This is a genomic window from Actinoallomurus rhizosphaericola (genome assembly GCF_024055675.1).
Lineage (GTDB): Bacteria > Actinomycetota > Actinomycetes > Streptosporangiales > Streptosporangiaceae > Actinoallomurus > Actinoallomurus soli.
Map to the genome: position 1 here is coordinate 335,083 of NZ_JAMXMW010000005.1, position 55,936 is coordinate 391,018.

At 69.8% G+C, this 55,936-nt stretch carries 56 protein-coding genes (2 of these 56 running past the window's edge); 39 read left to right on the forward strand and 17 right to left on the reverse strand.

Features of this window, described 5'->3' with window-relative positions; all coding sequences use genetic code 11:
• Positions 1 to 433 carry the 5' portion of a dienelactone hydrolase family protein gene (locus NE234_RS15230; protein ID WP_252780855.1) on the reverse strand. The gene continues 311 nt to the left of window position 1, outside the view, so 433 of the gene's 744 nt are visible here — the first part of the coding sequence; its start codon is at positions 431 to 433; its stop codon lies off the left edge, out of view.
• A 168-nt stretch (positions 434 to 601) separates the two neighbouring features.
• Here NE234_RS15230 and NE234_RS15235 point away from each other — a divergent pair, with 168 nt between their 5' ends.
• The 4 genes from NE234_RS15235 (at position 602) to NE234_RS15250 (ending at position 3,912) form a co-directional block, all read left to right on the forward strand.
• Positions 602 to 1,288, forward strand: coding sequence for a hypothetical protein (locus tag NE234_RS15235; RefSeq protein WP_252780857.1), 687 nt, complete (start codon positions 602 to 604; stop codon positions 1,286 to 1,288).
• A gap of 130 nt (positions 1,289 to 1,418) precedes the next feature.
• On the forward strand, positions 1,419 to 2,099 hold the full coding sequence (locus NE234_RS15240; protein WP_252780865.1) for a VC0807 family protein: 681 nt from the start codon (positions 1,419 to 1,421) through the stop codon (positions 2,097 to 2,099).
• A 20-nt stretch (positions 2,100 to 2,119) separates the two neighbouring features.
• A complete protein-coding gene (locus tag NE234_RS15245) occupies positions 2,120 to 3,133 on the forward strand; it encodes a hypothetical protein (protein WP_252780867.1) in 1,014 nt (337 codons plus the stop codon).
• A gap of 50 nt (positions 3,134 to 3,183) precedes the next feature.
• Positions 3,184 to 3,912 (forward strand): PhzF family phenazine biosynthesis protein, encoded by a 729-nt coding sequence (locus NE234_RS15250; protein WP_252780893.1) that lies wholly within the window; start codon positions 3,184 to 3,186, stop codon positions 3,910 to 3,912.
• Positions 3,913 to 3,981: 69 nt separating this feature from the next.
• On the opposite strand, the gene NE234_RS15255 is transcribed toward NE234_RS15250, so the two are convergent.
• Together NE234_RS15255 and NE234_RS15260 are read right to left on the reverse strand one after the other, a co-directional pair.
• Complete coding sequence (locus NE234_RS15255; RefSeq protein ID WP_252780895.1) at positions 3,982 to 4,854, reverse strand: alpha/beta fold hydrolase; 873 nt, start codon at positions 4,852 to 4,854, stop codon at positions 3,982 to 3,984.
• A 129-nt stretch (positions 4,855 to 4,983) separates the two neighbouring features.
• Positions 4,984 to 5,193, reverse strand: coding sequence for an ATP-binding protein (locus tag NE234_RS15260; RefSeq protein WP_252780898.1), 210 nt, complete (start codon positions 5,191 to 5,193; stop codon positions 4,984 to 4,986).
• A gap of 71 nt (positions 5,194 to 5,264) precedes the next feature.
• Between NE234_RS15260 and NE234_RS45925 the strand changes: the two genes are divergently transcribed.
• From NE234_RS45925 to NE234_RS15270, 3 genes are all read left to right on the forward strand, one after another.
• Positions 5,265 to 5,387 carry a DUF397 domain-containing protein gene (locus tag NE234_RS45925; protein WP_406567000.1) on the forward strand — a complete coding sequence of 41 codons (123 nt, stop codon included), beginning with the start codon at positions 5,265 to 5,267 and terminating at the stop codon, positions 5,385 to 5,387.
• A 22-nt stretch (positions 5,388 to 5,409) separates the two neighbouring features.
• Entirely contained in the window at positions 5,410 to 5,892 is a 483-nt protein-coding gene (locus NE234_RS15265) for an ATP-binding protein (RefSeq protein ID WP_252780901.1), read from the forward strand.
• Between the two features lie 109 nt (positions 5,893 to 6,001).
• Positions 6,002 to 6,382 carry a trypsin-like serine protease gene (locus NE234_RS15270; protein WP_252780914.1) on the forward strand — a complete coding sequence of 127 codons (381 nt, stop codon included), beginning with the start codon at positions 6,002 to 6,004 and terminating at the stop codon, positions 6,380 to 6,382.
• A gap of 128 nt (positions 6,383 to 6,510) precedes the next feature.
• Here the strand turns inward: NE234_RS15270 and NE234_RS15275 are convergent, their stop codons facing one another.
• The 3 genes from NE234_RS15275 to NE234_RS15285 form a co-directional block, all read right to left on the reverse strand.
• The gene (locus NE234_RS15275; protein WP_252780915.1) at positions 6,511 to 6,945 is read right to left on the reverse strand and encodes a hypothetical protein; all 435 of its coding nucleotides are present in this window, start codon (positions 6,943 to 6,945) and stop codon (positions 6,511 to 6,513) included.
• 102 nt (positions 6,946 to 7,047) lie between these two features.
• Positions 7,048 to 7,671, reverse strand: coding sequence for an MFS transporter (locus NE234_RS15280; protein ID WP_308206888.1), 624 nt, complete (start codon positions 7,669 to 7,671; stop codon positions 7,048 to 7,050).
• The gene (locus NE234_RS15285; RefSeq protein WP_308206889.1) at positions 7,590 to 8,336 is read right to left on the reverse strand and encodes an MFS transporter; all 747 of its coding nucleotides are present in this window, start codon (positions 8,334 to 8,336) and stop codon (positions 7,590 to 7,592) included. The genes NE234_RS15280 and NE234_RS15285 overlap by 82 nt, the downstream gene beginning before the upstream one ends.
• A gap of 161 nt (positions 8,337 to 8,497) precedes the next feature.
• On the opposite strand from NE234_RS15285, the gene nagA reads away from it, so the two are divergent.
• Entirely contained in the window at positions 8,498 to 9,652 is a 1,155-nt protein-coding gene (gene nagA, locus NE234_RS15290) for an N-acetylglucosamine-6-phosphate deacetylase (RefSeq protein ID WP_308206890.1), read from the forward strand.
• Here nagA and NE234_RS15295 read toward each other — a convergent pair.
• Complete coding sequence (locus NE234_RS15295; RefSeq protein ID WP_252780917.1) at positions 9,649 to 10,533, reverse strand: helix-turn-helix transcriptional regulator; 885 nt, start codon at positions 10,531 to 10,533, stop codon at positions 9,649 to 9,651. The genes nagA and NE234_RS15295 overlap by 4 nt on opposite strands.
• Positions 10,534 to 10,681: 148 nt before the next feature.
• Between NE234_RS15295 and NE234_RS15300 the strand changes: the two genes are divergently transcribed.
• On the forward strand, positions 10,682 to 12,118 hold the full coding sequence (locus tag NE234_RS15300) for an MFS transporter (protein WP_252780918.1): 1,437 nt from the start codon (positions 10,682 to 10,684) through the stop codon (positions 12,116 to 12,118).
• Between the two features lie 71 nt (positions 12,119 to 12,189).
• On the opposite strand, the gene NE234_RS15305 is transcribed toward NE234_RS15300, so the two are convergent.
• From NE234_RS15305 to NE234_RS15315, 3 genes are read right to left on the reverse strand one after another with little or no spacing between them, the layout of a single operon-like run.
• Entirely contained in the window at positions 12,190 to 12,843 is a 654-nt protein-coding gene (locus tag NE234_RS15305) for an SDR family NAD(P)-dependent oxidoreductase (RefSeq protein ID WP_252780919.1), read from the reverse strand.
• Positions 12,840 to 13,619, reverse strand: coding sequence for an SDR family NAD(P)-dependent oxidoreductase (locus NE234_RS15310; protein ID WP_252780920.1), 780 nt, complete (start codon positions 13,617 to 13,619; stop codon positions 12,840 to 12,842). Before NE234_RS15310 ends, NE234_RS15305 begins: the two co-directional genes overlap by 4 nt.
• Positions 13,620 to 13,648: 29 nt before the next feature.
• Positions 13,649 to 14,419 (reverse strand): SDR family oxidoreductase, encoded by a 771-nt coding sequence (locus tag NE234_RS15315; protein WP_252780921.1) that lies wholly within the window; start codon positions 14,417 to 14,419, stop codon positions 13,649 to 13,651.
• A 102-nt stretch (positions 14,420 to 14,521) separates the two neighbouring features.
• Between NE234_RS15315 and NE234_RS15320 the strand changes: the two genes are divergently transcribed.
• Positions 14,522 to 15,352: a helix-turn-helix transcriptional regulator gene (locus NE234_RS15320; protein ID WP_252780922.1), complete on the forward strand. Its 831-nt coding sequence runs from the start codon at positions 14,522 to 14,524 to the stop codon at positions 15,350 to 15,352.
• A gap of 78 nt (positions 15,353 to 15,430) precedes the next feature.
• Here NE234_RS15320 and NE234_RS15325 read toward each other — a convergent pair whose 3' ends face one another.
• Both NE234_RS15325 and glmS read right to left on the reverse strand, forming a co-directional pair.
• Positions 15,431 to 15,961, reverse strand: coding sequence for a DUF1697 domain-containing protein (locus tag NE234_RS15325; RefSeq protein ID WP_252780923.1), 531 nt, complete (start codon positions 15,959 to 15,961; stop codon positions 15,431 to 15,433).
• Positions 15,962 to 15,964: 3 nt separating this feature from the next.
• The gene (gene glmS / locus NE234_RS15330) at positions 15,965 to 17,809 is read right to left on the reverse strand and encodes a glutamine--fructose-6-phosphate transaminase (isomerizing) (RefSeq protein ID WP_252780924.1); all 1,845 of its coding nucleotides are present in this window, start codon (positions 17,807 to 17,809) and stop codon (positions 15,965 to 15,967) included.
• 112 nt (positions 17,810 to 17,921) lie between these two features.
• Here glmS and coaA point away from each other — a divergent pair, with 112 nt between their 5' ends.
• A complete protein-coding gene (gene coaA / locus NE234_RS15335; RefSeq protein WP_406567001.1) occupies positions 17,922 to 18,860 on the forward strand; it encodes a type I pantothenate kinase in 939 nt (312 codons plus the stop codon).
• A 110-nt stretch (positions 18,861 to 18,970) separates the two neighbouring features.
• On the opposite strand, the gene NE234_RS15340 is transcribed toward coaA, so the two are convergent.
• Entirely contained in the window at positions 18,971 to 20,359 is a 1,389-nt protein-coding gene (locus NE234_RS15340; RefSeq protein WP_252780925.1) for an MFS transporter, read from the reverse strand.
• 101 nt (positions 20,360 to 20,460) lie between these two features.
• On the opposite strand from NE234_RS15340, the gene NE234_RS15345 reads away from it, so the two are divergent.
• From NE234_RS15345 to NE234_RS15400, 12 genes are all read left to right on the forward strand, one after another.
• Entirely contained in the window at positions 20,461 to 21,348 is an 888-nt protein-coding gene (locus NE234_RS15345) for a helix-turn-helix transcriptional regulator (RefSeq protein WP_252780926.1), read from the forward strand.
• A 13-nt stretch (positions 21,349 to 21,361) separates the two neighbouring features.
• Positions 21,362 to 21,718 carry a holo-ACP synthase gene (locus NE234_RS15350; RefSeq protein WP_252780927.1) on the forward strand — a complete coding sequence of 119 codons (357 nt, stop codon included), beginning with the start codon at positions 21,362 to 21,364 and terminating at the stop codon, positions 21,716 to 21,718.
• 120 nt (positions 21,719 to 21,838) lie between these two features.
• A complete protein-coding gene (locus NE234_RS15355) occupies positions 21,839 to 23,344 on the forward strand; it encodes an NAD(P)H-hydrate dehydratase (RefSeq protein ID WP_252780981.1) in 1,506 nt (501 codons plus the stop codon).
• 59 nt (positions 23,345 to 23,403) lie between these two features.
• Positions 23,404 to 24,555: an alanine racemase gene (alr, locus tag NE234_RS15360; RefSeq protein ID WP_252780928.1), complete on the forward strand. Its 1,152-nt coding sequence runs from the start codon at positions 23,404 to 23,406 to the stop codon at positions 24,553 to 24,555.
• Positions 24,552 to 25,631 (forward strand): alpha/beta fold hydrolase, encoded by a 1,080-nt coding sequence (locus NE234_RS15365; protein ID WP_252780929.1) that lies wholly within the window; start codon positions 24,552 to 24,554, stop codon positions 25,629 to 25,631. The genes alr and NE234_RS15365 overlap by 4 nt, the downstream gene beginning before the upstream one ends.
• A gap of 29 nt (positions 25,632 to 25,660) precedes the next feature.
• A complete protein-coding gene (gene tsaE / locus NE234_RS15370; protein ID WP_252780982.1) occupies positions 25,661 to 26,083 on the forward strand; it encodes a tRNA (adenosine(37)-N6)-threonylcarbamoyltransferase complex ATPase subunit type 1 TsaE in 423 nt (140 codons plus the stop codon).
• Between the two features lie 126 nt (positions 26,084 to 26,209).
• On the forward strand, positions 26,210 to 26,920 hold the full coding sequence (locus NE234_RS15375; protein WP_252780930.1) for a hypothetical protein: 711 nt from the start codon (positions 26,210 to 26,212) through the stop codon (positions 26,918 to 26,920).
• Between the two features lie 51 nt (positions 26,921 to 26,971).
• Positions 26,972 to 27,634 (forward strand): tRNA (adenosine(37)-N6)-threonylcarbamoyltransferase complex dimerization subunit type 1 TsaB, encoded by a 663-nt coding sequence (gene tsaB / locus NE234_RS15380; protein WP_252780931.1) that lies wholly within the window; start codon positions 26,972 to 26,974, stop codon positions 27,632 to 27,634.
• Positions 27,635 to 27,645: 11 nt separating this feature from the next.
• Positions 27,646 to 28,116 (forward strand): ribosomal protein S18-alanine N-acetyltransferase, encoded by a 471-nt coding sequence (rimI, locus tag NE234_RS15385; RefSeq protein ID WP_252780932.1) that lies wholly within the window; start codon positions 27,646 to 27,648, stop codon positions 28,114 to 28,116.
• The gene (tsaD, locus tag NE234_RS15390) at positions 28,113 to 29,144 is read left to right on the forward strand and encodes a tRNA (adenosine(37)-N6)-threonylcarbamoyltransferase complex transferase subunit TsaD (RefSeq protein ID WP_252780933.1); all 1,032 of its coding nucleotides are present in this window, start codon (positions 28,113 to 28,115) and stop codon (positions 29,142 to 29,144) included. The genes rimI and tsaD overlap by 4 nt, the downstream gene beginning before the upstream one ends.
• Positions 29,145 to 29,201: 57 nt before the next feature.
• A complete protein-coding gene (locus NE234_RS15395; protein WP_252780934.1) occupies positions 29,202 to 29,471 on the forward strand; it encodes a type II toxin-antitoxin system Phd/YefM family antitoxin in 270 nt (89 codons plus the stop codon).
• A complete protein-coding gene (locus NE234_RS15400) occupies positions 29,461 to 29,937 on the forward strand; it encodes a type II toxin-antitoxin system VapC family toxin (protein WP_252780935.1) in 477 nt (158 codons plus the stop codon). The genes NE234_RS15395 and NE234_RS15400 overlap by 11 nt, the downstream gene beginning before the upstream one ends.
• Before the next feature lie 45 nt (positions 29,938 to 29,982).
• Here NE234_RS15400 and NE234_RS15405 read toward each other — a convergent pair whose 3' ends face one another.
• Positions 29,983 to 32,601, reverse strand: a complete 2,619-nt coding sequence (locus NE234_RS15405) for a HelD family protein (protein ID WP_252780936.1) — start codon at positions 32,599 to 32,601, stop codon at positions 29,983 to 29,985.
• A 222-nt stretch (positions 32,602 to 32,823) separates the two neighbouring features.
• Here NE234_RS15405 and NE234_RS15410 point away from each other — a divergent pair, with 222 nt between their 5' ends.
• The 7 genes from NE234_RS15410 to NE234_RS15440 all read left to right on the forward strand — a co-directional run bounded on the left by NE234_RS15410 (position 32,824) and on the right by NE234_RS15440 (position 39,474).
• On the forward strand, positions 32,824 to 33,354 hold the full coding sequence (locus NE234_RS15410; protein WP_252780937.1) for an NERD domain-containing protein: 531 nt from the start codon (positions 32,824 to 32,826) through the stop codon (positions 33,352 to 33,354).
• A complete protein-coding gene (locus NE234_RS15415) occupies positions 33,351 to 33,875 on the forward strand; it encodes a protein kinase family protein (protein WP_252780938.1) in 525 nt (174 codons plus the stop codon). The genes NE234_RS15410 and NE234_RS15415 overlap by 4 nt, the downstream gene beginning before the upstream one ends.
• A 199-nt stretch (positions 33,876 to 34,074) precedes the next feature.
• Complete coding sequence (locus tag NE234_RS15420; RefSeq protein WP_252780939.1) at positions 34,075 to 34,371, forward strand: WXG100 family type VII secretion target; 297 nt, start codon at positions 34,075 to 34,077, stop codon at positions 34,369 to 34,371.
• A gap of 94 nt (positions 34,372 to 34,465) precedes the next feature.
• Complete coding sequence (locus tag NE234_RS15425) at positions 34,466 to 35,956, forward strand: WXG100-like domain-containing protein (protein WP_252780940.1); 1,491 nt, start codon at positions 34,466 to 34,468, stop codon at positions 35,954 to 35,956.
• Positions 35,944 to 36,648: a pentapeptide repeat-containing protein gene (locus tag NE234_RS15430; protein WP_252780941.1), complete on the forward strand. Its 705-nt coding sequence runs from the start codon at positions 35,944 to 35,946 to the stop codon at positions 36,646 to 36,648. Before NE234_RS15425 ends, NE234_RS15430 begins: the two co-directional genes overlap by 13 nt.
• 940 nt (positions 36,649 to 37,588) lie before the next feature.
• On the forward strand, positions 37,589 to 38,119 hold the full coding sequence (locus NE234_RS15435; protein WP_252780942.1) for a peptidase inhibitor family I36 protein: 531 nt from the start codon (positions 37,589 to 37,591) through the stop codon (positions 38,117 to 38,119).
• 5 nt (positions 38,120 to 38,124) lie between these two features.
• Complete coding sequence (locus tag NE234_RS15440; protein WP_252780983.1) at positions 38,125 to 39,474, forward strand: NucA/NucB deoxyribonuclease domain-containing protein; 1,350 nt, start codon at positions 38,125 to 38,127, stop codon at positions 39,472 to 39,474.
• Between the two features lie 178 nt (positions 39,475 to 39,652).
• On the opposite strand, the gene NE234_RS15445 is transcribed toward NE234_RS15440, so the two are convergent.
• A complete protein-coding gene (locus tag NE234_RS15445; RefSeq protein ID WP_252780943.1) occupies positions 39,653 to 40,480 on the reverse strand; it encodes a hypothetical protein in 828 nt (275 codons plus the stop codon).
• 416 nt (positions 40,481 to 40,896) lie between these two features.
• Here NE234_RS15445 and NE234_RS15450 point away from each other — a divergent pair, with 416 nt between their 5' ends.
• Both NE234_RS15450 and NE234_RS15455 read left to right on the forward strand, forming a co-directional pair.
• The gene (locus NE234_RS15450; protein WP_252780944.1) at positions 40,897 to 41,307 is read left to right on the forward strand and encodes a Panacea domain-containing protein; all 411 of its coding nucleotides are present in this window, start codon (positions 40,897 to 40,899) and stop codon (positions 41,305 to 41,307) included.
• Positions 41,288 to 41,746 carry a hypothetical protein gene (locus tag NE234_RS15455; RefSeq protein WP_252780945.1) on the forward strand — a complete coding sequence of 153 codons (459 nt, stop codon included), beginning with the start codon at positions 41,288 to 41,290 and terminating at the stop codon, positions 41,744 to 41,746. Before NE234_RS15450 ends, NE234_RS15455 begins: the two co-directional genes overlap by 20 nt.
• 167 nt (positions 41,747 to 41,913) lie before the next feature.
• On the opposite strand, the gene NE234_RS15460 is transcribed toward NE234_RS15455, so the two are convergent.
• Together NE234_RS15460 and NE234_RS15465 are read right to left on the reverse strand one after the other, a co-directional pair.
• Positions 41,914 to 43,749 (reverse strand): GmrSD restriction endonuclease domain-containing protein, encoded by a 1,836-nt coding sequence (locus NE234_RS15460; RefSeq protein WP_252780946.1) that lies wholly within the window; start codon positions 43,747 to 43,749, stop codon positions 41,914 to 41,916.
• Positions 43,750 to 43,872: 123 nt separating this feature from the next.
• Complete coding sequence (locus tag NE234_RS15465; protein ID WP_252780947.1) at positions 43,873 to 44,253, reverse strand: hypothetical protein; 381 nt, start codon at positions 44,251 to 44,253, stop codon at positions 43,873 to 43,875.
• Positions 44,254 to 44,619: 366 nt separating this feature from the next.
• Here NE234_RS15465 and NE234_RS15470 point away from each other — a divergent pair, with 366 nt between their 5' ends.
• The 7 genes from NE234_RS15470 to NE234_RS15500 all read left to right on the forward strand — a co-directional run.
• Positions 44,620 to 45,906, forward strand: a complete 1,287-nt coding sequence (locus NE234_RS15470) for a hypothetical protein (RefSeq protein ID WP_252780948.1) — start codon at positions 44,620 to 44,622, stop codon at positions 45,904 to 45,906.
• 45 nt (positions 45,907 to 45,951) lie between these two features.
• Positions 45,952 to 46,332, forward strand: coding sequence for a hypothetical protein (locus NE234_RS15475; protein WP_252780949.1), 381 nt, complete (start codon positions 45,952 to 45,954; stop codon positions 46,330 to 46,332).
• Positions 46,293 to 48,851 carry a BREX-2 system phosphatase PglZ gene (gene pglZ, locus NE234_RS15480; RefSeq protein WP_252780950.1) on the forward strand — a complete coding sequence of 853 codons (2,559 nt, stop codon included), beginning with the start codon at positions 46,293 to 46,295 and terminating at the stop codon, positions 48,849 to 48,851. The genes NE234_RS15475 and pglZ overlap by 40 nt, the downstream gene beginning before the upstream one ends.
• Positions 48,848 to 50,194 (forward strand): BREX system ATP-binding protein BrxD, encoded by a 1,347-nt coding sequence (gene brxD / locus NE234_RS15485; RefSeq protein ID WP_252780951.1) that lies wholly within the window; start codon positions 48,848 to 48,850, stop codon positions 50,192 to 50,194. Before pglZ ends, brxD begins: the two co-directional genes overlap by 4 nt.
• Complete coding sequence (locus NE234_RS15490; protein ID WP_252780952.1) at positions 50,191 to 52,323, forward strand: DEAD/DEAH box helicase; 2,133 nt, start codon at positions 50,191 to 50,193, stop codon at positions 52,321 to 52,323. Before brxD ends, NE234_RS15490 begins: the two co-directional genes overlap by 4 nt.
• 202 nt (positions 52,324 to 52,525) lie before the next feature.
• Positions 52,526 to 55,582: an AAA domain-containing protein gene (locus NE234_RS15495; protein ID WP_252780953.1), complete on the forward strand. Its 3,057-nt coding sequence runs from the start codon at positions 52,526 to 52,528 to the stop codon at positions 55,580 to 55,582.
• A gap of 320 nt (positions 55,583 to 55,902) precedes the next feature.
• A protein-coding gene (locus tag NE234_RS15500; RefSeq protein WP_252780955.1) for a DUF2075 domain-containing protein crosses the window boundary here: on the forward strand, positions 55,903 to 55,936 show its 5' portion. The gene runs 1,829 nt beyond the window's last position; the window shows 34 of its 1,863 coding nt (coding positions 1-34); its start codon is at positions 55,903 to 55,905; its stop codon lies off the right edge, out of view.

A 55,936-nucleotide genomic window follows, 5' to 3' on the forward strand; every position in this document is an offset into this window, starting at 1 on the left:
AGCAGTCCACCGCCGCGTCCAGGTCGAGCGAGCAGGCGGCCAGGAAGGACTGGCGGCCGCCGGAGCAGTAGCCGATCGTGCCGACCTTGCCGTTCGAGGAGGTCAGGCCCTTGAGGTAACGGGCGGCGGCGTCGACGTCGCCGACGAGCCGCTCGTCCGGCACGCCGCCCGCGGCGCGGGACGCGGCCGCCGCGTCGTCCGGAGAGGCGCCGGGCGCGTCGCGGTAGTGCAGGTTCGGCATGATCGCCGCGTAGCCGTGCGCGGCGATCTTACGGACGATCTCCTTGCTCGGCTCGTCGTAGCCGGGCATGTGGTGGATGACCACCACACCGCCGTACGGACCCGGTCCGAGGGGCCGGGCGAGGTACGCCTCGATCGGGTCGCCGCTGTGGCCGGTCAGCGGGATCGTTTCGGCCATCATCGCGTCGTACATGGTTAGCAAGGCTAGCGATTCTGTTCGACGCCCGCGCCGGGCCCCCGAGAGTCCTTGCGCCGTTCGCTCTGCAGGTCAAATCGCCCGATTCACCTCTCATCTCGATATGGCAGCATTCATCCGTCATAAGTGGGCAAACGATGAGTAAAAACCTTGGACGGTGCGACGATGCTGCGACGATGGCGAACGCAGGCAGGAGCGGTTTCGATCATCCTCCCGGTGGTGCTCGCCGCGGGGTGCAAGGCCAACGGCGTGACGAACACGAGCGACCACGGCGGTGGTTCCTCCTCGTCCACGGCCTCCGGGAGCAGGCTGCCGGTCGACAACCCGGACGCCCCGATGCCCTCGCCCGGCACCTGCAAGGTCGGCAGCCGTGACGGCCAGCCGCTCCCGGACCCGGACTGCACGCCCGGTGCCATCAACCCGGACGTGAAGCAGTCGAACATCGACCAGACCATCTGCAAGGTCGGCTGGACCAAGACGGTCCGGCCGCCGACCTCGAAGACCAACGCGATGAAGGCCAAGTCGGCCCGCTCCTACAGCCTCAGCCGGAGCGCCACGGGGGAGTACGACCACCTGATCCCGCTCGAGCTCGGCGGCGCGCCGGACGACCCGCGCAACCTGTGGGTGGAACCCGGGCACATCCCGAACCCGAAGGACGCGGTCGAGCACAAGCTCAACGACGCGGTCTGCTCCGGTCTCGTCCCGCTCGCCAAGGCCCAGAAGGCCATGGCCGCCCGGTGGGTCACCGCGTACGACGACGTCGGCCTGCGCGTCAGCGGCGGCAAGGTCTGCCTGCGCGACGACCCGAGCAAGTGCGCGAAGGGCAGGCACGGCGGCAGCGCCGGCGACTGATCGACGGGGCCGGTCATCGGGGCCGGCCCCGTGACATCCGTACCGGTCGACCGTGGACAGACGGATCTGCCGGACGGCCCTTCGTTCCCGCGAGGCTTGACCCGACGACGAAGCCGAGCGAGGAACGAAGATGACGCAGACCATGACGGCCGACCGGGCCGCCCCGCGATCCACGGGCGCCGCGCCGGCGGACCGGCCCGCGCGCCGGGAACTGGTCCGCACCCTGACGCCGCTGGTGGTGGACGTCGCCATCCCCACCGGCGGGTACTACCTCCTGCACAAGGGCCTGGGCGTGGACGTGGTCACCTCGCTGGCACTCAGCGGCGTGGTCCCGGCGGTGCACGCGGTCGTCGACGCGGTCCGCCACCGCGTGTTCAACGGACTGGCGGGCCTGATGCCGGCGGTCAACGTCGCCGGGATCGCGCTCAGCTTCGTGACCGGCGACGCCCGGCTGATGCCGGCCAAGGACTCCGGCCTGAGCAGCGTGATCGGCCTCGGCATCCTGATCTCCGCGCTCCGCGGCCGCCCGCTGATGTCCGCCGGCCTCAAGCCGTTCATGACGAAGGGCGACGCCGCGCGGATCGCCGCGTGGGACCGGCTGTCCGCCGGATCCGCGGCGTTCCGGCGTGTCGAACGGCGCTACACCCTCATCTGGGGCCTGGCCCTGCTCGGCGAGTTCACCCTGCCCATCGACACGATGGCCTGGCTGTCCACCGTCCTCCTGCTCGGCGCGATCGCCGTCGGGATGGTCGTCGGCGGGGCCGCGACCCGGCCGATGGAGAAGCTGATCGACGCCGAGACCGCGTCCTGACCCCTCGAAGGAGACGAACGATGCGTGCCAAGGGCATCAACTACGACACCGGTCTCCTGCCGGGCGGGCGCACCACCCGGGAGGTCTTCGACCCCGGCGTCGTACGGCGGGAGATGCGGATCATTGCCGACGACCTGCACTGCACCGCCGTACGGATCTCCGGGGGCGATCCCGAACGGCTGACCGTCGCGGCCGAGCACGCCGCCGCGGCCGGCCTGGAGATCTGGTTCGCCCCCTTCCCGTGCGAACTGACCCCCGAGCGGATGCTGCCGCTCTTCACCGACTGCGCCGAACGCGCGGAGGACCTCCGGCGCGGCGGCGCCGAGACCGTCCTCGTCACCGGCTGCGAGGTCAGCCTCTTCGCCGCCGGGTTCATCCCGGGTGAGGACGTCTACGCCCGGATCGCCGCACTCGCCTCCGGCGACCCCGCCGTGTACGCGACGATGCGCGAGGTCCCCGCACGGGTGAACGCCTTCTTCGCCGAGACGGTGGCGGCGGCCCGCAAGCGGTTCGGCGGGCGGATCACGTACGCCGCCGGGCCCTGGGAGAGCATCGACTGGACGCCGTTCGACCTCGTCTCCGCCGACGCCTACCGCGCCGCGGAGAACGCCGACCGGTACGTCGAGGAGCTCCGCGCGCTTTTCGCCCACGGCAAGCCGGTGGCGGTCACCGAGTTCGGTTGCTGCACCTACCGCGGCGCCGCCGGCCGCGGCGGGATCGGCTGGGCGATCGTCGACCGCGACTCCGATCCGCCCCGCCTGAACGGCGACTACGTACGGGACGAGGTCGAGCAGGCGACCTACCTGCGGGAACTACTGGAGATCTTCGAGCGGGAGGGCGTCGACAGCGCCTTCTGGTTCACCTTCGCCGGCTACGAGCTCCCGTACCGTCCGGACGACCCGGCCCACGACCTCGACCTGGCCTCGTACGGTGTCGTGAAGGTCCTCGAGAACGGCCACGGCACCGCCTACCCCGACATGTCCTGGGAGCCGAAGGAGTCCTTCCACACCCTCGCCGCCGCCTACGCGGGCTGAGGAGGCGGTTATCGTGTCAACCCGGTAGATCGCGACCGAAAGTGGGCAGGATGACCGTCTGCATGCTGACCAGGGCGTTCGTGAACGCCGATGGGGAGTTCGGAAATCCGGCCCTGGTCGTCATCGAGCCGGACGGCGCGTCCGTGACCGCGGACCAGCGTCAGGCCCTGGCGACACGGCTGGGCGTCCCCGCGACCGTCTTCGTCCGCGACGCCGCCCGCGGCGTCGTGGCCATCCACGCCTCGTACGGTCAGGCGATCCGCTTCGGCGGCCATCCCCTGCTCGCCACCGTGGAGGTCCTCCACCGACTCGGCTCCCCGGTCACCGGACTCGTTCCCAAGGCCGGGCCGGTCGCCTGCCGCCGCGACAAGGACGGAACCGTCTGGATCACCGCCCCGGCGGCGTGGTCGAAGCCCTGGCGCCATCTGGAGATGGACCGTCCTGAGACGATCGACACGCTCACCGGACTCCCCGAAGGCGAGGACTTCACCCAGGTCTGGGCCTGGATGGACCGTACGGCCGGCCGCGTGCGCGCCCGGCTGTGGGCGCCCCGGATCGGGAAGGGCGAGGACGAGGCGTGCGGCAGCGCCTCGATGCTGCTGACGCTGAAGCTGGGCGGCCCCCTGGAGGTCGTCCACGGGCGGCACGGCGCCATCATCCGGACCAATCCGGTCGACGACGTCCTCGTCGAACTCGGCGGCCGCTGCGTCGTCGATCCCGCTGATCCCGAGCTGACCGCCCAGGTGACCGACTTCTACGAACAGGTGGCCGAGGCGTAGGGAGGTTCCGTTCGCTTGACAGCGCCGAGACTTATGTTGGCCGAGGCAACAAAAACCCTCGGCACAAAGTCAAGAGCCTGGCTCCGCGCCTTCGGTCACGAAGTCGCGGAGCAGTTCGAATGCCTCCTCAGGCGTCTCGCGGAAGACGCCGTGGCCCGTGTTCGGGAGGACGTGCAGGCGGGCGGGGGCTTCGGTGATCGCTTCGGTCAGGCGGCGGGCGGCGGATTCGGTGGCCACCGGATCGTCCGCGCCGGCGAGGACCAGCGTCGGGCAGGCCAGCCGGTCGAGCCGGTCCCAGGGATCGAACCGGGCGGCGAGTCCGTGCCTGAAGCGTTCGAGGACGTCGTGGTTCCACTGGATCCGGCGCAGCCGGTCGGCGGCGTCCGGGTCGCCGCCGGGCTTCCGGGAGTACAGCGGAAGGCAGACCCTCTCCCACGCCTCCCTGATCTCGTCGCCGCTCTCACCGGCCCAGTAGCGGCGGGCCACCTCGCGCGCCTCGGCCCCGCCGAGCCGTTCGAACACGGCCAGCCGCTCCTTGGCGGATCCGGGCATCACGCTGTCCAGCACCAGTTTCGAGACGCGCTCCGGATGCCGCAGGGCCGCGGTCAGCGCGACCCGGCCGCCGCTGGACGTGCCCACCAGGATCGGGTCGACGATGCCGAGGGCGTCGCAGAAGTCCACGACGTCGTCCGCCCACCGCTCCCACGTCCAGGAGCCGGGACCGGCCCGGTCGGACCGTCCGCTCCCACGCTGATCCAGGTAGACGACCTGGGCGAACTCCGTGGCCGCGCCGAACCCCGGCTTGAACACCGAGTGGTCGGCGCCCGGCCCCCCGTGCAGGACGACGATCGTCGGCCGCTCCACCATGGTCGCCCCGTCCGGGACGAGCTGACATCCGTCGACGTCGAAATAGAGCACGACGTCATTCACGCGGACCCGCACCGCCCCATTGTGGAGGAGCGCGCGCCGCAAGGATTGGCCAGAATCGGTCCTTACCGTCACTGTTGACGGCGGAGAACCGGCGAACCGGACATTCCCCCGTCCATTCCGGCGACAACGAGTCAACACCGGCTACGAAGTCGTCACGGCTAGGTCGAACCAGACCGTCACCCGGCCGTTGCGCTGCACCTCGAAGCCCCAGTCCTGGGCGAGCGCCTGCAGGATCGGCAGGCCGCGACCGCCTTCACCGCACGGGTCGTCGACATAGTGCGGGAGGGTGCCGCCGCCTCGCTCGGTGACCTTGATCCGCAGGTCCGCGACCTTGAAGTACTGTTCGATCAAGCCGGAGCTCAAGCCCTGCCGGTCGGGGAGTCGGCGAAGCTCGTTCAGGCGGTCTTGGAGGACCTGTGAGCATGATTCGCGCCTCGCTGAATTGGCGGAAGAGCAGTCAGAGCGGCCAGGAAGGCACCGACTGCGTCGAAGTCGTGCGACTGCGCGGAGCGGCTGCTGCCGACCCTGAGGCAGACCGAGCCTGATCGGTGCGGTAGACCGGCTGCTATGACGGGCCGGGTTCCTGTGCTGGCGATTCTGATCGGGTTGCAGGCGTCGGGGAAGACGACGTTCTTCCGGCAGGCGTTGGCGGATGAGTACGTGCACGTCAGCAAGGACGACTTCCCGAGGGCCAGGCGGCGGCAGGCGCGGCAGATGCGGCTCGTCGAGGAGGCGCTGACGGCGGGGCTGAGCGTCGCCGTCGACAACACCAATCCCTCGCCAGAGGAGTGGCGGCCGCTGGCCGAGGCGGCCCGGCGGCACGGCGCGGAGGTGGTCGGCTACTGGTTCCCGCCGGACGTCGCCGGCTCATTGCGCCGCAACGCGTCCCGTACCTGGACGAGCAGGGTGCCCGACGTCGGTGTCTTCGCCACTCTGAAACGCCTGCGCCGCCCGCGGCGGTCCGAGGGCTTCGACGCGTTGTACGAGGTCCGGATCGACGGCGCGGGCGGCTTCGACGTGCGGCCGATGGCGAGTGGTTCCCCTCACTGAGGTGGACCGGCGTCGGCCGTCATCGGTGGGCCGAAGAGCACTTACGGCCCCTGGGCGGTGCGCATGCTCATCGACGGCAAACCGGCCTGTACCGGCACGGCAGTCACCAATGAAGGTCCGCCCGGCACGCCTGGCCACGGCCCATGCCCGGCCCGGTGAGATCGTGCGGCAGTACGGATGGGGCGCCACCTGCACCACGGACGAGAACGCCTGCCAGTCGCCCGTGCTCAAGCAGTCGACGCTGCGGGTCGTCCGCTCGGACGCCCGCCGTTGTGAGGGCTTCGCCCTACCGGGCGGCACGGACTTCTGCATGGAGAAGGTGTCCGGAATCCCCGCCGGCGGCGACTCCGGAGCCCCGGTGATGAGCATCGGCGCCCACGGCAAGGAGACCCTGCTCGGCGTCTTCTACGGCTCCGACCGGGAGAAGATGGCCGGGGCCGGGGAGATCGCCCAGCAGCTCGCCTGGATCCACAAGGTCACCAAGCGATAGGGCGGAACGCGCCCCACGAGGCCGATCCCCACACGGGGATCGGCCTCAGCGCATGGTCGATCCGCTGCCGCCGCCGGTCCCTCGGCCCACGCCGCATCCAGGGCGTTCAACTCCGGCCCGACGCCGACCTACTTGCGGCAGATCTTTCCCTCGAAACGGACAATGCCGATAGCGTGCCGGTCTATCGCGTCTTCGCCTTCCGGCGTGCTGAGCCAGCCGCGGCTCCGAAAGGTGCCGCTGTAACCCGCGAACCTCCCCGTGGCCTCGACCACGGTGTACGCCACCTCCAGAATGCTGGCTCCGCCTTCCGCGGACGTCTGCAGGACGGCCTGGTCTTGCGTACGCAGCCAGGAGCCATCCTTGTCGAGAAACAGGTGGCACATCGTGTACTCGAACCGGCCGTTGCCGACGTCGTTCAGGTCGCTGGTGCTCTCCCCATAGGCCGCACCGTCGATCGTGCCCGTCATCGCAGCCATACCGGACCTCTCGGTCAGGGTGAAGAGGTTGGCCGCGCCGCCCATGCTGATGCAGTCAGGCGCTTCGGTGTGGTGCTGGTCCGCCATGCTGTTCGTCCTCTCCGGGTATGGGAACGCACGTCAATCGCCTGGTTATGGTCAGAGCCAACCCGCCCAAGGAGCAATAATCCTTGCCATATCGGCAAATTGTCAGGTGCCTTGAGCCGGGAAGTCGCGCCGCGTGCGGGCCGATGTCGCGAGGAGGGGCAGGGGAGTGACGGCGTAGAGGACGGCGAGTGCCCACAGGGCGGCACGGATTCCGAGCGCCGAGGCGAGGAGGCCGCCGGTCGCCGCGCCGAGTGGGATGGTGCCGAACACGAAGATTCGCGACGCCGCGGTGACCCGGCCGAGCAGGTGCGCGGGAACGAAGGTGCCGCGGAACGTCATGGTCATCACGCCCGACATCGTGGCTCCGGCCACGACGACGAAAGAGCCCGCTGCGAACAGCGTCAGGTACCAGCCGTGGCCGCCGAGCGGCAGTAAGAGAACGAAAGGGGCGGTCGCGACGTTGGCCGCGAGGTAGGTACGGGCGCTGCCGAAGCGCCGGGCCGCGCGCGAGGCGAGCGTGGCTCCGAGGACGCCGCCCATGCTGCCCACACCGATCACTGCGCCCGTCGTTCCCGGCGCGGCGCCTTCGGTGCGCACCAGGAAGACGACGCGCAGTGCCGTGATGCCCAGCATCGCGAAATTGGTCACCGCCGCCACCACCAACATGGCCTGCAACAGCCGTCCGCGCATGATGAACCGGATGCTTTCGGCCAACTGGCGCAGCATGCCTGGGTGATCGCCTGCGGGAGTGCGCGGCTCCGGCCCGGGCCGCAGGCCGAACAGGCAGGCCGCCGACACCAGGAAGGTGAGGGAGTCGATGAGGAGCCCGCTGACCGCGCCGGCCGCCTGAGCCAGCAGCCCGCGAGACCCGGTCCGACGATCAGGGCCACCGATGCGCTGGTCTGGAGTCTGGCGTTGCCTTCCAGGAGGTCGTCCGCGGAGACGAGATGGGGCAGGAAGGCGTTGAACGCCACGTTGAAGAAGACGCCGGCGGTTCCGGCGAGCAGCGCGCCCACGAGCACCATGGTCATGGTCAGCACGTGGGTCCAGGCCGCGATCGGGATGATGACGAGTGCCACCGCCGAGACGAGGTCGGCGATCAGGAGTGTGCGTCGGCGTGGCCACCGGTCGACCCAGACACCGGCCGGAAGCCCGATCAGCAGCCACGGCAGCCAGGTGGCGGCCGTGAGCAGAGAGACCATGGCCGGACCGGAGTGCAGGGTCGAGACGGCCACGAGCGGGAGTGCCACCGTCGTGACCGCGGAGCCGACTGCGCTGGTGGACTCGCCGATCCACAGCAGCGCGAAATTCCGCGTCCGCAGCAGCCCGCCCACAGGCCTGTGCCGTGATGCGGGTACGGGCTCCTCCCCGGCCGCCGCATCCGCGTTCATGCGGATCATTCTCTCGAATGTGTGCGGATCGTTCTCTCGAGTTCGCGCCGAGCCCGGAGACCGACGCCGCGCGGCTCAGGCGGTCGAACGCCACCCGGCGCGTCCAGCGCCGCCCTGACGCGCGGCCGGGGCGGTCTTGGCGGAGGAACTACTGTGCGGATGTGATCACGTTCGCGAATGCCCGAGTTGTGACCGTTCGTCGCGTACTGGAGCCCGGCTGGCTGACCGTCGAGGACGGGCGTATCCGGGGCGTCGGCGCCGGTGATCCGCCGCCCGGTGACGGGGCGGTGCGCGATCTCGGTGGCCGGTACGTCCTGCCAGGGTTCATCGACCTCCACATGCACGGCGGAGGCGGGGCGCAGATCACCACCGACGACGCCGAGGAGATCCTCACCGCGGTGGCCTTTCACCGCGCGCACGGGACGACGCGTACGCTGGCCAGCCTGGTCACCGACGAACTCGACCGGATGGCCGCGTCCGTCCGTACGATCGCGGGAATTATCCGCGGCTCCGCCGACTCCTCGATCGTCGGTGTCCACCTCGAGGGACCCTTCCTCAACCCGGCCAAGCGTGGGTCACATCACGCGGAGTTCCTGCTGGCACCGGACGTCACGGCGCTACGGCACCTGCTGTCCGCCGGGGACGGCACCGTACAGGTCGTCACGCTCGCGCCGGAGCTGCCCGGCGGGATGGACCTGCTGCGCGAGGTCGTCTCGTCCGAGGTGATCGCCGCCGTCGGGCACACGACGGCCGACTTCGATCAGACCCGGCAGGCGTTCGCGTCCGGGGCGCGCCTGGCGACGCACCTGTTCAACGCGATGCGCGACTTCCACCACCGCGACCCCGGCCCGGCCGGTGCCGCGCTCGCCGACGACGCCGTCACGTGCGAGCTGATCAACGACGGGTTCCACGTGCACGAGGAGGCGGTCCGCATCGCCGTGAACGCCGCGGGCGCTGAAAGGATCGCGTTCATCACCGACGCGACACCCGCCGCCGGGATGACCGACGGTGACTTCCACCTCGGGCCGGTTCCGGTGTTCGCCCGCGACGGCAAGGTGACGCTGTCCGACGGCACGATCGCGGGCAGCACCCTGACGATGGACGCCGCCGTCCGGCACGCGGTGCGCTGCGTCGGCCTCCCGATCACGACTGCGGCGATCGCCGCGGCGACGACCCCCGCCACCGTCCTCGGCATCGCCGACCGTACGGGCAGTGTCCACCCCGGCAAGGACGCCGACCTCGTCGTCCTGTCCGGTCGGCTGTGCGTCGAGACGGTGCTCCGCGGCGGCACGATCGTCCATGGGAGCCTGCCCTAACGCGTCACCGGCGTCGTCTCCGGACGGTCGGCCGTCCCGGCGGAGACGTCGGCCAGGAGGCGCAGGGCCGCCGCGGACGGGGAGCCCGGCTCGGCCGACCAGACCATCACGCGCTGGCCCCGGTCGTCCGGGAGCGGCATGACCTCCTCCGACAGGGTGAGCGCGCCGACGAGCGGGTGGCGGTACTCGCGGGTGTTGTACGCGCAGTCGCCCACCGGGTGTGCCGACCACAGCGCCGCGAAGTCCGGGCTCTTCATCGCCAGCTCGCCGACCAGCGCGGTCAGCGACGGGTCGTCGGGGTACCGGCCGGCGGCCAGCCGCAGGTAGGCCACGGCGTCGCGTGCCTTCTTCCGCCAGTCCGCGTACAGCTCACGGGTGTGCGGGTCCAGGAACAGCAGCCGCGCCATGTTCGGCCGGTCGGCCGGGCGGTCGGGTGCGCCGAAGTCCAGGTGCCCGGCGAGCAGCGCGTGGGCCATCGGATTCCAGACGAGGGCGTCCGTGCACCGCCCGATCACCATGGCGGGCACGTCCCCGAAGGACTCGATCATCATCCGTACGCCGGGCCGTACCCGCTCCGGCCGGGGACGCCGCCGGGCGGCCGGTGCGGGACGGGCGAGGCCGTGCAGGTACGCGCGCTCGTCGTCGTCCAGGCCGAGGGCGCGGGCGATGGCGTCGAGGACGGCGTCGGAGGCGTTCTGGCTCTGTCCCTGTTCGAGGCGCGTGTAGTAGGCGACGCTGACGCCGGCGAGCTGGGCGAGCTCCTCGCGGCGCAGGCCGGGCACGCGGCGCCGCCCGCCGTAGTGGGTCAGCCCGACGTCCTCGGGGCGTAGCCGCGCGCGACGGGACCGCAGGAAGTCGCCGAGTTCGGGCCGCTTGTCCATGTATCCGAGTATGTCGCCGAATCCGGCGGTGAGCCTGACCCTGCCAGTGGTACCAACCCGCGGCGTACGCGAGCCAGGGGTCTGGGTACGGCCGGCCGCGCGGCGCAGTCTCGTTCCCGACGAACTTCCCATCAAGAAAGGGGCGGTCATGGCCGTCTTGGAAGAGATCGCCGGGAGGACCGCCGTAAGGCCCCGGATGACGGCGCGGCAGCGCCTGGTCCTGGTCCTGCTGCTGGGCGCGCAGTTCATGCTGGCCGTCGACTTCTCGATCCTCAATGTCGCACTGCCGGCCGTCGGGGACGGCCTGGGATTCGGGCTGCGCGCGCTGCAGTGGGTCGCGAGCGGGTTCGCGCTGCCCGCGGCGGGGCTCACGCTGTTGTCGGGGCGGGTCGCGGACCTGTTCGGCCGGCGGCGGATGTTCCTGGCCGGCATGGCGCTGCTGGCGGCGGGATCCCTGATCGGCGGGCTCGCGGTCGGTCCGGCGATGCTGCTGACGGGGCGCGTTCTGCAGGGCGTCGCCACGGCGATCAGCACGCCGGCGGCGCTGTCGCTGCTGACGACCGCGTTCCCCGAGGGACCGCTGCGGGACCGGGCGCTGGGGCTGAACGGGGCGCTGATGTCCGCCGGATTCACCGCCGGCGCGGTCCTCGGCGGCGTGCTCACCGACCTGCTGAGCTGGCGCTGGGCGTTCCTCGTCAACGTGCCCATCGCGCTGGCGATTCTGGCGGGCACGCCGAAGCTCGTCCCCGGCGGCCGTGCGCCGGAGGGCGCCCGGCTCGACGTTCCCGGTGCGCTCACGGTGACCGGTGGGCTGCTCGCCCTGGTGTACGGCGTGACGGCGGCGGGGGAGAGGGGATGGACCGCGCCGGTCACCCTGGCCGCGTTCGCCGTCGCCGTGGCGCTGCTGGTGGCGTTCTGGTTCGTCGAGGTACGGGCGGCGGCGCCGCTGGTCCCGGTGGGGATCCTCCGGCGGCGCACGGTGGTCTGGGGGAACGCCGCCGGGCTGATCGCCTTCCTCACCGAGACGTCGCTGGTCTTCCTGATGACGCTGTACCTGCAGGAGGTTCTCGGCTACTCGCCGCTGGTCACGGGGCTGGCGTTCGGAGTCCTCGGCGCGGGGACGGTGGCCGGCGGCCTGCTCGGCGCGCGGACGATCGCCCGCCTGGGCGCGTACCGGATCCTGGTCGGCGCGTTCGTCCTGCAGGCGGCGGCGACCGCGTCACTGGCCGCGCTCGGCGACGGGCACCGCTGGATCCTGCTGTTCCTCGTCGCGACCTTCGCCGGCGGCGTGGGCAACATGCTGGCGATCGTGGCGTTCATGGTGACGGCGACCTCGGGCCTGCCGGACGCCGAGCAGGGGCTGGCCACCGGCCTGGCGACGATGACGCAGCAGATCGGCATCACCCTGGGCATTCCGATCATGAGCGCGATCGCCGCCGCCCGTACGAGCGCGCTCGGCGGCCCGCACGCGGAGGCCGTCCTCGGCGGCGTACGGCTCGCCGTCCTCGTCAACGCCGCCATCGTGGTCGCGGGCGCCCTGCTCGCGGCGCTGTTCCTGGGCCGCCGGGCGGCCGGTCGCCGCTGAGGGCGCCGTTCACGGCGGCCCGGTCGCGGCGGCCGGGCCGGGGCCGGGCCGCCCGGCGGTGGACCGGGGATTCAGGTCACAACGGTGACCGGTTCCCGCCGCGCGGCGTGCTGGTGCCAGAGGTGCTCGGCGATGTCGTCGGGTTCGTGCGTGAGTCCCGGCCCCACGGCGCCGACGATCGTGACCCGGCCGACGTGGATCCCGCGTTGTGGCAGCGTCTGCGCGAGCAGGTCGAGGTAGCTCACCAGGCCGGCGTAGGCGACGGCGCTGACGGCGCGTTCGGGGCTGGGGCGCACGGCGGCGCCACCGGTGGTGAACAACAGCGTGCCGGTACCCCGGTCCAGCATGTCCGGCAGGACGGCCTGGACGACCGCGCTCGCTCCCACCACCGTCAGCGCCAGCGCGTCCCGCACGTCCCCGGCCGTCGTGTCCAGGACGGGCCGGATCAGGCGGATGTCCGGGAGCGGACTGACGCAGACGACCTCGGGTGCTCCGAGGGCGGACGTCAGGTCGCCGAGGGCCCGTTCGACGTCGCCGGGGTCGGTGATGTCGCCGGTCGCGGCGGCGGCCTGGTGTCCGGCGGCGCGCAGATCGCCGACGATGGCGTCGATGCGGGTCCGGCTCCGCGCGACCAGTCCGACCGGGTGGCCCTCTCGGGCGAAACGGCGGGCCACGGACGCGCCGATGCCGGACCCCGCCCCGACGACGAAGATCGGCCCGCTCACTGGGCGGTCCAGCCGCCGTCGACGGCGACGAGCGCGCCGGTGACGAAGCTCGCGGCGTCGGACACGAGGAAGGCGATGGTCTCCGCGACCTCCTCCGGGCGCCCGATGCGGCCGATCGGGTGCGCCGGGCCGAAGGAGGCGAGCATCTCGCGGCCGTCCTCGACGACGCCCTCCATGATGTCGGTGTCGATCACTCCGGGCAGCACGGCGTTGGAGCGGATGCCCTTGGGGCCGCCCTCGATGGCGAGCACGCGCGTGATCTGCGCCAGGGCGCCCTTCGACGCCGCGTAGGCCGTCTGGGTCTCGAAGGCGACGACCGAGGACACCGAGGCGACCGAGACGATCGCACCGCCGCCACCGGCCTCCATGACGCGGAAGGCCTCGCGCGCCTGGACGAAGTTGCCGCCGGCGTTGACCCGCAGGATGCCCTCGAAGTCCTCGACGGTGGTCTCGGTGATCGGCTTGTTGAGGGTGCGGCCGGCGTTGTTGACCAGGATGTCGAGCCGCCCGAACCGGTCGGTGGCGAGCCGCATGGTCGCCCGCGCGAGTTCCTCGTCGGCGACGTCGCCGACGAGCGCCGCCACGTTGTCGGGATCGGCGGCCGCGAGGTCCTCGACCGCCTTGGAACGGTCGGTGACGACGAGCCGGGCGCCGCGTTCCCGCAGCAGGACCGCCGTGGCGTGGCCGATGCCGCGTGCGGCGCCGGTGACGACGGCGACCCGTCCGGTCAGATCCCAGGAGGCCGGGAGGGAGGTGTGGTCGTGTGCGGTGGTCATGACTTCCTTCATGTCGTTGCTTTCTCAGGTCAGCGTTGGCGCGTGGGCCGTACGACGATCTCGTTGACGTCGACGCCGGCCGGCTGCGCGAGGGCGTACGAGAGGGCCTCGGCGATGGCGTCCGGCTCGATGGTGTGCGCCCGGTAGGTGCGCATGGCCTCGGCGGCCCCGGGGTCGGTGATGGTCTCCGCGAGCTCGGAGGCGACCACTCCGGGGGAGATGGTCGTGACGCGGATCGAGGGGTCGGACTCCTGGCGCAGGCCCTCGGTGATCGCCCAGGCGGCGTACTTGGTGCCGCAGTAGACGGCACCGGTGGGCACCACCTGGTGGGCGCCGATGCTCGCGACCGTGACGAAGTGGCCCCCGCCCTGCTCGGTGAACACGGGCAGGGCCGCGGCGATCCCGTGCAGCAGCCCGCGCACGTTCACGTCGATCATGTGGTTCCACTCGTCGACCAGCAGGGAGTCCAGGCGCGACAGCGGCATGACCCCGGCGTTGTTCACCAGGACGTCGATCCGTCCGAACCGGTCGCGCGCGGACTCGACGAACGCGCCGAAGCCGGCGCGGTCGGTCACGTCGAGCGGCACCGGGTGCATGCCGCCGCCGGAGCGGGCGGCCTCCTCCGCGGTGCGTTCGGCGAGCGCCTTCAACCGTTCGATCCGGCGCGCGCCCGCGACGACGTGGTGGCCTTCGCGGACCAGCCGGGCGGCCATGGCCTCGCCGATGCCGCTGCTGGCCCCGGTGACGAGGACGACCTTCGGCTCGGACGCGGTGTGCGCTTGCGGGTGGTTCGTTGGCATGACTGCCACTCTGGGCGGGCCGGACGGAGCGGAGAAGGGCGCGATCCTCCCTGGGAGTAGCGCACCCAGGAAGCGCGCCGATCCCCGACCTACGATGGCGGCATGACCTCAACCGAGCTCGGTGCCTACCTCAAGGCCCGGCGGGCCCAGGTCACGCCTGAGCAGGCCGGACTTCCCAGCGTGGGGCAACGCAGGGTGCCCGGCCTGCGGCGTGAGGAGGTGGCGTCGCTGGCGGGCGTCAGCGTCGACTACTACGTCCGTCTCGAACAGGGACGGGAGCGGACACCGTCCGCGCAGGTGGTCGAGGCCCTGGCCGTCGCCCTGCGCCTGCCGGAGGACGGCCGCCTGCACCTGTTCCGGCTCGCCGGGCTCAGCCCGCGCGCCCGCGGCGCCGCCGTGAACGACCACGTCGACCCGAGCCTCCTGCAGCTCATGAGCGCGTGGCCGAACAACCCGGCCATCGTCTACAACCGCGCCTTCGACGTCCTCGCGTCGAACGCGATCGCCGACGCGCTCTTCCACGACTGGTCGCACTCGCGGAACCTCATGCACGTCGTGTTCACCGAGCCCGCCGCGCGGAGCTTCTATCTGGACTGGTACGAGGTCGCGCGCAACTCCGTGGCCGGCTTCCGGCTCGGCTACGGCAAGGCGCCCGACGATCCGCGCATCCGGCAGGTGCTCACCGAACTGCTCGGGCAGAGCCCCGAGTTCGCCCGGCTCTGGGCCTCGCACGACGCGCGCGGCAAGGCGCTGGAGAGCAAGACCTTCCATCACCGCGACGTCGGGCGGTTGACGCTGTCGATGCAGACCTTCGACGTCCGTTCCAGCCCGGGCCAGGAACTCGTCGTCTACCATGCGGAACCGGGCTCGCCGAGCAGTGAGGCCCTCGGCCTCCTCGGCTCCCTCGCCGCCGGCGCCCGCCAGGGGACCTGAGCGTCGCACTGGCCATCGCTGCGTCTAGAGCGCAGCGATGGTCAGGGATCATGGCGTGCGTCGCACGACGACGCCGGGTCAGGCGTCCGTGAGCGCCAAGAGCCTGGTGACGGTGTTCCAGTTGCGGACGGTCATCGGGACGCCGAGGCGGCGCTCGAGGGTCGGTCCGAGCGTCGAGCGGCCCTGCCCGTTCGGGAAGTAAAGGTAGAGAACCTTTTCGCCCAATTCGACCTCCTCGGGAGCGAATTCGGCTGGTTTAAGGGCGCTCAGTCGCTCCGGGGCCGGATCCTCGGCCAGGAACGCCACCGCGCACCTGGCCGGGTCGCGGATCTCCAGCGGGTTGCCCGCGACCACCACCGCCAGCTCGGCCGCGGTCCGTACGATGACCGGGACCTCACGGCCCAGCCGGGCCGTGAGACGTCCCTCGATCGCGGCGGCGATCCGCTCCGCCGGCTCCTCCGGCGCGGTGAACACGGCGTTTCCGCTGTTCAGGTGCGTGCGCACGCCGGTGTAGCCGAGGTCGGCCAGCCACGCGCGCAGGTCGGCCATCGCGACCCTGCTGTTGCCGGTGACGTTGATGCCCCGCAGGAGGGCGGCGTATCGCGCCACGGGCTACTCGACGGTGACGGACTTGGCGAGGTTGCGGGGCTGGTCGACGTCGTGACCCCGCGCGGTGGCCAGCTCACAGGCGAAGACCTGCAGCGGGACCGTCGCGACCAGCGGCTGCAGGAGCGTCGGCACGGCCGGCACCCGGATGAGCGTGTCGGCGTACGGGACGACGCTCTCGTCGCCCTCCTCGGCGATGACGATCGTACGGGCGCCGCGGGCGCGGATCTCCTGGATGTTGGAGACGATCTTGTCGTGCAGGACCGGCCGGGCGCGCGGCGGCACGACGACCACCACGGGCAGGTCCTGCTCGATCAGCGCGATCGGGCCGTGCTTGAGCTCACCGGCGGCGAAGCCCTCCGCGTGCATGTACGCGAGCTCCTTGAGCTTCAGCGCGCCCTCCAGGGCCACGGGGAAGCCGACGTGCCGGCCGAGGAAGAGCACGCAGCGCTCGTTCGCCAGCGACCGGGCCAGCTCGCGGACCGGCTCGACCGTCCCCAGGACCGCCTCGACCTTCTCCGGCATGGTGGCGAGCAGCTGGATCATCGCGAAGACCTCGTCGCCCCACTTGGTCCCCCGTACCTGCGCGAGGTAGAGCGCGATGAGGTAGACGGCGACGAGCTGGGTGAGGAACGCCTTGGTCGAGGCCACGGCGATCTCCGGCCCGGCGTGGGTGTACAGCACGCCGTCGCACTCGCGGGGGATCGTCGAGCCGTTGACGTTGCAGATGCCGAGCACGTTGGCGCGCTGCTCGCGGGCGTGCCGCACCGCCATCAGGGTGTCCATGGTCTCGCCGGACTGCGAGATCGCGATGACCAGGGTGGTGCGGGTGAGGATCGGGTCGCGGTAGCGGAACTCGCTGGCCAGCTCCACCTCGCACGGGATCTGCGCCCAGTGCTCGATGGCGTACTTGGCGATCAGCCCGGCGTGGTAGGCGGTGCCGCACGCCACGATGATGATCTTCTCGACGTCGCGCAGCTGCTGGTCGGACAGGCGCATCTCGTCGAGGGTGAGGCGGCCGTCGGTGCCGACGCGGCCCAGCAGGGTGTCGGCGACCGCCCGCGGCTGCTCGGCGATCTCCTTGAGCATGAAGTAGTCGTGGCCGCCCTTCTCAGCGGCGGAGACGTCCCAGTCGACGTGGTACTCCTTCACCGGGGCCGGGGCGCCGGTGAAGTCGGTGACGGTGACGCCGTCCGGGCGCAGCTCGACGACCTGGTCCTGGCCGAGCTCGATCGCGTCGCGGGTGTGCGCGATGAAGGCGGCGACGTCGCTGGCCAGGAAGTTCTCCCCCGCGCCGACGCCGACGACGAGCGGTGAGTTGCGGCGCGCGCCGACGACGAGGTCCGGCTCGCCCGCGTGCACGGCGACCAGTGTGAACGCCCCTTCGAGCCGCCGGCAGACCCGGCGCATCGCCTCGGTCAGGCCGGCGCCCTTGGCCACCTCCTCCTCCAGGAGGTGTGCGACGGCCTCGGTGTCGGTGTCGGAGGACAGCTCGTGGCCGCGCTCCTCCAGCTCGACGCGGAGGGCGGCGAAGTTCTCGATGATGCCGTTGTGCACGACCGCCACCGCGCCGGTGCAGTCGACGTGCGGGTGGGCGTTGCGGTCGTTGGGCGGTCCGTGGGTGGCCCAGCGGGTGTGGCCGATGCCCGCGCGGCTCTGCGGCGGTGGGTTCTCGGCGAGCGCGTCCCGCAGGTTGACGAGCTTGCCCGCCCGTTTGGTGACCGTCAGCTTGCCGTCGGCCAGCACCGCCGCGCCCGCCGAGTCGTACCCTCGGTATTCAAGCCTGGCGAGCCCGTCGACGACGACGTCGAGAGCGGGTTGCGACCCGACGTACCCCACGATTCCGCACATGGGACGTCACCCTAATGGCTCCAGGTGAGCGGGTAGACCAGTGTCGCCCGGAGCGTCCGTTTTCGGCAAAGGTCACCAGAAGTTAACTTCAGTAAACGCTATGGTTTCCTTCATGATCGCTGATGGGGAGGGAATGCCCAGCCCCTATGTCGAGTTCGGCCGCGAGGAGTGGCGGGCGCGGCGCGGGGACATGCCGCTGCCGCTTTCTCCGGAGGACCTGGAGGCCCTGCGCGGACTGAACGATCCCACCGACCTCGCCGAGGTCGAGGAGGTCTACCTGCCGCTGGCGCGGCTCATCGGCCTGGTCGCGGCGGCCGACGGCCGCCTTCGGGACGCGGTCGGCGCCTTCATCGGCGACCCGGTCGTCCCGACCCCGTTCGTCATCGGCGTCGCCGGGAGCGTCGCCGTCGGCAAGTCGACCGTGGCCCGCCTGGTCCGGACGCTGCTCGCCCGCGGCGACGGGGCGCCCACGGTCGAACTGGTCACCACGGACGGCTTCCTCTACCCGAACGCCACGCTCGCCGAGCGCGGGCTGATGGACCGCAAGGGCTTCCCCGAGTCGTACGACCGCCGGGCGCTGCTGCGGTTCGTCTCCGCGGTGAAGGCGGGCGCCGCGGAGCTGTCCGTGCCGGTGTACGACCCGCTGGCCTACGACATCGTCCCCGGCGCCCGGCAGGTCGTCCGGCGGCCCGACATCCTCATCGTCGAGGGCCTCAACGTCCTGCAGACGGCCCGGCCGGGAGGTCTGGCGGTGTCGGACCTGTTCGACTTCTCGATCTACGTCGACGCGCGGGTGAACGACGCTCGCCAGTGGTACGTCGACCGTTTCTTCGCACTGCGGCGTACGGTCTTCACCGACGAGCGCTCCTACTTCCACCCGTACGCGCGGGTGGACCCGGACGAGGCGGCGGCGTACGCCGAGCGGATGTGGCGGGAGATCAACGAGGTCAACCTCGTCGCCAACATCCTGCCGACCCGGGACCGCGCCACCCTCGTCCTGTGCAAGGACCGCGACCACCGGGTCCACCGCGTACGCCTGCGCCGCATCTGACCTCGCCCGGCGCCCCGAAGCCCGCGGCAGCGTCGGCCTCCCGGCCTGGGCGCCGGACCGTACGGCTCCCCGGACTCGGCCGGCGCGCCGAGGTCGTACGGCTCCTCGCCTCAGGCGGTGCGCCGGGGGCGTACGGCCAGGATGGAGCAGCAGCCGCCCAGCACGGCGGTCGCGGCGAGGGCGACGCTCGTCACCGCCAGGGCGTGGCCGGTCGGCGGCGCGACGCTCAGGAACACCGTGCCGAACGTCGCCACGCCCACCACCTGGGCGAGCTGGTTCATCGTGACGAGCAGGCCGCTGGCGTCGGCCGCGTCCGCGACCGGGACCTGCCCGAGCGCGAGCGTCAGCATGGGGCTGAAGGCCCCGCCCAGGCCGAGGCCGGTCAGCGCCATCGCCACCTCCAGCCCCGTGCCGCCGGACTGGAAGACCGCCAGGCCCAGGTACCCGAGGGCCGCGACGGCGAACGCCGCCGGGACCATCAGGCGGTGCCACCGGGCGGGCACCCGCCGCCAGTTCAGGCTCGCGAGGGCGAACCCGCCTGCACCGGGGATGAAGGACAGCCCGGCCCGCAGCGGGCTGTCGCCCAGGCCGCCCTGCAGGTGCAGGGCCAGGCTGAACAGGAAGCCGCCGAAGGTCCCCATGGCGAAGAAGATCGTGATGCCGCCGGCCAGGACGCCGGGCGTGCGCAGCAGCCGGCCGGGGATGAGCGGCGCGGCGGCGCGGCGCTGCAGGACCACGAAGACGCCGAAGACGACGACGCCGCCGGCGAGCATGGCCCAGCCCCAGCCGGGCCAGCCCTCCTCGTGCCCGAGCACGAGCGGCACGACGAAGCAGACGACGGCCGCGGACAGGCCGAGCACGCCGGGGACGTCCAGTCGCCGGCCCCGCTCGCCGCGGTCGCCCGGCAGGACGCGCGGCCCGGCGATCAGCAGCACCACGCCGATCGGGACGTTCACCAGGAACACCGGCCGCCAGCCGGTGCCGAGGACGTCCGCGCTGACGAGCGCGCCGCCGATCACCTGGCCGGCGACGGCGCCGCCGGACAGCACGGCCGAGTAGACGCTGAGCGCACGGGCCCGTGCGGCGCCGGTGAAGTTCCGCTGGATCAGGCTCATCACCTGCGGGACCATCAGCGCGGCGCCCGCTCCCTGGACGAGACGGAACCCGATGAGCAGGCCGGTGCTGCCGGCGAGGCCGCACGCCAGGGACGACGCGGTGAACACCGCCAGCCCGCCGAGGAAGGCGCGCCGGTGCCCGAGGATGTCACCGAGCCGCGCCCCCGTGATGAGCAGCACGGCGTACGCGATCGTGTACCCGGCGATGACGAGCTGCAGGCCCGCGCCGGACGCCTGCAGGTCGGTACGGATGGTGGGGGCGGCGACGTTGACCACGGTCACGTCGAGGACCGCCATGAACTGCCCGAGCATGATGAGCGTCAGCAGCCCGCCGCGGCGGACCGGCGCCTGTGCCGCGGGGGCGTCGAGAGTGATCTGGGCCATGCGCCGAGCCTGCGGGTGGAGCGATACGGGTGGTGAGAGCCCACTGATACTGGTGTTGACAGCACCTGGCACGGCCGCCCGGCGTACCGCACCATGGACGGGTGACCGTGACGACCACCTCCCGCCGGCGGACCGAGCTGGCCGCCTTCCTGCGCAGCCGGCGGGAGCGCATCACCCCCGCCGACGTCGGGATCCCGGCGGGGCTGCGGCGGCGCACCCCGGGGCTGCGCCGCGAGGAGGTCGCCCAGCTCGCCGGGGTCGGCGTCACCTGGTACACCTGGCTCGAACAGGGCCGGCCGATCAACGTGAGCGTCCAGGTCCTCGACGCGATCGCCCGTACGCTCCGCCTCGACCGGACCGAGCGCGAGCACCTGTACCACCTGGCGGACGTGCCCGCGATGCCCGGCCCACCGGTGCACGACCGGCTCGAACCCGAGGTGCAGACGGTCCTCGACGGCCTCGCCCCGCTGCCCGCCGCCGTCATGTCCAGCCGGTACGACGTGCTCGCCTGGAACACCGCCTACTCGGCGATCTGGCCGGCCGTCCTGCGGGCGAGCGAGGCTCACCCCCGTAACCTCCTGTGGCGGATGTTCGTGACCCCGCACTGCTGCAGCCAGATGATCAATCGCGACACCGAGCTGCCGCAGATGGTGGCGATGTTCCGGGCGGCGTTCGCCCGGCACCTCGGGGAGCCGTCCTGGACCGGGCTGGTCGAGCGGCTGTCGGCGGCGAGCCCCGAGTTCGCGGAGATGTGGGCGGCGCAGGACGTCGCCGTCCCCTCGACGCGCGTGAAGCACTTCCGGCACGCCGCCGTCGGCGAGATCCGGATGTCGGTGGTCAACTTCGCCGTCACCGCCACGCCGGAGACCCGCATGGCGGTCTACACGCCGGTCGACGAGAAGACCCGCGAGCGCATCCAGTGGCTGATCGACCACCCCAGCGCGCCCGCCGTCGACCACGTCCACCGGGCCCCCGTGGTCCCGGAGTGATAAACCTGGTCGAGTGATCGTCGGAGTGGGGGTCGACGTCGTCGACGTCGCCCGGTTCGCCAGGTCGCTGGAGCGCACGCCGGGCCTGGCCGACCGGCTCTTCACCGACCGCGAGCGCGGGCTGCCCCCGCGGTCCCTCGCCGCGCGGTTCGCGGCGAAGGAGGCCCTGGCCAAGGCGCTGGGCGCGCCGCCCGGGCTGCGGTGGACCGACGCGGAGGTACGCCGCGCCGAGGACGGCCGCCCGAGCCTGCACGTGGCGGGCACCGTCCAGGAGGCGGCCGAACGGCTGGGCGTCACCACCTGGCACCTGTCGCTCAGCCACGACGGAGGAGTCGCCGTCGCGATGGTGGTGGCGGAGAACACCCGATGAGGAGTCCGTCGCGGCGGAGGGCATCCGGTCAGAAGCCCTCGCGGTGGTGGCGGGGAGCATCCGAGGAGGAGCCCGTCGCGATGGTGGTGGCGGAGAACGTCCGATGAGGAGGCGAGCGTGATGCGGTACGCGCACGAGGTCGACAAGGTCCGGACCGCCGAACAGGCGCTGATGGCCCGCCTGCCCGACGGGACGCTCATGCGGCGCGCCGCGGCCGGCCTGGCCTCGGTGTGCGCCCGTATCCTGCGCGGCGGCCGGCCGCACGGCGAGCCGGGCCTCGGCGTGTACGGCGCGCGGGTCGTCCTGCTGGTGGGCGGCGGCGACAACGGCGGCGACGCCCTGTACGCGGGCGCGGGCCTGGCGCGGCGCGGCGCGGGGGTCACCGCGATCCTCGCCGGGCCGAAGAGCCATGAGGGCGGGCTGGCCGACCTGCGCGCCGCCGGAGGCGAGGCGCTGCCCGTCGCGGACGAGGGGCGGGTGGCCGAGGCGATCGGCCGGGCCGATCTGATCATCGACGGCATGCTCGGCATCGGCGGCCGGGGCGGGCTGCGCGAGCCGTACGCAGGCCTGGCCCGGCGCGCGGCCGACAGCGCGGCGATCGTCGTGGCCTGCGATCTGCCCAGCGGCATCGACGCGAGCAGCGGGCAGGTCGCCGGGCCGGCGGTCCGCGCGGACGTGACCGTCACGTTCGGGACGTACAAGCCCGGCCTGCTCGTCGACCCGGGCGCCGAGCACGCCGGCGTGGTCGAACTCGTCGACATCGGGCTGGGGCCGTACCTCGCCGATCCGGACGTGTGCGCGCCCCTGGCCGAGGACGTCGCCGGACGGCTGCCGCGCCCGACCAACGAGTCGAACAAGTACCGGCGGGGCGTCGTCGGCGTCCTGGCGGGGAGTGAGACGTTCACCGGGGCGGCCGTCCTCGCCGTCGGCGGGGCGGTGCGCGCCGGGGCCGGCATGGTGCGGTTCGCCTCGTCCGAACACCCGGTGGAGCTCGTCCGGCACCGCTGGCCGGAGTCCGTGACCACGGTCATCGGGGACTCGCTGGACGGGATCGGACGGGTGCAGGCGTGGGTCGCCGGGCCCGGACTGGGCACGGACGAGCGGGCCGAGGCGCTGCTCGCCCAGGTCCTCGCCACGGATCTGCCCGTCCTGGTCGACGCGGACGGCCTGACCGTGCTGTCGCGGCACCGCGACCTGCTGTGGCGGTCCGCGCCGACCGTCCTGACCCCGCACGCCGGGGAGCTGGCCCGGCTGCTGGGCACCGACGCCGGCGAGGTCGAGGCGCGGCGGCTGGAGCACGTACGCCGCGCCGCCGAGGAGCTGAGCGCCACCGTGCTGCTCAAGGGCTCCACGACGCTCATCGCCGAGGCCGACCGGCCCGTACGGGTGAACCCCACGGGCACGCCGTGGCTGGCGACGGCGGGCAGCGGAGACGTGCTGTCCGGGCTCACGGGCGCGCTGCTGGCCGGCGGCATGTCGGCGATCGACGCGGCCGCGACCGGGGCGTACCTCCACGGCCTGGCCGCCCGGCTGTCGGCCGACCCGTACGGCGAGGGCCCCGCACCGATCAGCGCCTACGACGTCCTCGACGCCCTGCCCGAGGCGTTCCGCACCCTGTCCGGGTGACGCCACGACGAGGGCGCGGATGGCCGGAGCTCACCTCGGCGGCTGCCACACTGGAAGCCATGGTGAACGTCCCCGCAACAGCGCATGTCGACCTGGCGGCGATCAGCCACAACATCGGCGTCCTCCGCGAGAAGGCCGCGGGCGCCGAGGTGATGGCGATCGTCAAGTCCGACGGGTACGGGCACGGCATCATCGAGGCCGCCCGCGCCGCGCTGGCGGGCGGAGCCTCCCGGCTGGGCGTCGCCACGCTGGCCGAGGCGCTGACCGTGCGGCGGGCGGGCATCGACGCGCGCCTGCTGTGCTGGCTGCACGGGCCGGGCGAGCCGTTCGAGGAGGCCGTCGCCGCCGACGTCGACCTGTCGGCGAGCTCGGTGCGCGTCGTCGAGGACATCGCGGCCGCCGCCGTGCGCGCGGGCCGTACGGCGCGCCTGCACCTGAAGATCGACACCGGCCTGTCCCGCGCCGGGGCGACCCTCGAGGACTGGCCGCCGGTGGTCGACGCCGCGCTCCGTGCCCAGGCGGACGGGCACGTCGAGGTGGTCGGGGTCTGGTCCCACATGGCGTGCGCGGACGAGCCGGGCCACCCGTCGATCGCGGCGCAGCTCAGGACGTTCGACGAGGCCGTCGAGTTCGCCGAGAAGGCCGGCGTTCGCCCGGAGGTCCGGCACATCGCCAACTCCGCGGCGACGCTGACGATCCCGGAGGCGCGCTACGACCTCGTACGGCCCGGCATCGCGGTGTACGGCCTGAGCCCGATCCCCGCGCACCCGGCCTCCGACGGGCGTGAGGACCACAACTTCGGCCTCCGGCCCGCCATGACGCTCACCGGGCGGATCATCGTCACCAAGCGCGTTCCTCCCGGCACGGGCGTGTCGTACGGGCACAAGTACACCACCGCCCGGGAGACCACGCTCGGCGTCGTTCCCCTCGGGTACGCCGACGGGATCCCGCGCAGCGGCACCAACCTCCTGGAGGTCTGGGCGGCCGGTGGCCGGCGGCGCATCGCCGGCACGGTCTGCATGGACCAGTTCGTCATCGACGTGGGAGACGACGAGATCCACGCCGGCGACGAGGTGATCCTCTTCGGCCCGGGCGACCGGGGCGAGCCCACCGCGCAGGACTGGGCCGACCTGCTCGGCACGATCTCGTATGAGATCGTCACCCGCATCGGCGCACGTGTCTCCCGCGTGTACGAAGGAATCCCCCATTGAACAAGAAACGCATCGGGCTGATCAGTGCGGCGGTCGGCACGGCCGGCGCCGTCGGCGTGGGCGCGGTCGTCGCCGCGCGCAGGTACGCCGTCGGGCGGGCCCGGCTGATCCCGGACCCGGACGCGGGCGAGCCGTTCGGCGAGCTGCACGGCCGGCCGCTGACCGTCGAGGCGAGCGACGGCGTGCCCCTGCACGTCGAGATCGACGGGCCGGACGACGCCCCCCTGACGGTCGTGTTCTGCCACGGCTACTGCCTGAACGAGGACTGCTGGCACTACCAGCGGCGCGACCTGGGCCGCGACGGCGACCTGCGGCTGGTCTTCTGGGACCAGCGCAGCCATGGCCGGTCCGGGCGCAGCGACCTGACCCACGCCACCGTCGACCAGTGCGGCGCGGACCTGTTCGCGGTCCTGGAGGCCACCGTGGACCCCGGAACGCCGGTGGTCCTGGTCGGCCACTCCATGGGCGGCATGACGATCATGGCGCTGGCCGACAGCCACCCGGAGCTGTTCGAGGACGGCCGGATCGCCGCCGTCGCCCTGATCAACACGTCCTCGGGCGAGCTGGCGGAGCTCAGCCTGGGCCTGCCGATGGCGTTCGGGAAGGTCTTCAAGGCGGCGCTGCCCCGGGTGACGCGCAGCCTGGGCAAGCGCGCCGACCTGGTCGAGCGCGGGCGGCGGGCCGGAGCCGACGTCGCCTTCATGGTCACCCGCCGGATCGCGTTCGGCGACAAGCACGTCAGCCCGTCGGTGGTCGACTTCGTCGAGCAGATGATCCGCTCGACGCCGATCGACGTGATCGCGGAGTTCTACCCGACGCTCGCCGCCCACGACAAGCTCGCGGCGCTGGAGGTCATCAAGGGCCTGCCCGCGCTGGTCGTCGTCGGCGACGAGGACCGGCTGACGCCCGCCGCGCACGGGCGGCTGATCGCGGAGATCCTGGGCGACGCCGAGCTGGTGGAGCTGTCCGAGGCCGGCCACGTCACGATGATGGAGCATCCTGAGGTCGTCACCAGGGCGCTCCTCCGGTTGATCGACCGGGTTCGCCCCGTCGCGGAGGAGGAGCGTTCGGCGTGAAACCCATCCCGGTACCCACCGACGAGGCGATGCGCGAGCTGGGCCGCAGGCTGGCCGCCGCGCTGCGCGCCGGAGACCTGGTCGTGCTGTCCGGGCCGCTGGGCGCGGGCAAGACGACGCTGACCCAGGGCCTGGGCGAGGGCCTCAAGGTCCGCGGGCCGATCACGTCGCCGACCTTCGTCATCGCGCGGGTGCACCCGTCGCTGGCCGGGGGGCCCGCGCTGGTGCACGTCGACGCCTACCGCCTCGGCGGCCTGGACGAGGTCGACGATCTGGACCTGGACCTGCAGGACGCCGTGACCGTCGTCGAGTGGGGCGAGGGCATGGTCGAGGAGCTGTCCGAGGACCGGCTCGAGGTGATGATCGAGCGCGGGGAGACCGAGGAGCGCACCGTCCGAATCATCGGTGTCGGCGGCCGCTGGGCGGACTCACCGGTCGATCCCGTGCTCTGATCTAGACATTTGGACCGGTCCGTTCCGGTTCGGGCGCAGACGTAGTCGCGATCATGCAATACCCTCACCAGTAAATCTCATCTTCCTGGCGAATCAGGACATACGGGGTCGAGGGGGAGAGATCTGGTGAGTGGCCGCCGTCGAGCCCCCCGCCCGGCCGGACGCCGCAGACGCGTCTGGGCCGTCGCGGGCGTCCTCACAGTGGTCGTCGCGGTATGCGCCGTCGCGGCCCTGGCGTTCCTACGGCCGGGCAAGGCCCGTACGACGGCGGACCGGGCCACGACCGGACCGATGAGCGCGCCCGACGGCTCGGAGCGCGACGTCGTCCCGGACGCCTGCACCGCGCTGAGCCAGAAGGTCGCCGACCAGCTCACCCCGGGCGCCGAGCGCACCGAGATGGACCAGGCGACCGATGCCGACCGGCACAGCGAGTGCGCCTGGAGCATCTACGGCAACGACCGCCGGCAGCTCACCGTCGAACTGCGCGCCCTCACCGGCGACGGGACGACCGGCGCGACCGGTGTGGCGACCCGGACGTTCGGCGACGAGTGGGACTCCGACCGGGCGGGCAAGGACCTCGCCGACACGGTCAAGGTGCGCGACAGCCGGGGCGTCAGCGGCGTCGGCGAGCAGGCGTACGTCGTCTACACGGTCGACAACGACGACATCGGGGACGCCGTCGCCAACGCCCGCCTCGCGAACGTCCTCGTCACCGTCCACTTCTCCGGCGGTGACGACAAGGACGGCGACATGAAGCCGATCTCCTCCTCGGACGCCACCAACGGCGCCCTCTCCGCCGCCCGCGACGTGATCTCCAAGCTGCAGTCCCAGTCCTGAACGGCGCCGCCCGGTCAGAGTGACGTCGTGGGCGCGCTACGCTCGTAGGTCGTGCTGGTCTTGGCTTTTGACACTGCGACCGCCGCGGTCACCGTCGCCTTGAGCGAGGGCGTCTCCGGCGGTGTCCGGCTGCGCGCCGAGTCCAACGCGGTCGACCGACGGCGGCACGCCGAGGTGCTCGCCCCCGCCATCGTGGCCGTCCTCGACGAGGCCGGGGCGACCCGTGCCGATCTGACGGCCATCGCGGTCGGCGTGGGGCCCGGCCCGTACACCGGCCTGCGCGTCGGCCTCACCACCGCCCGCGCGCTCGGCGCCGTGCTCGGCATCCCGGTCCACGGCGTCTGCACGCTCGACGTCCTCGCCTGGCAGTCCGGCCGTACCGGCCCCTTCGTCGCGGCGACCGACGCCCGGCGCAAGGAGGTCTACTGGGCGTCGTACGCCTCGGCCCGCGAACGCGTCACCGGCCCCGCCGTCGGCAAGCCCGCCGAGGCCGCCGAGCCGGGCCTGCCCGCCATCGGGGAGGGCGCCCTGCTGTACGCCGACACGCTCGCCGGGCAGCAGCCCGCGCTGCCGTCCGCGGCCGCGCTCGCCGACCTGGTGATCACCCGGCTGTCCGGCGGAGCGGGCCCCGACCTCCTGGAGCCCGTCCCGCTGTACCTCCGCAAGCCCGACGCCCGCGAGCCCGGACCGCGCAAACGGGTGACGCAGCCGTGACGCTGCGCGCGATGACCGCGGACGACCTTCCCGACGTCCTCGCGCTCGAGCCCGTGCTGTTCCCCGAGGAGACCTGGTCGGAGCAGGCGTACCGCGAGGAGCTCGCCGATCGGACGGGCACGCGGCACTACGTCGTGATCGAGGACGACGACGGGCGCTTCGCCGGCTGGGCGGGGCTCGCCGCCGCCGGCGGCCAGGCCGACGTTCTCACGATCGGCGTACGGCCGGAGCTGCAGGGACGGGGGTACGGCGCCCGGCTGCTGACCGCGCTGCTCGACGAGGCCGCGGACCGCGGCTGCCCCGAGGTGTTCCTCGACGTCCGCGCCGACAACGACCGGGCCCGGCGGCTGTACGAACGGTTCGGCTTCACCCCGGTCGGCGTCCGCAAGCGCTACTACCAGCCATCGGGCGTGGACGCCATCGTGATGGTCCGTGACTCGCGGCGGAGCGGAGTGCCCGCCGGACAGGGAGTAGGAAGATGAAGGACGAACCCCTGGTCCTGGGGATCGAGACGTCCTGCGACGAGACGGGCGTCGGCATCGTCCGCGGCCACACGCTGCTCGCCGACGCGATCGCCTCCAGCGTGGACGAGCACGCGCGCTTCGGCGGCGTCGTGCCCGAGGTCGCCTCCCGGGCGCACCTGGAGGCCATGACGCCGACCGTGGAGCGGGCCCTGACCGACGCGGGCGTCACCCTGAACGACATCGACGCGATCGCCGTCACCGCCGGCCCCGGCCTCGCCGGCGCCCTCCTCGTCGGCGTCGCCGCCGCCAAGGCGTACTCCCTCGGCCTCGGCAAGCCGCTGTACGGCGTGAACCACCTCGCCGCCCACGTCGCCGTCGACCAGCTCGAACACGGCGCGCTGCCGAAGCCCTGCGTCGCGCTGCTCGTCTCCGGCGGCCACTCCTCCCTGCTCCTCGTCCCCGACGTCGCCTCGGACGTGCGCCCGCTCGGCGCCACCGTCGACGACGCGGCGGGGGAGGCGTTCGACAAGGTCGCGCGCGTGCTCGACCTCGGCTTCCCCGGCGGCCCCTACATCGACCGCGCCGCCCGCGAGGGCGACCCCGGCTCGGTGTTCTTCCCGCGCGGCAAGTACGACGACGGCACCTACGACTTCTCCTTCTCCGGCCTGAAGACCGCGGTCGCCCGCTGGGTCGAGGCCCGGGAGCGCGCCGGCGAGCCGGTCCCGGTCGCCGACGTCGCCGCCGCCTTCCAGGAGGCGGTCGTCGACGTGCTGACCAAGAAGGCCATCGCCGCCTGCAAGGACAACGGCGTGTCCCACCTCCTCGTCGGCGGCGGCGTCGCGGCCAACTCCCGGCTGCGCGCCCTCGCCCAGGAGCGCTGCGACAAGGCGGGCATCGAGCTCCGCGTGCCCCGGCCGAAGCTGTGCACGGACAACGGCGCCATGGTCGCGGCCCTCGGCTCCGAACTCGTCGCCGCCGGCCTGGCCCCCTCCGACCTCGGCCTCCCCGCCGACTCCTCCCTCCCCATCACCCAGGTCTTGGTCTAGCCTCACGACTTGCAGCACCCGGTGGCGCCTCGTGCCACAGGGCCATAGCATCGAGATATGGTCGCGCAACCTGAGATCACCCAGCGAGATCTGCGGAACCGCTCCAAAGAGATCATGGACGCTGTCGAGCACGGGCAGGCGTTCACGGTCACCAGGGACGGTCACCAGATCGGTGAACTGATCCCTCTGCGTCGGCGCCGCCGGTTCGTGCCCCGTGAGGAGTTCGCCGCGATGTCGCGTGGTGCCTCCGCCATCGACCTCGACGCGTTCCGGGCCGACCAGGACGCCGCGCTCGATCACGAGGCGGCCGACCCTTATGGGCGCTGAACGTCATCCGCAGGGTCTGCTCGACACGAACATCGTGATCCTGCGGAGCTGGATCGACCCTGCCGAACTGCCGGACGAGATGGCGATCAGTGCGATCACACTCGCTGAACTGTCGGCGGGCCCGCACCAGGTCCGGCCCAACAGCGAACAGGGAGACTACGTCGAGCACGCCGAGCGTGCTCGACGGCTCGACGTGCTGCAGCGGGTGGAGCACGAATTCGACCCCATCCCGTTCGGGGTCGAGGCCGCGAGGGCCTTCGGCAAAGTCACCGCAGGGGTCGTTGCCGCAGGCCGTAAGCCACGCCGGAGGGTCGCAGACCTGATGATCGCTTCGGTGGCGATCGCCGAAGAACTACCGCTGTTCACCACGAACCCCGACGATTTCCAGGGCTTGGGTGAGCTACTGGAGGTCGTACGGGTGACGCGGCCCGTGGTCCAGCACCCGCGGAGACCGGATCCCCACTGAGTGGATCGAGCCGGCAACGTCCGTTCACGGCACCATTGCGTCGTATCAGGCCTGCCCGAGGGCCAGCGGGACGAGATGCCCGCCCCAGCCGTCGTCAGTGCGCCAGATGGTCCAGATTCCAAACGCCTCTCCGACCACATCGGCCGCCCAGGACTCGGCCGGTGATCGTGGTAGGACCAGGAAGCGGTGATTCGGGATGATCCCTTCGGCGTACTGCACTTCGGCGATCCGTAGGACGGCTTCGCGCATGCGCTGGTACGTGTGACCGCCTTCGCCCAGGACCTCGTACAGGATCGTGCCTGAAGCGGTCTTGCAGGAGACATCGATCGTCGGCAGATCCGTCGTCGGCTTGAGCCGTGCCCCGTAGAGCTCGCCGATCAGCAGGTGCCGGATTCGCTCGTGCACGTGACACTGGCGTTCCGTGCGGACACGATCCTCCAGCGCGGATACAAAGCCCTCGAAGTCGTTCGGCCTCTCGGTGGGCTCCTTCCCGTCCTCGTCGGCAGGTTCGACGGCGGGAATCGGCTCAGCGGTCACGGTCTCATCCTGTTCCGGCTCGGTCTCCCCGGTGAGGATTCCGGGGAGCGATTCTTCGTGCACGATCGTCAGCGATTGAGTGCAGCGGGTGATGGCGATGTACAGCCGCCGTGCACCGGCGGCCTCGCGTGCGATCGCGGCAGGTTCCGCCACGACGACATGGTCGAACTCGAGACCCTTGGTCTCCGAGGAGGAGAGCACCTGTACGGCGCCCAGTGGGTCTTCCCTGCGCTCGGCGAGCCTGGACCGAGCCTGCTCGATGAGGTCTTCGTCGTCGGGGAGAATGAGCGCGGTGGACCGGTCGGTCGCTGCCTCGGCGGCGGCCAGGGCAAGGACCTCTGACAGTGCGCTGTCGAGCAGCTCCGAGGCCGTGACCTGGATGAATCGGATCGGGTTTCCACCCTCAGGCCGGATCGACTCGGGAAAGGTGATGCTCGGCGCGATGTACGCCGCCAGCGGCGCGGCGAGGCGCATGACCTCGTCCGGCAGTCGGTAGCCGACGGTCAACTCCTCCAAGTGCCAGCCGTCCGGCCCCGCGAGGGTCTCCGCGAGTTCGTTCCACCTGCCGTACGGATGTACCCCGGTGGCCTGGGCGAGGTCGCCGAGGACGGTCATCGAGCCGCTGGGGCACCGGCGGGCCAGCGAACGGGCCTGCATCGGTGTCAGATCCTGCGCCTCGTCGATCACGATGTGCCGGTAGCGGCGCGGTGGCCCGTCTCCGGTCATCAGAAGACGAAGCTCTTCCAGGCATACCTGGTCCGCGATCGACCAGCGTTCTTCGGAGACGCGTGCGGCCTGAGGGCGGTGGATCGCCTGCTGTTCCTCCTGGTCGAGGATGCCGTCCGCGGCGGCCCGAAGGGTCTCCGGATTTCCGAGGAGGCTGCGCAGCACGCTCTCCGCCGTCACCTGCGGCCACATCGAGTGGATCAGCCCCGCCACCGCCCGATGGCGATTGATACGGCTACGAAGCGCGGAGTCGAGAGACTGTCGCCTGGCTTCGACGAAGGCGTGCATCAGCCGGTCGACGAGGGCATTCGTGAAGCGCTGCCGTCGCATCTGGAACGGAATCGCCTGATCGTCGGACTCGACGAGCGACCGGACGTCTTCCTTCGGGATCGTCAGCTCGACGCCTTCGAAGAAGATCTTGAGCTCGTCGTCCTTCAGCAGCCGCGTCAGCGCGTCGACGCGGACGAGGTTGTTCACGGCTCGGCGTAGGACGTCGGCCATCCGGCCGTCGGACTTCACCGCCGCGGCCTGGAGGGTGTCGGTCCCCGGCGACCGGCTGGTGCGCTGCGACTGATCCGCCCAGACCGCGTCGAACCTGAGCATGGTGGTGCCACCGATGTCGAGTGAGGGCAGCACCCGGCTGATGTAGGTGAAGAAGCCCTGGTGCGGGCCGACGACGAGGATCTCCTCGGGTTTGAACACCTTGTTGTAGAGCAGCCACGAGACCCGGTGGAGACCGACCGCGGTCTTGCCGGTGCCGGGGCCGCCCTGGACGACGAGGAGCCCTTTAGGCTCGTCGGTCACGAGCTGGAGCTGTTCCTGGCGGATCGTCTCGACGATGTCCCGCATTCTCCCGTCGCGGGCACGCTCCAGATCGTCGAGCAGGAAATCCGGCATCCGTTCGGGTTCCGGCGCGGGAACGGGTGTCTCGGGAGCGGCGTCCGCCGGATCACGCTGGGGAACGACGATGAGGAGTTCGTCCCGGTAGTCCTGAACCAGGCGGCCTTCGCACCTCAGCGATCGGCGGAGCCTGACGTCGCCCGGCGCGTCCGGCCGGGCGAGCTGCCACGTGTTGACCGTGTGCGCCTGCCATGCCAGAACGATCGGATCGCCGTTGGAATCGCGTACCGTGCGGCGGCCGATGTAGTAGGTCCTGAGGGGCTCGTCTTCCACTTCGGTGACGTCGACCCGCTGGAAGACCAGCGCCTCACCGCCCAGGTCGTCGTTGTACCTGATCTCGGGTGGGACGTCCGGAATGAAGCTGGTGCCGGCCTCCGAGTCGGTCACGTCCCAGGTCTTGTTCTTGAGCTCGCGGTTCTTGGCGAACTTCTGCTCGTAGCAGGCGTAGGCGTGATCCACTGCCCGCTGCTCCATGGCGATGACGGCCGCCCGGTCCCCCATGCGCACGCTCCCCTGTCGAAGTGAGGGGACGATAGCGCTGCGCACCGACAGTTGACGTATCTTCGGCCGGACCAGGCCAAACGGCGGTCCGATGCCGAAACGTGATCATAAGAGCGGTAGACCGGATCACTGCGGTGCACGTCCTTCCCTGCACGGAGTGCCGTCCGCGCGCGGGCGTGGGATCGTATCCTGTCGGACGCATGGGGTGAGAAGGGGGCGAGGGTGTCAGACCGATGGTGGGGCCCGCGGTCCGACTTCCCCTGGGAGGAGGACGCGCTCAAGCACATCCGCGACCTCATGCCGCCCGCCGCGCAGTACCGCGCCTGGCACACCTTCACCTTCACCGCCAGATCCGGTCACGTGCGCGAGGTCGATCTGCTCGTCGCCGCTCCGGCCGGCCTGTTCCTCATCGAGATCAAGAGCCACCCCGGCCGGGCCACCAACCACGGCGGCACCTGGACGTTCCGCGGTGACCGGGACCGTACGATCGACAACCCGCTGCACCTGACGAACCTCAAGGCGAAGGAGCTGAAGGACCAGCTCCGCTGGGCGGCGCGCGAGCTCGGCATCCGGGCGCCGATCCCGTTCATCCAGGAGGCCGTGTTCCTGTCCGCGCCGAACCTCCGCTGCGAGTTCGACGACGTTCAGCGGATCATGGTGTTCGGCCGCGAGGGCCTGGAGAAGCAGACCGGCCTGCCGGGCATCTGGAGCGGCCTGCTCGGCCGGGCCCGCGCAGCGACCGCGACCGCGTGAGCCCGCAGCTGGCCCGCCGCCTCGACGATCTCCGCGACAAGATCGGCGTGCAGGGGCTGCGGAAGCACCGGAAGGTCGGCCCGTACGAGCTGGCCCCCAAGTCGTTCGACGCGGGGCCGACGTGGGAGGACTACCTCGCCACGAACCCGGCGCTGCCGGGCGACCAGCCGCGCCGGATTCGGATCTACCTGTCGGAGCTGGGCGCCTCCAAGACGGAGCGTGAGTCGACGCGGCGCGCCGCCCGCCGGGAGTACCTCGCGCTGCAGGGCATCGCGCACGAGGGCATCGTGCAGGCCGAGCAGTTCAGCGACGAGCACGAGGCGGGCCCGTCGGTCATCTTCCGGCACGGCGCGGACTGGCAGCGGCTCGACCACTTCATGGCCGAGCACGGCGACGGCCTGCCGATCGAGACGCGGGTGGAGATGGTCCGCCAGCTCGCCGAGGCCCTGGATCACGCGCACCGGGGACAGCGGCCACCGTCCACGTCCAGCGAATCGCCACGGAGAGCGGTGTGGACGTAGTGATCGCCGACCCGCTGGTCGACCGGCTCGGTCGCCCACCGAACAAGACCGTCACCGGAAAGCTGCAGGCGATCAAGGACATCGGCGGCGTTTACGATCTGGTGGTCATCCACAGTGACGGCCGTGCGGGCAGGAGCCACCTCGGACGGTGCTCGGAAGACCCATCGGCCACGGATACTCGAACACGAGAGGTGATCTCATGGACGATGCCATCCGTGTCGAACTGGCGGCGCTCTCGAAAGGAGAGGCGGCCTTCGAACAGGTACTGAAGGCAGTGCGCAGGCTGCTGCATGACCTGGACCGTGACCTGTCCAGACAGCTGGCGGAATGGGACGGAGACGCCAAGGCCGCGTACCAGCGGGCTCACGAGGAGTGGCGAGCGGCGGCGGACGACATGGCCGATCAGCTCGACGGGCTCAAAAAGGTGATCCGAACTGCTCATCACAACTACGGACGGTCACTCCAGGCGAACATGACGATGTGGAACGCGGAATGACACCCCGCCGGCCACCTACGCCGTACAGTCCATTGGGCCGGAGATCCGGTCCTCGACCGGGGTCCGGTGCAGCCGTCGTGAGGGGGAGCGCCTGATGGGGCAGCCGCGTATCGACATCACCCCAGAGGCCGTCGACAGGGCGGCGCAGAATTTCGCGATCGGGCAGCAGGACCTCATAAGCGCCTACCAGAACCTGGCGGGACGGCTTCAAGCCGCGTCTTCGATGGCCGGGGACGACAAGGCCGCACATCAGTTCGCCACGCTGTACACCCCGGCCGGCCAGGCCGCCTACCAGGCCTTTCACGCGGCGATCGAGGCACTCGGCGGCACGTCGCTGGGGTTAACGCAGACAATCAATAACCACCTGGCCGCCGACCACCACTCCCGCGCCGACGATCCCGCCGGCCCGCCGCCGCGCTACCCACCGCACCAGGTATCGACGTCTTTCGCGGTCGATGCTTCGCCTCCCGCGGTGACCGGGTTCAACTGGGCGCCCTCGACCACGGTCCCTCGCCTGCGCGTCAAGGTCCCCCACCTGCCCGGCTGGGTCACATCGATCATCGGCGACTCGCCGGACTGGCCACAAGGCAACGACCACCTGCTCGACGAGGCAGGCAATGCCTGGCAGGCGGCGGCCCAGGAAGTCGACAAGGTGGCGTCGTGGCTCAACTGGACGATCTCCACGATCCTCGACCCAGGCGACAACGCCGAACACACCGCGATCAGCAACTACTGGGCCACCCTGTACAAGCCCGGCGACTCCACGACCGTGCTGTCCGGGCTGTCCACCATGTGCCAGACCCTGGCCAACGCCTGCCACGACTATGCCGCCGCCACCCGCAAGGCCGCCGACATCGTCGCCGTCGAAACCATCGTCGAGATCATCGCCTTGCTCGGCGCCGAAGTCGCAGCCCGGCTCATCGGCCGCGTGCTTCGCCCCATCCTCGCCCGTGTCGGCGCCTACATGATGCGCGCGGTGGCCGGCATCGCCGAACGCTATGCCATCCGCGCAGTCCTCGCCGACCTCACCAGCGCGGTGGCGAACACCAAAGTCGTGAAGGCCGTGCAAGCGGCCTTCGAGAAGACCGCCGGTAAGGCGTTGGGGAAAGACGTCGCGGCCGCGGAAAGAAGGCTCGGCCTCGTGCCGGGCACTCCGGAGTATGAGAAACGGCTGGCGGAACTCGCCGAAGACCCGGCGCACGGCGGTGTGATCAGCGCCAAAAGTAGACGCGAGGCCGAAGTCGGTCTTCAGTTGGAGAGAGACGGGTTGCTGCCGGGCCCGATCAAGAGAGCTCCGTTCGATGACGCAGGGAATGATCAGGGCGAGTTCCTGGATGCGAACGGAACCTTCTGGGACGTCAAGAGTTCCCCCGATCTTCAGCCGCCCTGGGGGCGCGATCCCGGCAATCCGATCCCGCGTCCTCAGCCGCCGCAACGATTCGCCAGCATGATAAGTAAAGAATTGGACGCTGGGCAGAATGTCGTCTTGGATCCGATCGGAATGAGCCCTGAACGGCTCAATCAGCTGAAGCAACTTGTCGCCGACCATCCAGAGTGGCGAGGACGGGTAATATGGGCAGCGTGACTGATGGTTACGGACGTTCTCGTGCTGACGTGCGCATATTTCCTCGCGATCCGGAGGCGCGTGAAGCCCTTGAGACCTACCTGGACGCGCTGCCGGCTGATCCTCAGATCGTGATCCCGTCTTTCGCTGGGAACGGTCTTGACTTCTCCGGCGCCGACCTATCCGGCCTTGAGCTGCTCGGGGCCTACTTGGACGAGGCCATTATGGACGGCGTCAAACTCGTCGGTGCGCGTCTGGGGAGTGCCTCGCTTGTGGGGACACGGCTACGCAAGGCCGACCTGAGTCACACCTCGCTGCGGAAGGCGGAAGCGCGGTCGAGCGATCTGAGGGACGCGCTACTGCTTGAAGCAGATCTTCAATCATCCAGCTTCGAAGACGCGGATATGCGTGGCGCCGATCTGCGAAACGCCAAGCTCAATAACGCCTGGCTCGTCGGAGCGGATCTGCGAGACGCAGACCTACGACAATGCGCCTTCGGCGGACACGATAGCTGGACCGGCATGCCTGAAGTACGCATGGCAGGCGCACGTCTCGACGGAGGTGCAGGTCGCGTTGAGGGGCCCATCGACGTTGGTACCACCTCTCCCCACCTGCTCGACGGCGAGGACCTCGAACGCTGGTTCGCCGACCGTGGAGCCCCGCAGGTCGAAGTGCGCCGATCCGAGGGTGGGCGAGTCGGCGGATCTCTATGAGGACATGAAGCCGCCCGCTACGTCCACGGTGACGCCGTGGACCATCTCGCGCGCGCCGCGAAGCGGTGGGAGGCGATCTACTCGATCTGATGCGCGCTGTGGTGCACCGATCCGGCCAGGCTGCTGCCGCTGATCCACGAGCGGTTGGTGCCGGGAGGGAGGGTGGTGTTCTCCCACGCTCCGCAGTCTCGGGCAGTTATGGCGTTCAGGGCATCTACACCGCTGCTTCACCGGTCGGCAAATCTGGGCCTACCGGTGGGCGTACGAGCCGCCGGCCTGGGTTGACCTGTTATACGGCTGCGGCTTCACCGGCGTGAACACCCTCACCGAACCCGCCCCCGAGACCGACCACCTCGGCACCCTCATCGTCGAGGCCGAGAAGTGAACCCCGCTCAACCAGCAGCGTGTTCGGCCCTATTGGCTCAGGTGCACTCAGAGCGGCTTGCCTCCGATCCAACCAAGGATGCGCCGAACCTTCCTTGAGCAAGGGGCCGGTAGAAGAACCAGCGGACGCGACTCGGTACGCGATTCATCGGGTGATCTGGAGCGAAGCCCATGCATCGGCGCTGAGCACCCGAAGGCTCCATCGAATTGATTGCTCTTACGGCTTAGTCATCTCAGTCACAATGTCTGTCAAGCCGTATACGGATCGCTGGCACTGCCTGCCGCCTCGGGTGACCGAGATCGGTCCACGGAGACGGTATTCGCCACGTTGTCGGAGCGATCGCATATGTGGTAAGGGGCCAACCTGCCTGAGCAGGCCTGTGAAAGGAGAGTCAACTCGTTGCTACGGATGGTCATGTGATCTACATAACATGCTTTGTGACGGACGAGTTGCGGTGACTTTTCTCGCTCGTCGAACTCGTGATCTGATCGAGACGGCAGCGCTTTACATCGAGGGCGCTGTTACGTTGTCCGATCGGTTCAAAGGAGTAGTGACTTGAGGGCCATCCCCTGTCGTAGCGCGCTTTCCTCAATCCCCCTGATCGCAGCATCGGCGATCGCCGCGGGAGTGCTGGCCGCACCGGCGCAAGCCGCCACCGGTGGAGCGCAGGCAGATGTGCAGCAGCAGGTCGACCAGGTCGTTTCCGAGCACCCGGGGGCTCGGCAGACCGGGCCGGGAAGGGTCACCTTCGGCAACGGCGTCGTCCTTACCATTCCTTCGGACGGCGCCGCTGCAGGGCAATGCGACTCCGGATCGTACTGCTTCTTCCAGTACACCAACTACGGAGGCCGCAAGCTCACCTTCAAGGACTGCAGCGATAACGGCCTGTGGCAATACCTCACCGACTACGGATTCGGCAACAAGACATCGTCCTGGCAGAACTCCTCGACCAATACCGTGTTGGTCTACAACCAGGCCACCACCCCGCCGACGACCTTGTGGACCGAGAACCCGGGCACGGAATCGTCGGATGTCGGTACCGCGGTCGATAACAAGGCCGACGCGTTCGAGACCTTCTGCGGGTGACCGGAATGAAACGTCCTCGCCTTCCCCTTTTCGTTGCCGCGGTGATGGGGGCGATCACGCTTACCCTGACCGCGTTCACGCCCAGCCCAGGTGACTCGGCGAAGGGCTCGCCGACCGGCTCCGCCGGCCCGGCTGCCCCGTCGACCGGGCTGCAGGCACCTCGCCGCGATCCGAACGACCCGGCTGCGGTCAAGGGCTACCTGGAACGGATGCAACGCGGGGTGGCCCGCAAGCAGACGCAGTGCACCACGGACAAGCATGGTGGACGGACGACGCGATGGTGCCTGGAGCCGGTCGATCCGGCCGAGATGCCCAAGGTGACGTCGAAAATAGAACGTGCAGCCGCTGATCCGACGCCACCCAAGATGTGCTCCAATCCCCCGGGGAAAACGAACTACGACCGCTTCCACGCCTGCTACGAGAGCGCGGGACGGATCGTGAACGAGGACACGGAGCAACTTGGTGCGATCGTCAAGTTCGACGTGTGGGCTACGCTGAGTGCGGATAGCACTCACTGGCTGATGCAGGTCGGCGTTACCGCGACCAACATGTCCACTGAGCTGAAAGAGGCCGTACCCTCGTTCATCGTATCCCTGCAGTGCGATAAAGACACCTGTGAAATCCCCGATCCGGTGAAAAGCAAGATCGTCCCGGACGCCTACACCTACTTCGAGTTGGCGACCTCGAACCCGGATACAGCTCCAGGCGACAGCATCAAGTACACCAACCCACAGGTCCTGCTGACCCTCGAGACCGAGAACGCCTTCCCGGGCAGTGGCGCCACTAATCCGCTGAACGATCCGTTCGACATCCGTTGTGACAGGGAGACCTACATCGGCGGTGCGGGCTGCGTGTACTACATGGGAACCGCCTCTGCCGCCACCTTCTACATTGACTACAGCGTCCCGGATCCGAAATACGGGGACTACCGGGAGGTCGTCAAGAACGACCTGTACGGCATGGTGATCCGCGACAACCTCAACCACTACGGCAACATCAAATACGGGAAACCGTTGCACCGCGCGGACCCGGTCACCCAGAGGCAGAATCACGATAAGGTCTGCAGCGCGGCGATCCTGGCAAAGGAGCCGGCAGGCATGGAGTGTGACGAGTGGCCCTATGCCTCCAGTGAGGAGGGCGGCAGTAAGAATCCGCGCTACTCGTGCGCGTTCCTGCCGGCAGCGCAGAACGGGAACCACGGCCGAGCGCTGTCTAACATGTACAAGGTCAACCGGATCCTGCCGTCGCTCAACGAAGGCGGGGAGTACATCCAGGGCGATCCATACTGGGTGTGGGTGCTCAACGCGCCGGCTGACAGTGCGATTCCAACGGTGAAGCAGTGCAGCGCGTATTAGCGGACACAACGAACTGAACAACGGACGAGCGGTCAGAGCAGCCCAGGCTCGGGCACTCTGGCCGCTTCGCCGTCGCCACCAGATGCACCGCCGACGACGGCGACCCATACGAGCGTGGGCCCAGCCTGCCGGTTGAGCCATCAGGAGGGTAGAAAGGATCAGATGCGGTCTCGAGGACTCATAGACCGTAGACGCGCCCAGGGGGGAGATGATGCCCGATCTGAGAAACGATCTCGTCGCGGATCCGCCGCATGGCTTCGGCTCTGACGGGATCAGATGCCAGGCTGCCGGGATGTTCCAGCGTTGCGAGGGTGACCTTCCACTGCCGAGCCGTCAAGGCCACCGGCAGCTGACCCGTTGACACATCGTGAGACTCGATGACGGCACGGATCTGCTGGCAATCCTCGACGATGTCGTCGATGTCACCATTCTGGATCTCCAAAGCCGCCATCGCGCGCACCTCTGTGCGGACGATGTTGGCCTGATCGGCGGTCATCGTCACCTCGAAGGTTTCGGTGGTGCGATCTGGCCGTTCGACAGGCTGGCGGTCGTGGTCGAGCTGGTACGTCCACTCTTGTGTCATCGACGCCGGCCAGAGCCGCAGCAGATGCCGTTTATGGCGGATGTCGAGATACTGGGAGTGCAGGCGTAGCCGGTAGGTGCCCGCCCCGCCTTCGAGGTCCAAGGCTAGCTTCTGCGAACCGTTTGCTGCGAATATCCGGAGCCGTGCCGTTTCGAAAGAGACGGAAATCTCGACGACCTCTGCGAAACCGTCGCTGTCGTCGATGCGTAGGGGAGGCTCGACGCTCCATTCCTCGATGTCGATGTCGATGTCGCGAGCGGTGGTGCCCGTGTTGACGAAAACGTCTCCCTCGAACAGGTCGAGGGTTCCGTAGCTGCGCGTAGTTCGGTCAGGGGCGTCGGGAACCGCGTCGCCGGTCGAGATCCGGTACCACTCATCCGACTCTATGCGGACGGCGGCATCGGCTGTGGCGAGTGGGCGCACGAGTCTCTCCTTCCTGACGCAGAGCGGCCAGAATACCCGGGGCGCGGAGAAGGGCAACGGGCGTCATGAGTCGCTGAGTCGCCATGAGCAATGGCGAGGTTCGGAGGACTGGGGGAGTGCTCCCGGTATGCGTCGGTAGCGGAGGAGACGCCTAGACGAGCGGGTGGTTGACCGCCGGACCGATGTCGGCCAAGACCTTTACGTGATCACATGGTCACGTATAGTGATTAATGGTCGGTGAGTAGCAACCCAGCGGAGAAGATCCGGCCATCACTCAGCAAGGAGGTGTCGCCATGCCTCTTCCCTCGTCGAGACGGGTAGGTACCGTAAGGGCGAAGATCGGAGGTGGCGACCGCGTGGCGACGGTCCGGGATCTAGCAGCGTACATCCTGCGGAAACGCGGTCCCATGACCGCGATGAAGCTGCAGAAGCTCTGTTACTACGCCTACGGCTACCACCTGGCGTGGGAGGAGCGCCCACTGTTCCCCGAGCGGTTCCAGGCATGGGCGAACGGGCCCGTCCCCCCGGACCTGTACAAGTGTCACCGCGGCCGGTTCCAGCTCAGCGACGGCGACATCCCCGGTGAACCGGACGCCCTCGACGAGGGGGAGCGTGAGTCGATTGAGCTGGTCCTGCAAGGTCTCGGCGACTACACCGCCCACCAGTTGTCGACGATGACGCACCGCGAAGCGCCCTGGGTGGAGGCGCGTGTCCGCGCCGGAGCGCAGCCACTGCAGCGCAGCACCGAGGAACTACGCGACGACGAAATCCTCGAGTTCTTCGACGCTCTGACAGCGGCCGGCGACGATGGCCAAGCGGAAGCCTAAGAAACAGGTCTTCGCTCCGGATGTCAAGACGAAGGAAGTCCCGAAGCGGTCGGTGCTTCCTGGGGCGGAGACCTCGGACAGTCGGATCTGCTGGAGGTTCTGCCACGTCGACCACGACGGACGTTGGGGGTTCGAGAAGGTCGACCCGCAGACGCTCCGCTGGTTGATGGAACGGCTGTCGTCGGTGGAGTCGATGACGATCAACCAACTGTTCCACTCCGGCGGCTACCCCGGTGCCGACTATGACGTTGCGAGCATTCCGAACGCCGTGGCGCTGGGGCGCTTGGAGGAGATCGGTTTGTCGGACATGACGAAGATCCATCGGTTACGGTTCACGGGCACGACGCGCGTATATGGCTTCCTGATCGATCACGTGTTCCACGTCGTCTGGTGGGATCCGAACCATGAGGTGTGGCCGAGCAAGCTGAAGCACACGTAGTCATCACATGGGACGTAGTCGATGGCTTGTCGTCACTACTGCCCCAGGGTGATCTTCATTTCGCTAAGCTTCCTCAGACCGAGCTGTTCCGACTCGGACATTGAAGCTCCAGAGGTTGGTCGCTGCATCTACTTGACGGCTTGGGACAGGCTGCTTGTCAGTCAGCATCAGAGGTCGTCGGTGTCGTCATCCACCTCGAACGTGTCGGCCGCGTCGGACTTCACGTCCTCGATGTCTTCGATCACCTTGCCCATCGCATCGGCGATTTCGCCGAGGAGCGCGCGCTTCCGGTCCTGGAAGAAGGCGTCGAAGTCGTCCTCCCGCATCAGCCGCGGCTCTGCCAGATGCGACGTGACGTGCGCGTCGATCGTGGTGTCGTCGACACCCGCGCTGTTCGCCAGCCGCGACAGGTACTCCGATGGTGCCCGGCCGCCGATGACCCGGTTGGTGCGGGCGGTGAGCGGTGTCTTGTTGACGATTGCGTTGTAGATCTTCGAATCGATCTTCTGGGTCTCACACCATGCCTTCGGGAAGATGTGGTGGATGTCGATGGCATCGTCGAAGTAGTTGGTGATCGTCGAAGCCTCGCCCGTGCGCCAGTCCTGGGCGCCGGCCTTCATCAGCAACGCGTAGATGCCCTTGTAGGCGGCGCTGTTCCGGGTTCGGAGGGTGAGCAGACGGCCGGGCACGAACTGCGCCTCGACGACCGTTCGCGGCTCCGTCCCGGAGCCCCGGATCCAGGCGGCGACGTCCGGCAGGTCCCTGCTGAACCGCGTCTCCGTCGTCCCTCCGTACAGCTCGCCGAAGACGCCGCACCAGTACCAGCGTGCGAGCTTCTGCTGCGCGCCCGCGTTCTCCGCATCGGTGCCGAGGACGGCGAAGATGGCCGCGAGCGGGATGAGCTGGGTGCCGTACGGCAGGAATCTGGTGTCGAAGATGTACTGACGGTGCAGGAACCGGGCGGCGGCTTTCAAACCGTTGACGATCATCGGAGCGAAGCGCTCGTACTCGGGCAGTGTGAGGCCCAGCATGTCCGCGCGCTTGCAGCCGATGCGCGGAAGACGGTCCTCCTCGACACCGTTCTTCCGGCCGGCGTCCCGCCGGGCATCGGTGGCCAGCAGAGTGATCGCCTGCAGGAAGTCGGTGTTGGAGACCTCGCGGAGGATGCGGTACTCGGGCCCGGACCACTCCTTGCGGCATTCTTTCCAGTGCTCACGCAGGTCGAACTCGTCGGCGGCGTACGTCGCGGTGAGCAGTTCGAACACCGTGAGTGTCACTCCACCGGTGTTGACCTTCTCGAACACCTGGCAGACGGCCTGCCGCGGAACGCCCTTGTCCAGTTCGATGATCGGGAACTGGTACGTGTCGAAGCGCTTGATGATCGTGCTTTGGAAGGCGTTCCAGAGCTTCATCTTGTCCTGGGCGTAGCCCCAGTGCTCTTGGAACCCCATCATCCAGTCCTCGTGGTCGAAGACCTTCGCGAGCGGGAACAGGTGGGCTTCGTACTCCCGGTCCGGTGTGGAGTAGTCCTTGATCACCTCTCCGCGGAAGTTGCGGACGATGCGGTCCGCCGGCAGGAAACGGATCGCCTCCTCACGGTCCCCACTCGGGTCGAGTGCCTGGCGCATGTCGATGTAAAACCAGCCGGAGACCGGGCGCTTCCGGACGTCCTGGGTCTTGAGCGGAAGCCCCAGCTTGAGTGCCTGGAACAAGGAGGTCATCCGCTGCTGACCGTCGAGGATCAGTCGCTCCGGTTCGACTCCCGCCGCCGGCGTGGCCCCCTCCACCGCACGCTGCTTGAACCTGACGTCACCGCCGGTCTTCAGCATCATCAGCGTGCCCACCGGATAGCCCAGGGAGATCGAGGCGAGAAGACTGGAGATGTTCCGGTCGGGCCAGACCCAGCCTCGCTGGAACTCCGGCAGTTGTGTCCGGCCGTCCCCGACCTCTCGCAGTAGGTCGGAAAGGAACTCCTTGTCGATCCCGAACGTGTCGACAGCCACGTCTCTCCTTCTTGCGAATGACATGCGAATAAAGGGCGGTCGGTGGATATGCGGACTCCTGCGTCCGTCACGGCCCGGTGTGTTGGTCGGTCGACTCGGGTGACGGAGCGTCTTGGCGTTATCTCATGCGTTCGGCTGAGCGAGCCGCCGGGCCAGGTCCTCCACGAGTTCGGCGTCCGAGTCGGTCAGGCGGTCCAGCACCGGGCCGAGGCTCAGCACCCGCGCCGAGAGGTCGGTATCGGGGCGCACGCCGTACCAGTCGGCGGCGATCATCGCCGAGACTCGTTCGGTGGTGGTGCCGAAGAGCTTGGCGATTCCGTCCAGCGCCTCAGGATCGGGCGGGCCGACCCTGCCGCCCCCGGGTGGACCCTGCCATGCGCCGTACTCGATCAGGTTCTTCCACCACCCATGTGACCTGGCGCGATCGGATTCCCAGGCCATCGAGTAATAGTCCTTGTTCCGGGCGATCTTTCGGGCGGTGTCCCTGAAGGGGCTACTGCTCATAATGCGATGATACGCACGTATTTAGTGGCGCCAAAATCTTTCTCATAACAATCCCGATTCTGACATTCCGGAAAAATAGTTCCTATTGGTCGGGGGTGCTACGGCGTCCCGTGTTGACGCTCGACGTGATGAGTCGGTTTACATGAGTCCGTATCCGGCCAAGGGGGAGCCTTCCGGTTACGTTCCGGGAGCGCTCTGTGGCCGCTGTGACTGCGGCGGCCGTAGGCTGTACCGGTTCGAGGAGCGCCTCCGCGAACGTCTCCGTCTGCCAGGACGCATCGTGTACGCCGGTGCGTCTCCGTCGTGCGGGCCTTCGGCGGGACTCAGGCGGTGGCTCGGACACACGAGACGGAGAAGGACTGATCGATGGCGCCCCCACTGCTCCGCGACCTGATCGAAATCCCCGATCAGGTGCACGCAGGAGACTTCGTCCTCACCCTGTCCAAGGGTGTGGGCGAGGAATCGACCATCCGCGACTACGTCGTGACCGAGCAGCTCGCCGACTGCTTCGACCAGGCGCTGGGCCTAATCCGCAGCGCGGTGGAGGAGCGCAAGTCGCAGGCCGCCTACCTCGACGGGTCGTTCGGCTCCGGTAAGAGCCACTTCATGGCGGTCCTGCACGCCATCCTCAGCGGCGACCCGGAGGCCCGCGGCAAGAAGGGGCTCGTCGAGGTCGTCGCCAAGCACGACACGTGGCTGCAGGGCCGCCGGTTCCTCCTCGTCCCGTACCACATGATGGAGGCGACCTCCCTGGCGTCGGCGGTGCTCGGCGGCTACGTCGACCACGTGCGCCGCATCGCGCCGGGCAAGCCGCTGCCCGCCGTCTACCGCGACGACGAGCTGCTCGCCGACGCCCGTGACCTGCGCGCCACCATCGGCGACGAGGCGTTCATGGGCGGCCTGCCGGCCGACGACGAGTGGGGCGAGGCCGGCTGGGATGCCGCACGGCTCGACGCCGCGCTGTCCGCGCCGCCCGGCGACCCGCAGCGCAAGCAGCTCGTCGGCGAACTGCTCGGCACCCACTTCAAGCGGTACGCCACGGCGGTCAGTGGTCAGGCCGAGGCGGTCATCGACCTCGACAGCGGCCTCGCCGAGATCAGCCGTCACGCCAAGAACGTCCTCGGCTACGACGCCATCATGCTCCTCCTCGACGAGCTGGTGCTCTGGCTGTCCGGGTACGTCGGCGACCCGATGCGGATCCGGACCGAGGCGCAGAAGGTCTCCAAGCTCGTCGAGTCCGCCGAGCAGGACCGCCCGGCGCCGATCGTCAGCTTCGTCCCGCGCCAGCGCGACCTGCGCGACCTCGTCGGCCGGGACACCGCGGGCGCCACCACGGCCAGCCTCTTCGACACCCTCAAGTACTGGGACGGCCGCTTCGACCGGATCAAACTGGAAGACCGCAACCTGCCGGTCATCGTCGAGGCGCGCCTGCTCCGTACGAAGAACCCCGAGGCCAAGGCCGAGCTGGACACGGCCTTCGAACGCACCGCGACCCGCAAGGACGTCTGGGACACGCTGCTGGACGCCCAGGGCGGCCCCGCAGACCGCGCGGCGTTCCGCGCGACGTACCCCTTCAGCCCGGCGTTCCTGCACGCGATGGTCGACATCTCCGGCGCGCTGCAGCGGCAGCGTACGGCGCTCAAGCTGATGTAGCAGCTCCTCGTCGACTACCGCGAGCTGCTGCCGGTCGGGCAGCTCATGCCGCTCGGCGCGATCTACGACGTGCTCGCCCGCGGCCAGGACCGGCCGTTCAGCGACAAGCTGCGCGACGAGTTCGAGCAGGCCAAACGCTTCTACACCGGGCGGCTCCTGCCGTACCTCCTGGCCAAGCACCGGCTGACCGAGGACCAGCTGAGGTCGCTGCCCGCCCGGCATGCGTTCCGCGCCGACGACCTGGTGGTCAAGACGCTGCTGCTCGCCGCCCTCGTGCCGAACGTCGCCGCGCTGCGCCACCTCACCGCCGGCTGGCTGGCGGCGCTGAACCACGGCTCCATCGCCACGATGATCCCCAGCTGGCGGGGGAGTTCGGCGAGATCCGGGTGTCCGGGTCCGACGACCCGGCCGTGGAGATCGCGCTGATCGGCGTCGACACCCACGCCATCCTGCAGCAGGTCCTGCACGTCGACGACGACGCCGCCAAGCGGCGGCTGCTCAAGTCGCTGCTGTGGGAAGAGTTCGGCGTTCCCGAGACCAACCAGTTCGTGACGAGCCGGTCGGTGATCTGGAAGGGCACCGAGCGCACCGTCGAGCTGGTCTTCGCGAACGTCCGCGACCCCGAGGTGGCCGAGGCGCTTCTCGACGCGCAGCCCGCCGGCGGCTGGCGGCGTCTGGGCGGGCCGGTGCTGCAACTGGAGACGGCCCTCGGCCGGCTGGCCGCCGTACGGCTCGGCATGGACGGCGAGGACGACCGGGTCGACGCCGCCGCACTGCTGGAGTGGAGCCGGGACGCACTGCGCGTGACGCGGTTCGCGGCGCTGCGCGAGGAGGAGCGCACCGGCCTCGCCGGCTGGCTGGAGGACACGGTCGGGCCGGTCGCCCGCGTCGTCTTCCGACTGCTCGGCCAGGACCAGGCCGCCGACGCGGTGCCGTTCGGCCTCGCCGCCGCCGAGCTGTACGCACCGGAGGTGTCGCGGCGGCAGGTCGTCGTCCAGGCCCGCGTACGGGTCGAGGAACGGTTCTTCGGCGGACGGCCGCCCTCCGACGCCGACCTGCGGACCTTCGCCGAGGCCGCCGGGTCGCTGACCCTGCGCTGGAGCGACAACGGCCGTGCCGAAGAGGCGCAGGAGCTCTGCGAACGCGCCGAGCACATTCTCGGCCTGCTGCGCGCCGACGACCTCGCCGGAATGAGCAGGGTGCTGGACGCCGGGCTGGACGCCCGCCTCGCCCGGCTCGGCACTGAGCTCTCCAGCGCGCTGCCCCTGCCCCGGCCGAACGACCTGCCCGCCATCCATGCCGCCCTCGACGGAGTGCTCGAACACCGTCGCAGCGGCGACCGCGCCGACGAGGTCGAGACCGCGAAGGCGGCCGTACGCCTGGTGCGCTGGCTGGCGCGCGGCGAGAGCCCACCGGCGACCGTCGCGGACGGAGCGTTCCGGTACCTGCGGTCCTGGAGCTGGGTGGACCGGGCGATCGCGCTGATCTGGAACGCCGACACGGCGCGCGTCCCGTCGGCCCGCGCCGCGTACGCCGCGCTGTACGATGCCGCCCGCGAGCAGCGGGCGACGCTCGACCGGGCGTTCGCCGAGCGGCTGGCGGCGTGGAGCGAGGTCTCCGGCACCACCGACGAACTCCTCCTCGCCGAGAACCTGCTCGCCCGGATCGCCCGCCCGATCGCCGAACGCGCCGTTCCGCTCATCATCGTGCTCGACGGAATGAGCGCCGCGAACGCCTCCGAGCTCGGCGGGCAGATCGCGGCCCAGCGCGGCTGGACCGAGGTCGGCCGCGCCCCCGACGGGCGAGAACCGGCACTCGCCACCGTCCCGTCGACCACACGGTACTCCCGCACCAGTCTGCTGTGCGGTGCGCTCCGGTCCGGCGGTCAGTCGGACGAGCGCGCCGGCTTCACCGCGTTCTGGCGTGGCCGGCGCACCGCGCTGTTCCACAAGGCCGGACTCGGCACCGGTGCCGGGGCACGGCTGAGCGACGAGGTCACCGCGGCCATCCTCGACCCCGGAACCGTCGTGGCCGTCGTGCTCAACACGATCGACGACGCGCTGTGCGACGGCCGTGAGGGCAGCGCGCCGAACTGGCGGCTGGAGCACGTCGCGTACCTCCCTGAGCTGCTCAAGGCGGCGGCCTCCGCGGGCCGACCGGTGATCCTCACCTCCGACCACGGCCACGTCCTGGACCGGGGCGAGGACCTCCACCCGGCGACCGGCGACTCCGCACGGCACCGGACGGGCGCCCCCGGAGACGGCGAGCTGACGATCCGCGGGCCGCGCGTCCTGGCGCCCGGCGGCGAGGTCGTCGTGCCGTGGGACGAACGCATCCGCTACCAGCCGCGCAAGGCCGGGTACCACGGCGGTGCGTCCCTGGCCGAGATGGTGATCCCGGTGCTGGTCTTCGTGCCGTCACCGGCGCAGTGCCCGAAGGACTGGGCCGTGTACGACAACCCCTCGCTGCACGAGCCCGCCTGGTGGAACGCCACGGTGGACGAGACCGCGCCGACCCCCGCACCGGCCGCCGGACCGAAGAAGAAGGGCGCGGCCCGACCGCCCGCGCAGGACACCGCCCTGTTCGGCCCGGACGACCTCGGCCCGGGCGCCGACGGCCCGGTCATGGAGTCCGGTGACGGGCTCGGCGGCCGGATCGTGGGCTCCGCCGTGTTCGCCGGTCGCCGGAACTTCGTCCGCAAGGCACCTGGCGACGCGGAGATCGCGGCCCTCATCGACGGCCTCGCCGCCGCCGGCGGCAAGCTGCCGGTGCCCGCAGTCGCGAAACTGGTCGGGCAGCCGCCGTTCCGGATGGCCGGCTACCTCGCCCAGGTCGGCAGACTGCTGAACGTCGACGCGTACGCCGTCATCGGCGAGGCCGACAGCGGACGTACGGTTGAGCTCAACATGCAGCTGCTGAAAGAACAGTTCCTGGGAGCCGGATGAGCACCACGGCGGTCAGCGCCGCCCGCAGACGCGAGGTCATCGACGCCCTGCGGCGGGGCACCGTGCCACAGGCGGGCCTCGATCTGTTCGCGGTCGGACTCGAACGCTTCACGACCGCGCTCGACGACGAGCTGGCCACCGTCGCGGGCGGCGGCGCGGTGTTCAAGGCGGTCCGCGGCGAGTACGGCTCCAGTAAGACGTTCTTCGCGCGCTGGCTGGCCGAGCGGGCCAAGCGGCAGGGATTCGCGGTCACCGAGATCCAGGTGTCGGAAACCGAGACCCCGCTGCACCGGCTGGAGACGGTCTACCGGCGGCTCGTCGAGCGCCTTTCCACCGCCTCACAGCCGCCGAGCGCGCTCCGCGACATCATCGACGGCTGGTTCTACACCCTCGAAGAGGACGTCCTGAGCACCGGGAACGTTCCGCTCGACGGCGACGGGATGCCCGACGCGCAGGCCCTCTCGGCCGGGGTCGACGACCTGCTGGAGCAGCGCCTCGCGGGCGTCGCCCGTACGACCCCGGCCTTCGCCGCCGCCCTCCGCGCCTACCGCCGCGCCCGGATGGACGGGGACACCGCCATCGCCGAAGGGCTGATCGCCTGGATCGGCGGCCAGCCGAACGTCGCCGCGGCGGCCAAACGCGCGGCAGGCGTGAAGGGCGACCTCGACCACTTCGGCGCCCTCGGATTCCTCCAGGGGCTGCTGACCGTACTCCGCGACTCCGGGCATCCGGGTCTCCTCGTCGTCCTCGACGAGATCGAGACCCTGCAGCGCGTCCGCAGCGACGTGCGGGAGAAGGGCCTGAACGCGTTGCGGCAGCTCCTCGACGAGGTGGACGGCGGCCGGTTCCCCGGCCTCTACTTGATGATCACGGGGACTCCGGCGTTCTACGACGGGCAGCAGGGCGTGCAGCGGCTGGCCCCGCTCGCCCAGCGTCTCGCCACCGACTTCGGCGACCCGCGCTTCGACAACCCGCGGGCCGTCCAGATCCGCCTCACCGGCTTCGACCTGGACAAACTCGTCCGACTCGGCGGCACCATCCGCGATCTCTTCGCCGAGGGGACGCCCGATCCCGGTCGCCTGCGCACGGTCGTGGACGACGCGTACGTCGCCGAGCTGGCCCAGGCGGTCACCGGCGGGCTCGGTGGCCAGGTCGGGATCGCTCCCCGGGTGTTCCTGCGCAAGCTCGTCGAACAGGTCCTGGACAAGGTCGACCTGTATGAGGACTTCGACCCCCGCCGGCACTACCGGCTGACCCTGAAGTCCGACGAACTGACGGACGTCGAGCGGAACGCGTTCGCGCAGCGGGCGAGCGACGCGGAGGACGTGGAGCTCGACCTGTGAGGTGGAACGATCGCCTCCATCCCTCACTGGCCCATCACATCGTCAACAGCCTCGGATGGCACGACCTGCGGCCACTGCAACAGGAGGCGATCGAACCGCTGACGGCCGGATCCGACGCACTGCTGCTGGCACCGACGGCGGGGGGAAAGACCGAGGCGGCGTCCTTCCCGTTGCTGTCCCGCATGGCGCTGGAAGGGTGGGACGGCCCCTCGGTGCTGTACCTGGCTCCGCTGAAGGCGCTGCTGAACAACCTGCTGCCGCGGCTGGAGACGTACGCGGGCTGGCTCGGGCGGCGTGCGGCACTCTGGCACGGCGACGTCACCACCGGCGCACGCCAGCGGCTGCTCTCCGACCCGCCGGACCTCCTTCTCACCACTCCCGAGTCGCTCGAATCGATGCTCGTCAGCGCCAAGGTCGACCACCGGCGATACTTCTCGTCGCTGCGTGCGGTCGTTGTCGACGAGGTCCATGCCTTCGCCGGCGACGATCGAGGCTGGCATCTGCTGGCGGTCCTCGAGCGGCTCTCCCGCCTGGCCGGGCGCCCCCTCCAACGCGTGGGCCTCTCGGCGACGGTCGGGAACCCGCGCGAGCTGCTGCGGTGGCTCCAAGGCGCGTCGCCCGATCGGCCGGCGCAGGTCGTGGCGCCCGGAGTCGAGCTGCCCGACAGGCCGAGCGGTCACCCGTCCTTCACAGGCGCCGGTCCGGAGCCGCCGCCCGGTGACGTCCAGCTCGACTTCGTCGGATCGGTCGACAACGCGGCCAAGGTGATCGCCGCCCTGCATCAGGGGGAGAAGAGGCTCGTCTTCTGCGACTCCCGGCGACTCGTCGAGCAACTCGGAGCCGCACTCCGCATGCGGGGCGTGACCGCTTTCCTCTCCCACGCGTCCTTGTCGCTGGACGAGCGCCGACGTGCCGAGCACGCATTCGCCGAGTCGCGGGACTGCGTCATCGTCTCGACGAGCACACTCGAACTCGGCATCGACGTCGGCGACCTGGACCGCGTCATCCAGCTCAACGCGCCCAGCACCGTCGCGTCCTTCCTGCAGCGCATCGGGCGGACCGGCCGGCGCGGCGGCACGCAACGCAACTGTCTGTTCCTGACGCTCAACGAGACCGGGCTGCTTCAGGCGGCCGGGCTCCTGCTCCTCTGGGGACGGCACTGGGTCGAGCCAGTCCAGCCACCGCCCGAGCCGCGCCACATCACCGCTCAGCAGGTCCTGGCGCTCTGTCTCCAGGAACACCGGGTCGGCCGCCACCTGTGGGCCGACTGGTGGGGAGGTCTGCTCGCCGAGCCGACCAAAGTGATCGTCGATCACCTCGTCACCGAGGGATTCCTGGAGACCGACGGCGGCATGCTGTTCATCGGGGCGGAGGCGGAGAAACGGTTCGGCCGACGGCACTTCATGGACCTGATGGCCGCGTTCACGGTTCCTCCCGAGTTCACGGTCATCAACGGTCGCGAGGAGATCGGGCGCACGGATCCGGCCCTGTTGAGCGAGAAGGTCGACGGGCCCCGGCTACTGCTGCTGGCCGGTCACAGTTGGCGGGTGACGTGGATCGACTGGAAGCGCCGCCGCTGCTTCGTCGAACCGGCCGACCGGGGAGGCAAAGCTCGTTGGTTCGGATACGGCATCGGCGGCCAGTCCTTCGCCCTCAGCCGCGCGATCCGTGACGTGCTGCTCGGCGCCAACCCGCCGGTCCGGCTGACCCGCAGAGCGGAGAGCGCGCTCGCCACGGCGCGCGAGGCGGCGATCGACACGGTCCACCCGGGCGGCACCGTCATCGTACGGTCGGCCGACGACGTGCGCTGGTGGACCTGGGCCGGTCACCGCGCGAACGCGACGCTTCTCGCGAGCCTGGACGGCGTCGTCGACCGCTCCCAACGTGCGGAAGAGTTCTCCATCCGCATGCGCAGAGACCTCGACCCTCAGATCTGGAGAGTCGCGCTGTCCAGCGTGGAGGAGCGCCTGTGCCTCCCGGCGGTCGACGAGGACGCGTTGAACGGATTGAAGTTCAACGCGGCGCTGCCCCGTCACCTCGCTGAGGCGACGCTCTCCTCCCGACTAGCCGACATCGAGGGCGCCCGCCTGACGCTCGCCGCACCGACCCACTTCGCCCACCTTTCCTGAGCGGAGCGGCCACCGCGGGAGTCAGCACCCAGGTCGATGCCGAATCTCATTCAGTCAACATTGCTGATATGTCAGTAAATGGGGGCAAGTGCCCGTTTTGTGGTGCCTGCGGCATCTGGCGTGAACCTGACTACATGGCGGATATCCTGCTGCTGGTTAATCGCGGAGTGGACGCATAGGGCCGAGAAGATGCGGGGGCGGCATGCCGGAGGAACAGAAGAGTCCATTTCCGGTCGAGGAGTTTCTTCGTGCAGTGCGCGCCGAAATCGAGGCCGTACTGGTCGACGATGGAGTCGGAGGGGAAAAGCTCGCTCTGCATGGTGGCCAACGCGTCGGCGGCACCACCGACGATTTCGAGTACTTGTTCGCATGTAAGAAGTGGAAGGAATCGTTCAGCGGGAAGAGGCTTCTGATTCGACTGTCGCGGTCGCGGGATCGGTGGGTGCCCGCACAGGCCTCACGGATGCCCGACGGGAAGATCCTGGTGGCGACCACGGCCGATCTCGGTGCTGAACCGAAGAACGCTCAACTCCGCGAAGATGACACCGCCGGCTTGGAGGCTTTGGCCGAGCGCCTGGAACAGGCAGGTGACCCTGGCGGTCCACTGAATCTGAACACCGCCGGTTGGCTGGTCGGCCGGGGGCGCCCCCGTACCGCTCGCAGTTCCCGTCCAGGACAGATCATCCCGGGCTATGGCGGCCTTCGGCTCAACGAGCGCCAACGCGAAGCAATCGAGCAGGCACTCGCCAGCGAGATCACCTTCATCTGGGGACCGCCGGGGACCGGCAAGACCGACGTCGTCACACACATCGTCGAGGGATGCCATCGACAGGGTGAGCGAGTGCTCTTTCTGGCTCCCACCAAAGTCGCCGTCGATCAGGCACTCGAACGTATGTGTGAACGACTCAGTGGAGAGGACGGCTTCGACTCAGGGCTGGTCCAGCGGGCAGGTGACATTGAGATCGCCTCATTGGCCGAGAAATACGGTGAGCAGATAAGCCCGGCGCGCCTTGCCGCCCGGCTGACCGCTGAACTCACGACACAGATCACCGACGCGACCGAGCGTCTGGACACCGTACGGGCCGGCCTCGAACTTCATGATGCGGCACGCCGAACCGAAGAAGAGCGACAAACCCTGATCACACAGCGGGTTGAAGCTGATCAGGCCATCACCGCGGCAGAACGCCTCGCGTCCATGGCGGAAGAGAAAGCAGCCGACGTCGAACACCAGATGATCGCCGTCGGTCAACCGACCGGTCTGCGGGCCCAGCGCAAGGCGGACAAGATCGACCGGCTTCGTAGCGAGCTCCACGGTCACCGGAACGCCTCGATCGCACACAGACGACAGATGAACGACGCGCTGATCGAGCGGGGCCGGTGCGTCACCGCCATCGAGGAGGCGGAGTCCCGTCTCGCCCAGCTGAAGATTCAGCTGTACGGGGTAGACGGCGCCGATCGGCTGCAGGACGAGGCCGCCAAGCTCCGGGAACGCCTCACTCGTCTCGAGGAGGAGCGCCAAAAGATCACTGAAGGCGTTCGTAAGCGCTGCCAGGTGATGGGCGCCACGATCGCCAAGGCGATTCAGTCCCGGCAGTTGATGGAGACCGTCGACGTCGTGGTCATCGACGAGGCCGGGATGGTCGATCTGCCATCTGCCTGGTGTGCGGCCGGGATGGCGCGGAAGCGCGTCGTCGTGGCGGGTGACTTCCGGCAGCTTCCCGCCGTCACCCACGGTTCGAGCCGACGCGATGTGAAGCCTGAGGACCGGGACCACTCTCGTACGTGGATGGACCGTGATGCCTTTCATGCCGCCGGATTGGTGGACGTCGAGGGCACCGTCCGCACCGATCCCCGGATGGTCTCCCTCAACCGGCAATACCGGATGCGACCGGCGATATGCGAGGTCGTTAATACGGTCGCCTATCCGGACGCTCCGCTGAGCACGGGACGGAACGACTACAGCAGGCTGCCCGCGTCACCGCTGATCGAAGGCCCGCTCGTCCTGATCGACAGCACGCCTCGGCGGATCCCTAACGGAGACCGGCGCAGCGGCCACAAGTCGAATCCCGTGCATGAGGCCGTCATCCACGAGCTGATCCGTGGTCTCCAGTACGACGCCGTCCTTCCAGCCCGCAAATGGTCGGATCTCCCTGAAGGGGAACGACCGACGGATCGGATGGCGGTGATCGCCCCCTTCAGGGACCAGGTCAACGCTCTGAAGACAAGCCTGAAGTACCGCTTCGGTCAGGACTGTGAGGGCCTGGTCGACACCGTCCACCGGTTTCAAGGGAGCCAGCGCCCTCTGGTCGTTATCGACACCGTCGCCGGAGCAGGCGACAAGCTCGGCTACTTCTACGAAGGCATCGGTCTGTCCTCGACCACCTGTCGCCTCCTCAATGTGGCGCTGAGCCGAGCCCAGGACCACCTCGTGGTGGTCGCAGACGTCGACTTCCTGCACCATAACCTGGAGCCCGGCAGCGAAGCGGCGCGAATGCTCGGCTATCTCGAACGCCACGCCCAGTCGCTTCCGGTTGACGATCTGGTCCCCTTCCGCAGCGCAGCCGACCTTGCCGGCCTGGACGAGAAGGAGCTGGCCAGGCCGGCGTTCTTTCCTGCCGACGAGGTCCAGAGAGCCGTCGAGTGGGACATCGGACAGGCCCGGCGCAGCATCGAGATCCACTGTGCCTTCTTGGACCCGGTCCCGGTACGACGGTGGCTGCGGCACCTCGCAGAACGGATCTCTGACGGCGTGGACGTCACGGTACACACGCGGAACCATGAGGCGGGCACTACCGGAGCGCACCTGATGGAAGACCTTCGTGCGGCCGGTTGCACAGTGTCCGTACGCGAACGCATGCATGAGAAGGTGCTCATCATCGACGACACCGTTCTCTGGCATGGCTCGCTGAACCTGCTGGCCAACACCGGCCCGACCGATCTGATGATGCGGATCACCGATCCGGGCGCCTGCGAACGCGTCCGTCGAATCGTCGAACGGGCGCGGATGGAGCGCCCCGCACGCACGCCTCCGCCGTGGCGCAGAACGCCTGCGGCCGGCACCGACGCCGCATCGGCTGCCGACGGCGTCTCAGCGGGTGACGTCCTGAACGGACGGCTCTACCTCAACGTCCCGTTCGACGAGAAAGGTGACGCCAAACGTCTGGTGAAAGCCCGGTGGGACGCCACGCGAAGGCTGTGGCATGTCGCCGCTGAAACTCCCAGAGCCCATGTCCAACGCTGGCTTCCTCCTGGCAGATAGGGCCGCATCCACGGCGGACACAAGCGCCTTGCCCAACCGATCTCGATGGTCGATCGCGTGCAACGCTCGCCTTCGAGCACTACAGCCGCACGTACCGTTGCCGGCCGCGGGCGAACCGGCGCATGCCTCACCGTCTACATACGCCATGTCGTCGGACTTATGTAGGCTGCGTGGGTTGGAACGCGGCCCGACGGGCTTCCGCCTGATCTTGCGATCACGGACATGCCCCCACCCGCACGAGACCTTTCGTGCCTGCTGGGGGAAGAGTGGCCGACAGTCCACGGCCTGGTTACCGCTGCTCTGCGCGCGCACTGTTCGAGATGCTGACCAGCGGATCCCTCGCCGAACAGTCCC

What these genes read in the sequence shown, in the direction of transcription:
- NE234_RS15235 (WP_252780857.1), top strand. Translation starts at nt 602, where the DNA reads ATGCTGCGACGATGGCGAACGCAGGCAGGAGCGGTTTCGATCATCCTC.
- NE234_RS15240 (WP_252780865.1), top strand. Translation starts at nt 1,419, where the DNA reads ATGACGCAGACCATGACGGCCGACCGGGCCGCCCCGCGATCCACGGGC.
- NE234_RS15245 (WP_252780867.1), top strand. Translation starts at nt 2,120, where the DNA reads ATGCGTGCCAAGGGCATCAACTACGACACCGGTCTCCTGCCGGGCGGG.
- NE234_RS15250 (WP_252780893.1), top strand. Translation starts at nt 3,184, where the DNA reads ATGACCGTCTGCATGCTGACCAGGGCGTTCGTGAACGCCGATGGGGAG.
- NE234_RS45925 (WP_406567000.1), top strand. Translation starts at nt 5,265, where the DNA reads ATGATTCGCGCCTCGCTGAATTGGCGGAAGAGCAGTCAGAGCGGCCAG.
- NE234_RS15265 (WP_252780901.1), top strand. Translation starts at nt 5,410, where the DNA reads ATGACGGGCCGGGTTCCTGTGCTGGCGATTCTGATCGGGTTGCAGGCG.
- NE234_RS15270 (WP_252780914.1), top strand. Translation starts at nt 6,002, where the DNA reads ATGAAGGTCCGCCCGGCACGCCTGGCCACGGCCCATGCCCGGCCCGGT.
- NE234_RS15275 (WP_252780915.1), bottom strand. Translation starts at nt 6,945, where the DNA reads ATGGCGGACCAGCACCACACCGAAGCGCCTGACTGCATCAGCATGGGC.
- NE234_RS15280 (WP_308206888.1), bottom strand. Translation starts at nt 7,671, where the DNA reads ATGCTGCGCCAGTTGGCCGAAAGCATCCGGTTCATCATGCGCGGACGG.
- NE234_RS15285 (WP_308206889.1), bottom strand. Translation starts at nt 8,336, where the DNA reads ATGAACGCGGATGCGGCGGCCGGGGAGGAGCCCGTACCCGCATCACGG.
- NE234_RS15295 (WP_252780917.1), bottom strand. Translation starts at nt 10,533, where the DNA reads ATGGACAAGCGGCCCGAACTCGGCGACTTCCTGCGGTCCCGTCGCGCG.
- NE234_RS15300 (WP_252780918.1), top strand. Translation starts at nt 10,682, where the DNA reads ATGGCCGTCTTGGAAGAGATCGCCGGGAGGACCGCCGTAAGGCCCCGG.
- NE234_RS15310 (WP_252780920.1), bottom strand. Translation starts at nt 13,619, where the DNA reads ATGACCACCGCACACGACCACACCTCCCTCCCGGCCTCCTGGGATCTG.
- NE234_RS15315 (WP_252780921.1), bottom strand. Translation starts at nt 14,419, where the DNA reads ATGCCAACGAACCACCCGCAAGCGCACACCGCGTCCGAGCCGAAGGTC.
- NE234_RS15320 (WP_252780922.1), top strand. Translation starts at nt 14,522, where the DNA reads ATGACCTCAACCGAGCTCGGTGCCTACCTCAAGGCCCGGCGGGCCCAG.
- glmS (WP_252780924.1), bottom strand. Translation starts at nt 17,809, where the DNA reads ATGTGCGGAATCGTGGGGTACGTCGGGTCGCAACCCGCTCTCGACGTC.
- coaA (WP_406567001.1), top strand. Translation starts at nt 17,922, where the DNA reads ATGATCGCTGATGGGGAGGGAATGCCCAGCCCCTATGTCGAGTTCGGC.
- NE234_RS15340 (WP_252780925.1), bottom strand. Translation starts at nt 20,359, where the DNA reads ATGGCCCAGATCACTCTCGACGCCCCCGCGGCACAGGCGCCGGTCCGC.
- NE234_RS15355 (WP_252780981.1), top strand. Translation starts at nt 21,839, where the DNA reads ATGCGGTACGCGCACGAGGTCGACAAGGTCCGGACCGCCGAACAGGCG.
- alr (WP_252780928.1), top strand. Translation starts at nt 23,404, where the DNA reads ATGGTGAACGTCCCCGCAACAGCGCATGTCGACCTGGCGGCGATCAGC.
- tsaE (WP_252780982.1), top strand. Translation starts at nt 25,661, where the DNA reads ATGCGCGAGCTGGGCCGCAGGCTGGCCGCCGCGCTGCGCGCCGGAGAC.
- rimI (WP_252780932.1), top strand. Translation starts at nt 27,646, where the DNA reads ATGACCGCGGACGACCTTCCCGACGTCCTCGCGCTCGAGCCCGTGCTG.
- tsaD (WP_252780933.1), top strand. Translation starts at nt 28,113, where the DNA reads ATGAAGGACGAACCCCTGGTCCTGGGGATCGAGACGTCCTGCGACGAG.
- NE234_RS15395 (WP_252780934.1), top strand. Translation starts at nt 29,202, where the DNA reads ATGGTCGCGCAACCTGAGATCACCCAGCGAGATCTGCGGAACCGCTCC.
- NE234_RS15400 (WP_252780935.1), top strand. Translation starts at nt 29,461, where the DNA reads ATGGGCGCTGAACGTCATCCGCAGGGTCTGCTCGACACGAACATCGTG.
- NE234_RS15405 (WP_252780936.1), bottom strand. Translation starts at nt 32,601, where the DNA reads ATGGGGGACCGGGCGGCCGTCATCGCCATGGAGCAGCGGGCAGTGGAT.
- NE234_RS15420 (WP_252780939.1), top strand. Translation starts at nt 34,075, where the DNA reads ATGGACGATGCCATCCGTGTCGAACTGGCGGCGCTCTCGAAAGGAGAG.
- NE234_RS15425 (WP_252780940.1), top strand. Translation starts at nt 34,466, where the DNA reads ATGGGGCAGCCGCGTATCGACATCACCCCAGAGGCCGTCGACAGGGCG.
- NE234_RS15430 (WP_252780941.1), top strand. Translation starts at nt 35,944, where the DNA reads ATGGGCAGCGTGACTGATGGTTACGGACGTTCTCGTGCTGACGTGCGC.
- NE234_RS15440 (WP_252780983.1), top strand. Translation starts at nt 38,125, where the DNA reads ATGAAACGTCCTCGCCTTCCCCTTTTCGTTGCCGCGGTGATGGGGGCG.
- NE234_RS15450 (WP_252780944.1), top strand. Translation starts at nt 40,897, where the DNA reads ATGAAGCTGCAGAAGCTCTGTTACTACGCCTACGGCTACCACCTGGCG.
- NE234_RS15455 (WP_252780945.1), top strand. Translation starts at nt 41,288, where the DNA reads ATGGCCAAGCGGAAGCCTAAGAAACAGGTCTTCGCTCCGGATGTCAAG.
- NE234_RS15465 (WP_252780947.1), bottom strand. Translation starts at nt 44,253, where the DNA reads ATGAGCAGTAGCCCCTTCAGGGACACCGCCCGAAAGATCGCCCGGAAC.
- NE234_RS15470 (WP_252780948.1), top strand. Translation starts at nt 44,620, where the DNA reads ATGGCGCCCCCACTGCTCCGCGACCTGATCGAAATCCCCGATCAGGTG.
- NE234_RS15475 (WP_252780949.1), top strand. Translation starts at nt 45,952, where the DNA reads ATGCCGCTCGGCGCGATCTACGACGTGCTCGCCCGCGGCCAGGACCGG.
- brxD (WP_252780951.1), top strand. Translation starts at nt 48,848, where the DNA reads ATGAGCACCACGGCGGTCAGCGCCGCCCGCAGACGCGAGGTCATCGAC.
- NE234_RS15495 (WP_252780953.1), top strand. Translation starts at nt 52,526, where the DNA reads ATGCCGGAGGAACAGAAGAGTCCATTTCCGGTCGAGGAGTTTCTTCGT.